Below are 57,194 nucleotides of genomic sequence, written 5' to 3' on the forward strand. Positions count from 1 at the left end.
GTCCCCGTCAAAGGTGCCACAGGTTGTCTTGGAGCCGACATATCACCTGGTCACTTTCAGCGGAGCGACCTGCACGAGCGGAGCAGAGGTGACGGCAGTTGCGAAGTTCAACGACTACGAAACGACCGTTCAGGTGACCAAGCCCTGACGGCGAGCACCTGACGTCCGTCACTCGATGTCATGATCCCGCCACTGCGGTCTCCAGCTGACCTGACACCCCCCGTCGCGTTGGTCGGCATGCCGGGCAGCGGCAAATCCACGGTCGGACGGCAGCTAGCGAGGCGCCTCGGCGCCCGCTTCATCGATACGGATGCTGTCATCGAAGAGCGGATCGGCGAGCCGATCCGCTCTTTTTTCGACCGGCATGGCGAGGCCGCCTTCCGGGACATCGAGGCGGCTGTGCTCGACGAAAGCAGCCAAATGCCGGGTGCCGTGCTGTCTACCGGTGGTGGAGCCGTCGTGCGCGAGCCCAACCGCCGCCTGCTGCACGAGCGCTGCACGGTGGTCTACCTGATGTCCACCCCCGACGAGCTGTTCCGCCGGCTCCGCCACGACACCCAACGCCCCTTGCTGCAGGTCGCCAATCCGCTGGCGAAACTGCAGGAGCTGTACGCCGCGCGCGACCCGCTCTATCGCGAGGCAGCGCACTTCACGGTCGAGACCGGGCGCCCGTCGGTCGCCACGCTGGTCAACATGATCCTGATGCAGCTCGAGCTGGCCGGCGTGCTGCATCCCGACGTCGTCCCTTCCGCCGTGAAGCCCCACGACCCGCGCTGACCGCGCCCGCCTGTCAGTCGGCAGGGCAAGGGGAAGCCCTTACACTCCTGCCCATGCACACGCCTCTCGCAACGGTCCCCATCGAGCTGGGCGACCGCAGCTACCCGATCCAGATCGGCGCCGGCCTGCTCGGCGACGCAGCCACCTACCGTGACCTGCCGTCCGGCCGCTGGGGGGTCATCGTGACCAACCAGACCGTCGCGCCGCTCTACGCCGAACGCCTGGTGCAAGCCCTGTCCGCCCGCTATGCCCGTGTGCTCACGGTGGCGCTGCCCGACGGTGAAGTGCACAAAGACTGGGACACCCTCAACCTCATCTTCGACCGCCTGCTCGAAGAAGGCTGCGACCGCAAGACCGTGCTGTTCGCGCTCGGCGGCGGTGTGATCGGCGACATGACCGGTTTCGCGGCCGCCTGCTACATGCGCGGTGTGCCCTTCGTGCAGGTGCCGACCACGCTGCTCGCGCAAGTCGATTCCTCGGTCGGCGGCAAGACCGCCATCAACCACCCACGCGGCAAGAACATGATCGGCGCCTTCTACCAGCCACTGCTGGTGGTGGCCGACCTCGACACGCTCGACACGCTGCCAGAGCGGGAGCTGTCTGCCGGCCTCGCCGAGGTGATCAAGTACGGTCCGATCGCCGACCCCGAGTTCCTCGACTGGATCGAAGCCAACCTGCCGGCCCTGCGCGCCCGCGACAAGGCCGCACTCACCCACGCGGTGCGCCGCTCGTGCGAGATCAAGGCCTGGGTGGTCGGGCAGGACGAGCGCGAGAGCGGGCTGCGCGCCATCCTCAACTTCGGCCACACCTTCGGCCACGCCATCGAGGCCGGGCTCGGCTATGGCGAGTGGCTGCACGGCGAGGCGGTCGGTTGCGGCATGGTGATGGCGGCGGCCCTGTCGGCCCGTCTCGGGCTGGTGCCTCCCGCGTTTGTCGAGCGGTTGTCGCGCATCGTCGACGCGGCGGGCCTGCCGGTGGCAGGGCCCCGTCAGCTGTCGGCCGCCCAATACCTCGACCTGATGCGGGTGGACAAAAAGTCCGAGGCCGGCGAGATCCGCTTTGTCGTCATCGAAGCCCTGGGCCGCGCCGGCATGCGGGCCGCACCGGATGACGTGGTGGCCGAGGTGATCGAGGCCCACACCGCCCGCTGACGGCCGGCCGCGATGCTTGCGCCTTACGCCAGCCGGCCCGAGCAGACCCGCGGCCGGCGCCATCCGGAAACCGCCGCACCCACCCGCAACGATTTCCAGCGCGATCGCGACCGCATCGTCCACAGCACCGCCTTCCGACGCCTGGTCTACAAGACCCAGGTGTTCTTGAACCACGAGGGCGACCTGTTCCGCACCCGGTTGACCCACACACTGGAGGTCGCCCAACTGGGCCGCTCCATCGCCCGCACGCTCGGCTTGCACGAGGATCTGGTCGAAGCCATCGCGCTGGCCCACGACCTCGGGCACACGCCCTTCGGCCACGCCGGCCAGGACGCGCTGCACGACTGCATGCGCCAGCACGGTGGCTTCGAGCACAACCTGCAAAGCCTGCGGGTGGTCGACGCGCTGGAAGAACGGTACCCGGATTTCGACGGCCTCAACCTGACGTTCGAGACACGAGAGGGCATCCTCAAGCACTGCTCGCGTGAAAACGCGGCCGGTCTGGGCGAGGTCGGGCAGCGCTTTCTCGAGCGCACCCAGCCCAGCCTCGAGGCCCAGCTGTGCAACCTCGCCGACGAGATCGCCTACAACGCGCATGACATCGACGACGGCGTGCGCTCCGGGCTGCTCAGCGTCGAACAGCTCGAGGAAGTGGAGCTGTTCGACCGCTACCGCCGCGAGGCCTGCCGCGACCACCCGGGCCTGACCGGCCGGCGGCTGCTGTTCGAGGCCATCCGCCGCATGCTCTCGGAGCAGGTCTACGACGTCATCGGCACCACCCGCGCTGCCTTGCAGGCGCATCAGCCCGAGAGCGCCGATGCCGCACGCCAGCTGCAGCCGCTGGTGCTGTTCAGCGCCAGCATGGCCGGCGAAGGCCAGGTGTTGAAGTGGTTCCTGCGTGTCAACCTCTACCGCCATCCGCAGGTCGTCGACACCACCAACCGCGGCAAGCAGGTGGTGCGCGACCTGTTCGCCGCCTACGTAGCCGCGCCCGAGGAAATGCCCGAGGCCTACGCGCGAGCGGCCGACCTGCACCGCGCGGTCGCCGATTACATCGCCGGCATGACGGACCGCTACGCCATCCGCGAGCACGAGCGCCTGACCGGCCAGCGACTGTTCTGAGCTGAGCGGCGGGCCGCCTAAAATGGGGCCAGATCAATTCTGCGCCCCCTGCCGTGGCCCGCCTCCCCCGATTGTCCGTCGCCGGACTGCCGCACCACATCGTCCAACAGGCGCATCACGGGCTGACCGTGTTCGACACCGACGCGGACTATCAAGCGTACCTTGATGCCCTAAGAGAGTCGGCGCTCACCTATGGCGTCGCGATCCACGCCTACGTCTTGCTGCCGACCGGGGTGCAGATCCTTGGCACCCCCGCCGATCCGCAGGCGCTGAGCCGGATGATGCAAGCCCTCGGACGCCGCTACGTCGGCTGGCACAACCGCAGCCGTGGGCGGTCCGGCACCTTGTGGGAGGGGCGGTTCCGCGCCACGGTGCTGGAGGCCGAAACCTATCTGCTCCCCGCCATGGTCTTCATCGACACCGCGCCAGCTCGCGCCCAGCCCCCGGCCGAGCCGGCGGAGTGGCGCTGGTCGAGTCGCGCCCATCACGTGGGGCGACGCTCCGAGCCCTTTTTGACGTCTCATCGTCTGTACTGGTCGCTCGGCAACACCCCGTTCGACCGGGAAGCCCGTTACCAGGCCCTGCTCGAAACGGGCCTGGGCGCTTCGATGATCCGGAAGATCACCGACGCAAGCTGGAAAGGCTGGGTGCTGGGATCGGCGGGCTTCACGGCCCAGCTCGCCGCGCAAGTACCACGGCCGCTGCAGCCCCGTCCGCGTGGGAGGCCGAAGAAGGTCGACAAACCTGTCCCCAATTAATTCCCGCACTCCCTTAGTGCAGCGCTTAATTGGTGTCTGACCCCTTTTAATATGTCTTGACTTGTAAACAGCCTCCGTTATCCTGCGGCCATCCCTAACGATGAGACGGAGTGCGCCATGGAAAAGGCCGCCCTGGGGGTTGCGTCCCCTGAAGAAATCCAGTCGCTGGCCGAGCAGGGCCTGTACGACCCCGCCAACGAGAAAGACGCCTGCGGTGTCGGTTTTGTGGCGCATATCAAGGGCCAGAAGGCGCACAGCATCGTCGAGCAGGGCCTGAAGATCCTCGAGAACCTCGACCATCGCGGCGCGGTCGGCGCCGACAAGCTGATGGGCGACGGCGCCGGCATCCTGTTGCAGATCCCCGACGAGTACTTCCGCGCCGAAATGGCCGCGCAGGGCATCGAGCTGCCGCCCCCGGGCGAGTACGGCGTGGGCATGATCTTCCTGCCCAAGGAACATGCGTCGCGCCTGGCCTGCGAGCAGGAGCTGGAGCGTGCGGTGAAGGCCGAAGGCCAGGTGCTGCTGGGCTGGCGCGACGTGCCGGTGGACCGCGAGATGCCGATGTCGCCCACCGTGCGCGAAAAAGAGCCGGTGATCCGCCAGATCTTCATCGGCCGCGGCCCCGACATCATCGTCCCCGACGCGCTCGAGCGTAAGCTCTACGTGATCCGCAAGACGGCCTCCAGCGCCATCCAGCGCCTCAAGCTCACGCACAGCCGTGAGTACTACGTGCCCAGCATGAGCTGCCGCACGATCATCTACAAGGGCCTGCTGTTGGCCGACCAGGTCGGCAAGTACTTCAAGGACCTGCAAGACCCGCGTGTCGTGTCCGCGCTCGCGCTGGTGCACCAGCGCTTCTCGACCAACACCTTCCCCGAGTGGCCCCTGGCCCACCCGTACCGCATGGTCGCGCACAACGGCGAGATCAACACGGTCAAGGGCAACTTCAACTGGATGCGCGCGCGCGAAGGCGTGATGAAGTCGCCGGTGCTGGGTGACGACCTGCAGAAGCTCTACCCGATCAGCTTCGAAGGCCAGTCCGACACCGCCACCTTCGACAACGCGCTCGAGTTGCTGACCATGTCGGGCTACCCGCTCGCGCAGGCCGCGATGATGATGATCCCCGAGGCCTGGGAGCAGCACAGCACGATGGACGGCCGCCGCCGTGCCTTCTATGAATACCATGCCGCGATGCTGGAGCCGTGGGACGGCCCGGCGGCGATGGTGTTCACCGACGGCCGCCAGATCGGCGCCACGCTGGACCGCAACGGCCTGCGCCCGGCGCGCTACATCGTCACCGACGACGACCTGGTTGTGATGGCGTCGGAGTCGGGCGTGCTGCCGATCCCCGAGAACAAGATCGTCAAGAAATGGCGTCTGCAGCCGGGCAAGATGTTCCTGATCGACTTCGAGCAGGGCCGCATCGTCGACGACGAAGAGCTGAAGAATCTGTTCGCGTCGGCGAAGCCCTACCGCCAGTGGATCGAGAACGTCCGCATCCGCCTCGACACGATCGAGCTCACCGGTGGCCCGCAGAGCTTCACCGAGTCGCTGCTCGACCGCCAGCAGGCCTTCGGCTACACCCAGGAAGACCTCAAGTTCCTGATGAGCCCGATGGCCCAGGCCGGCGAGGAAGGCATCGGCTCGATGGGCAACGACTCGCCGCTGGCGGTGCTGTCGTCCAAGGACAAGCCGCTGTACAACTACTTCAAGCAGCTGTTCGCCCAGGTCACCAACCCGCCGATCGACCCGATCCGCGAAGCGATCGTGATGTCGCTGGTGTCCTTCATCGGCCCCAAGCCCAACCTGCTGGACATCAACGCGGTCAACCCGCCGATGCGCCTCGAGGTGTCGCAGCCCATCCTGGACTTCGACGACATGGCGCGTTTGCGCGAGATCGAGAAGCACACCGGCGGCAAGTTCAAGAGCTATGAGCTGAACATCACCTATCCGCTGGCCTGGGGCCACGAAGGGGTGGAGGCCAAGCTCGCATCGCTGTGCGCCGAGGCGGTGGACGCGATCAAGAGCGGCCACAACATCCTGATCATCACCGACCGGCTGATGGACCGCGCCAACGTCGCGATCCCGGCGCTGCTGGCGCTGTCGGCGATCCACCAGCACCTGGTGCGTGAAGGCCTGCGCACGACCGCCGGCCTGGTGGTCGAGACCGGCTCCGCGCGCGAAGTGCATCACTTCGGCGTGCTGGCGGGCTATGGCGCCGAGGCGGTGCACCCGTACCTGGCGATGGAAACGCTGGCCGCGATGCACCGCGAGCTGCCGGGCGAGTTGAGCGCCGAGAAGGCGATCTACAACTACGTCAAGGCGATCGGCAAGGGTTTGTCGAAGATCATGTCCAAGATGGGCATCTCGACCTACATGTCGTATTGCGGCGCCCAGATCTTCGAGGCCATCGGCCTGGACCGCCAGCTGATCGACAAATACTTCCGCGGCACGGCCTCGCAGGTCGGCGGCGTGGGGGTGTTCGAGGTCGCCGAAGAAGCCATCCGCATGCACCGCGCCGCCTTCGGCGACGACCCGGTGCTGCAGACCATGCTCGACGCCGGCGGCGAATACGCCTGGCGTATGCGCGGCGAAGAGCACATGTGGACGCCCGACGCGATCGCCAAGCTGCAGCACAGCGCACGCGCCAACAAGTTCGAGACCTACAAGGAATACGCGCAGATCATCAACGACCAGTCGCGCCGCCACATGACGCTGCGCGGGTTGTTCGAGTTCAAGGTCGACCCGGCCCGTGCCATTCCGGTCGAAGAGGTCGAACCGGCGGCCGAAATCGTCAAGCGCTTCGCCACCGGCGCGATGTCGCTCGGCTCGATCTCGACCGAGGCGCACTCGACGCTGGCGATCGCGATGAACCGCATCGGCGGCAAGTCCAACACCGGCGAAGGCGGCGAAGACCCGGCGCGTTATCGCAACGAGCTGAAGGGCATCCCCATCACCGCGGGCACCAAGGTGTCGGACGTGGTCGGCGACAAGGTCATCGAGGCCGACTACGAGCTGAAAGAGGGCGACTCGCTGCGCTCCAAGATCAAGCAGGTGGCGTCGGGCCGCTTCGGTGTCACCACCGAATACCTGGTGTCGGCCGACCAGATCCAGATCAAGATGGCGCAGGGTGCCAAGCCCGGCGAAGGCGGCCAGCTGCCCGGCGGCAAGGTATCCGACTACATCGGCTTCCTGCGCTACTCGGTGCCGGGTGTCGGCCTGATCTCGCCGCCCCCGCACCACGACATCTATTCGATCGAGGACCTGGCTCAGCTGATCCACGACCTGAAGAACGTCAACCCGCGCGCCGGCGTGTCGGTCAAGCTGGTCTCGGAAGTGGGCGTGGGCACCATCGCCACCGGCGTCGCCAAGGCCAAGGCTGACCACATCGTGATCGCCGGCCATGACGGCGGCACCGGCGCCTCGCCCTGGTCGTCGATCAAGCATGCCGGCACGCCCTGGGAACTGGGCCTGGCCGAGACCCAGCAGACGCTGCTGCTGAACCGCTTGCGCTCGCGGGTGCGGGTGCAGGCCGATGGCCAGATGAAGACCGGCCGCGACGTCGTCATCGGTGCGCTGCTGGGCGCCGACGAGTTCGGCTTTGCGACCGCCCCGCTGGTCGTCGAGGGCTGCATCATGATGCGCAAGTGCCACCTGAACACCTGCCCGGTGGGCGTGGCCACGCAAGACCCGGTGCTGCGCAAGAAATTCCAGGGCAAGCCCGAGCACGTCGTCAACTTCTTCTTCTTCATCGCCGAGGAAGCGCGCCAGATCATGGCGCAGCTGGGCATCCGCAAGTTCGACGACCTGATCGGCCGTGCCGACCTGCTCGACACCAAGAAGGGCATCGAGCACTGGAAGGCCAAGGGCCTGGACTTCAGCCGCGTGTTCCACCTGCCGCCGGTGCCGGCCGAGGTGCCGCGCCTGCATGTCGAGAACCAGGACCACGGTCTAGAGCGTGCGCTCGACGTCAAGCTGATCGAGAAGTCGCGTGCCGCGCTCGAAAAGGGCGAGAAGGTGCAGTTCATCGAGACCGCGCGCAACGTCAACCGCACCGTCGGCGCGATGCTGTCGGGCGAGCTGATCAAGCGGCACCCCGAAGGCCTGCCCGACGACACGCTGCGCATCCAGATGGAGGGCACCGGCGGGCAGAGCTTCGGCGCCTTCCTGGCCAAGGGCATCACGCTGTACCTGATCGGCGACGCCAACGACTACACCGGCAAGGGCTTGTCGGGCGGCCGTGTGGTGGTGCGCCCGAGCATCGACTTCCGCGGCGAGGCGACCCACAACATCATCGTCGGCAACACGGTGCTGTATGGCGCGACCAGTGGTGAGGCGTTCTTCCGCGGCGTTGCGGGTGAGCGTTTCGCGGTGCGTCTGTCGGGCGCCACGGCAGTGGTCGAAGGCACCGGTGACCATGGCTGCGAGTACATGACCGGCGGCACGGCGGTGGTGCTGGGCAAGACCGGCCGCAACTTCGCGGCCGGCATGTCGGGTGGCATCGCCTACGTCTATGACGAAGACGGCCGCTTCGCCGAGCGCTGCAACACCGCGATGGTGGCGCTCGACAAGGTCGTGCCCGCCAAGGAGCAGGAAGCCGGCGTCGACCCCGCCATCTGGCACCAGGGGCAGACCGACGAGACGCTGCTGCGCAAGCTGGTCGAAGACCACCACCGCTGGACCGGCTCGCTGCGGGCACGCGAGATCCTCGACCGCTGGAGCGAAGCGCGTGGGCGTTTCGTCAAGGTGTTCCCGCACGAGTACAAGCGCGCACTGGGCGAGATCAATGCCCGCAAGGAAGCCGACGTGACGATCGCGAAGGCCAAGGGGTCGGACAAGGCCGCTGCCAAGACCAAGGCCAAGGCCTGATCAGGTGACGAGCTAGGAGTTCAAGAAAATGGGAAAAGTCACTGGCTTCATGGAGTACGAGCGTGTCGAAGAGGCCTATGAGCCGCCGACCGCACGACTGAAGCACTACAAAGAGTTCGTCATCGGGCTGAAGGAAGAAGACGCCCGGGTGCAGGGCGCGCGCTGCATGGACTGCGGCATTCCGTTCTGCAACAGCGGCTGTCCGGTCAACAACATCATCCCGGACTTCAACGACCTGGTGTACCGCAACGAATGGCGCATCGCCATCGAAGTGCTGCACTCGACCAACAACTTCCCCGAGTTCACTGGGCGCATCTGCCCGGCGCCGTGCGAGGCCGCCTGCACGCTGAACTTCAATGACGAAGCGGTGGGCATCAAGTCGATCGAGCGCGCCATCATCGACCGCGCCTGGTCCGAGGGCTGGGTGGCGCCGCAGCCGCCCAAGTTCAAGACCGGCAAGAAGGTCGCGGTGGTCGGCTCGGGCCCCGCCGGCATGGCCGCCGCCCAGCAGCTGGCCCGCGCCGGCCACGACGTGACGGTGTTCGAGAAGAACGACCGGGTCGGCGGCCTGCTGCGCTACGGCATTCCCGACTTCAAGATGGAGAAGCTGCACATCGACCGTCGCGTCAAGCAGATGGAAGCCGAAGGTGTGCAGTTCCGCACCGGCGTGATGGTGGGCCGGCTGCCGGAAGGCTCCAAGGTCACCAACTGGGCCAAGGAGAGCATCACCCCGGAACAGCTGACGAGCGAGTTCGACGCGGTGTTGCTGGCCGGCGGTGCCGAGCAGCCCCGCGACCTGCCGGCCCCCGGCCGTGACCTGCAAGGCATCCATTTCGCGATGGAGTTCCTGCCCCAGCAGAACAAGGTCAACGCCGGCGACAAGGTCAAGGACCAGATCCGCGCCGAGGGCAAGCACGTCATCGTGATCGGTGGCGGCGACACCGGCTCCGACTGTGTGGGCACGTCCAATCGCCACGGGGCCAAGAGCGTCACGCAGTTCGAGCTGATGCCGATGCCGCCCGAAGAAGAGAACAAGACGCTGACCTGGCCGTACTGGCCGTACAAGCTGCGCACCTCGTCCAGCCATGAAGAAGGCTGCGAGCGCGAATTCGCGATCGCCACCAAGGAGTTCCTGGGCGAGAACGGCAAGGTCACCGGCATCAAGACGGCCCGCGTCGAGTGGAAAGACGGCAAGATGGTCGAGGTGCCGGGCTCCGAGCAGGTGCTCAAGGCCGACCTGGTGTTGCTCGCGATGGGCTTCGTCAGCCCGGTGGCGTCCGTGCTCGAAGGCTTCGGTGTCGACCAGGACGCGCGGGGCAATGCGCGTGCAAGCACCGACTTCCTCGGCGGCTACCAGACCAGCGTGCCCAAGGTGTTTGCCGCCGGCGACGTGCGGCGTGGCCAGTCGCTCGTGGTGTGGGCGATCCGCGAAGGCCGCCAGGCTGCACGCTCGATCGACGAGTACCTGATGGGCGCCAGCGACCTGCCGCGCTGAACGCCCGGAGCGAGTTCCGAAAAGCCGCTATCGGGCGGCTTTTCTTGTTTTTGCCGCTCCGACCGTGGGGTAGGTACAACAATTGCTACCGCACCGGGCCGTCCCAACGGGGGGTTTGTCCGGGTTGGTAGCGGTGTTTTCCCCTATCATCGCAAAGCCGGTGGTTCAAGACGCCGGCTCTTTTTTTGCCCCAGCCTGCTGATGTCGCCTCCATTTGCCCTTCAAACGCCTGCCACGCCGCTCGTCGAGCTGCGGGGCGTCAGCTTTGGTTATGGCGACCGCCGGGTGCTCGACGAGGTCAGCCTGACAGTGCCGCGCGGCAAGGTGGTGGCCTTGATGGGCACCTCGGGCGGCGGCAAGACGACCGTGCTGCGGCTGATCGGCCGGCAGGTGACGCCGCAGTCGGGCCAGGTGCTGTTCGACGGCGAGGACATCGGCCCGATGGACCGGGAGCAGCTCTACGCGGCACGTCGCCGCATGGGCATGCTGTTCCAGTTCGGCGCCTTGTTCACCGATTTGTCGGTGTTCGACAACGTCGCCTTTCCGCTGCGCGAGCACACCGATCTGAGCGCCACGATGATCCGTGACTTGGTGTTGATGAAGCTCAACGCTGTCGGCCTGCGCGGGGCGCGCGACCTGATGCCCAGTGAAATCTCCGGCGGCATGGCACGCCGGGTCGCCCTGGCGCGCGCGATTGCGCTCGACCCCGACCTGATCATGTACGACGAGCCCTTTGCGGGGCTCGATCCCATCTCGATGGGGGTGGCGGCGCGGCTGATCCGCGACCTCAACAGCGCGCTGGGGGTCACGAGCATCGTCGTGTCTCACGATGTCGACGAGACGTTCCTGATTGCCGACCACGTCGTGTTCCTCGCCAACGGTCGCATCGCGGCCCAAGGCACGCCGAGTGAAATGCGCGCCTCGTCCGACCCGCTGGTGCGCCAGTTCGTCGATGCACAGGCCGATGGGCCGGTGCGCTTCCATTACCCGGCCAAGAGCGTGCTGGACGACTTCCGGATGGGCCGCTGATGCTGGGTTTTCTGCATCCCGAGCGTGTGGGCGCCGCCGTGCGCGGCAAGCTGGCCGACGTCGGCTATTCGGCCCGTTTGCTGATGCGGCTTGTGATGTCGTTCGGCAAGGCCTTCGCCCGCGGCCGGCTGATCGTCGACCAGCTGCATTTCCTCGGCAACTACTCGCTGGCCATCATCACCGTCTCGGGCCTGTTCGTCGGCTTCGTGCTGGGCTTGCAGGGCTATTACACCTTGCAGCGCTATGGCGCCGAGCAGGCGCTCGGCCTGCTGGTGGCGCTGTCGCTGGTGCGCGAGCTGGGGCCGGTGGTGGCGGCCTTGCTGTTTGCCGGCCGCGCCGGCACCTCGCTGACCGCCGAGATCGGCCTGATGAAGGCGGGCGAGCAGCTGGCGGCCATGGAAATGATGGCGGTGGACCCGTTGCAGCGAGTGCTGGCGCCGCGCTTCTGGGCCGGGCTGATCGCGATGCCCTTGCTCGCCGCGGTGTTCAGCGCTGTCGGCATCATCGGCGGCTGGGTCGTTGGCGTGCTGATGATCGGCGTCGACCCGGGCGAGTTCTGGTCGCAGATGCAGAGCGGCGTCAACGTCTGGCGGGATGTCGGCAACGGCATCATCAAGAGTGTGGTGTTCGGCGTCGCGGTGACGTTCATCGCGCTGCTGCAGGGCTACGAGAGCAAGCCGACGCCCGAGGGGGTGTCGCGCGCGACCACCCGCACGGTGGTGATGGCGTCGCTGACCGTGCTCGCGCTCGACTTCGTGTTGACGGCGCTGATGTTCTCGATTTAACCAATGAATGAAGACAAGGCGGGCGCCGTAGGCGCTGGCCGAGGAGTGGGCGATGCAGAAGTCTCGTCATGATTTGTGGGTCGGCTTGTTCGTGCTGTTCGGCGCGGCGGCTATTCTGTTTCTGGCCTTGCAGTCGGCCAACCTGCTCAGCGTGTCGTTCGAGGAGACCTACCAGGTCGACGCACGTTTCGACAACATCGGCGGCCTCAAGCCGCGCGCGCCGGTACGCAGCGCCGGTGTGGTGGTGGGCCGCGTCGAATCGATCACCTTCGACGACAAGACCTACCAGGCGCGCGTGCGCCTCGCGCTCGAGAGCCGCTATGCCTTCCCCAAGGACAGCTCGGCCAAGATCCTGACCTCCGGGCTGCTCGGCGAGCAGTACCTGGGCCTGGAGCCGGGTGCCGAAACGACCAACCTGGCACCGGGCGACGTCATCTCGCAAACCCAGTCGGCCGTCGTGCTCGAGAACCTGATCGGCCAGTTCCTCTACAACAAGGCGGCAGAGCCCCCGGCGGCACCGGCCGCAGGAGGCGCGAAGCCATGAGGCGCCGCGAACAACGGCCATCCCGTGCGCTGCCCTGGCTGTGCACCGTGGTGCTCGCGGCCACGCTGGCAGGCTGCGCGCAAAATCCGAAGGACCCGCTCGAGCCGCTGAACCGCAAGGTCTACGCGTTCAACGAAGCCGTCGACAAGGCGGTCCTGAAGCCGGTGGCCACCGTGTACCGGGACACGCTGCCGCAGCCGGTGCGCACGGGCGTCACCAACTTCTTCTCCAACCTGGGCGACGCCTGGTCGGCGGTGAACGGCTTCTTGCAATTGAAGCTCGAGACCGGCCTGATGAACACGATGCGCTTCGGCGTCAACACCTTCTTCGGCCTCGGCGGCCTGCTCGACATCGCCACCGAAGCCGGCATCGAAGCGCAGGACGAAGACTTCGGCCAGACCCTCGGGCGCTGGGGTATCGGCGCCGGGCCGTATCTGGTGCTGCCGCTGCTCGGGCCGTCCACCTTGCGCGACACCGCCGCGCTGCCGGTCGACATGCAGGCGGCCGGCTATGTGTTTCGCAACGACGCCACCACCGCCTACAGCCTGGCCGGCTTGCGCATCGTGAACACGCGCGCCAACCTGCTCGGCGCCACCAGCATGCTCGAGGACGCGGCGCTCGATCGCTATCTGTTCCTGCGCGACGCCTATCTGCAGCGGCGTCAGAGCCTGGTGTATGACGGCGACCCACCCGAGGCCGAAGAGGCCGAAGAGGACGCCGACACGCCTGCCGAGGCGAGCGATGCCGGCGCGGCTGCTGCCGATGCCAAGACACCGGTGCCGGCCAGCCCGCAGGTGCCTGCGTCGGCGCCGGAGCGCTGACGCAGCTACAGTTTCAACTCGACACCGCGCCTGCGCATTCCGAAACAGCGCCGGAGCGAACCAATTGCCGCTGCCAGGGTCAGACTGCGGTGGCAAGTGCAGACCGGGGTGGCCCGGCAAGAAAGGAAAGCAATGATCCGCAGAAGTTTTGTCGCCGCCTGTGCCGGTCTCTGGCTCGCGTTGTCCGCACCGGCGGTGTTGGCCCAGACGGCCGCTGGTGCCGGCGGCACCAGCACGCCGGACGGCCTGGTCAGCACCATCTCCAACGAAGTGATGGACGCGGCGCGCGAGGACAAGGCCATCCAGGCGGGTGACGTGCAACGTGTCATCGCGCTGGTCGACAGCAAGATCATGCCGCACGTGAACTTCGAGCGCATGACGGCCTCCGCCGTCGGCCGCTACTGGCGCCAGGCCACGGCCGAGCAAAAGCAGCGCCTGCAGGAAGAATTCAAGCAGTTGCTGGTGCGCACCTATGCCGGCGCCCTGGCCCAGGTGAAGGACCAGCGTGTGCACATGAAGCCCATGCGCGCCGCCGCCGATGCGGCCGAAGTGATCGTGCGCACCGAAGTGCGCGGCCGCGGCGAGCCGGTCCAGATGGACTACCGCCTCGAAAAGACCGCCGGCGGCTGGAAGATCTACGACGTCAACGTGCTTGGCGTGTGGCTGGTCGAGAACTACCGCAACAGCTTCGCGCAAGAGATCAGCGCAGGCGGCATCGACGGCTTGATCACCAAGCTGACCGAGCGCAACAAGGCGGCCGGCGGCCGCAGCTGACGAGGTGTAGTCGCGATGCTGCTGCTGCCGGCGACCCTGACGGCCCGCGAGGCCAACGACACCTTGCGCATGTTGCAGCAGGGCTTGCGGGCGCAAACGGGCGACACGCTGTTGGTCGATGCGTCCGGCCTGCAGCACTTCGACTCGGCCGCGCTCGCGGTGTTGCTCGAATGCCAGCGGCTGGCCTCGGCGTGGGGGAAACGTTTCGAAGTGCGCCAGCTGCCGACACAGCTGGCCAACCTGGCTGGCCTCTACGGCATCGACGAGTTGCTGCCATTGGCTGCGGCGCCGGAGGTTCCCGTCGTGGCCTGACACGGCGGCCGCCCCGCGCCGAGAGCACGTCCCCGCGGCGCACAAGACAAAGGGCTCTTGCGAGCCCTTTTGTTTTTCCGCAGCGGCCGCAAGCCGGCGCTACTCGGAGTGTGCGTAGCGCTTGGCCCGCAGGTTGCGCTTGATCTCCTGCAGCATCGGCCGCAGGTGCTCGCCCAGGCGCAGTGCCACACCGGTGGTCAGGATGTCGATGATCATCAGGTGCAGCAGCCGCGACACCATCGGGCTGTAGCGGTCGTAGTCTTCCGGGTGGTCGGCCGCCAGCAGGATTTGCGCATGCTGGGTCAGCGGCGAGCCGCTGGCCGTGATCACGATGGTCGTCGCGCCTTTCTTGCGCGCGATCTCGGCTGCGTCGAGCAAGTCGCGGCTGCGGCCCGAATTCGAGATGATGACCAGGCAGTCGCCCGGCTGCAGCATGGTGGCGCTCATCACCTGCACGTGGCCGTCGCTGTAGGCCACCGCGTTGACGCCGAGACGGAAAAACTTGTGCTGCGCATCCTGCGCCACGATGCCCGAATTGCCCACACCGTAGAACTCGATGCGGCGGCCGTTCTTGCCGGCCTCGGCGAGCGCGGTCATCGCACGGTCGAAGGTGTGGTCGGCCGCATCGTTGCGGAACTTGAGCAGCGCCGAGACGGTGTTGTCGATCACCTTGACGATGATGTCCGACGGCTTGTCGTCGAGGTCGACCGAACGGTGCACGAACGGCACTCCTTCGTTGACGCTGCCGGCCAGCTTGAGCTTGAAGTCGGCCAGGCCGTCGTAGCCGACGCTGCGGCAAAAGCGCACCACCGTGGGCTTGCTGACGTGGGCCCGCTCGGCCAGTTCGGCCACCGGCAGACTGGCGAAGCTGCGCGGGTCGGCCAACACGAGCTTGGCGACACGTTGCTCGGCCGGTGGCAGTGCGGGTATCGACGCCTTGATGCGGTCCAGCATGATCTCTCCTCAGCGCCCGGTGCCGGGGCGGCTGCTGCTGTGGTGGCAGGTGGTCGTCATCATTGCTCTTCCGACCAGGTGTAGCCGTCGCGCGCGACCAAGGCGCTCGCCGCCGGCGGGCCCCAGGTGCCGGCCGGGTAGGTGCGCAGCCCGTCGCCACCGTCACGCTGCCAGGTCTCCAGGATCGGCTCGACCCAGCGCCAGGCCTGCTCCTGTTCGTCGGAACGGACGAACAGGTTCAAACGCCCGGCAATCGCGTCGAGCAACAAGCGCTCGTAGGCACCGACCCGCTCGCTCGGGAACGCCTTGTCGAAGTCGAGATCGAGGAACACCGGCGACAGCGCCTCTTGCTGGCCGGTGCCCTTGGCCGCCAGCAGGTGCAGCTCGAGCCCGTCCTCGGGCTGCAGCTTGATCACCAGCTTGTTCGACAGTGCCGAGCCGGCCGGAAAGATGTTGTGCGGCGTGGGGCGGAAGTTCACGACGATCTCGGCGTCGCGGGCGGCCAGCCGCTTGCCGGTGCGCAGGTAGAAGGGCACCCCGGCCCAACGCCAGTTCTGCACCTCGGTGCGCAGCGCGACGAAGGTTTCGGTGCTGCTGCCGCGCGGCACCTTGGTTTCTTCGAGATAGGCGGCCGCGGCCTTGCCGTCGACCGTGCCGCTGCGGTACTGGCCGCGCACCACCTCGCGCCGCACGCTCTCGGGCGTGAAGGGCTTCAGCGAGCGCAGCACCTTGAGTTTCTCATCGCGGATGGCGTCGGCGTCGGCACTCGAGGGCGGCTCCATCGCGATCATCGTCAGCAGCTGCAGCGCATGGTTCTGCACCATGTCGCGCAACGCGCCGGTGCGGTCGTAGAAATCGCCTCGCGTGCCCACGCCGATGCTTTCGGCCAGCGTGATCTGGATGTTGGCGATGTTCTCGCGGCGCCACAGCGGCTCGAACAGCACGTTGCCGAAGCGCAGCGCCATCAGGTTCTGCACCGACGGCTTGCCGAGGTAATGGTCGATGCGGAAGGCCTGGTTCTCGTCGAACACCGAACGCACCACCCGGTTGATCTGCTGCGCGCTCTGCAGGTCGTGCCCCAGCGGCTTCTCGAGCACCACGCGGATGCGCGGCGTGTTGAGACCGGCGTGGCCCAGTTGCTCGCAGATGACCGGGAACAAATGCGGGCTGGTGGCGAGGTACAGCACCACTGTGTCGGCCTGGCGCTCGTCGACCCAGGCCTTCAGGCGCTGGTAATGCTCGGGCTGCGACAGGTCCATGCGGCGGTAGAACAGCATCTCGGCAAACCGAGAGAACTCTTCGTCACTCGGCCGCTTCGGCGTGTCGACCTCCTGGAAGCGCTCCTTGAGCCACTCGCGGTACTGCTCGTCGGACTGGTCGTCGCGGGCGACTGCCAGCACCCGGCCTCCTTCGGGCAGCTTGCCGTGACGAAAGGCTTGGAACAGCGCCGGCATCAGTTTGCGCCAGGTGAGATCGCCGGTGCCGCCGAAGAAGACGAGGTCGAAGGACATGGTGAATCGGTAACCGCTGGAAAAAGCCGAGGGCGCCCGATGCCGGCAATAGAGCGCAGCGCACAGGCGGCGAGCGTGTAATAAAGTTTCAGTCGATGATGCCGAGAATCCCACCGATCGTCAACCGCGCCACGGGCGTCAGCCTTGATTTTCGGCTTGGTTTTCGGGTCGGGTTACGAAAAGGTTACGGGGTAACCTTGTTACTATGCACAATCGGCTCGCCGCCCGACCTTTGCGTCGACCGTGGCCCCCGACGCGGCACGGGCCGCGGCGAGAGGCCGGCGGCGGCGCCACAATTCGTCATATGCCTAGCCATCCCGGACACAGCATGAGTTCCCTCGACGCCCTCAAGCAGTACACCACGGTTGTCGCCGACACCGGCAACTTCAAGCAGCTTGCGCAGTTCGCCCCGCGCGACGCCACGACCAACCCCTCGTTGATCCTGAAGGCGGTGCAACAGCCGGAATACCAGCCGCTGCTGAAGGAAACCGCCGCCGAGCATGCCGGCGAGCCGATGGACCAGATCGTCGACTGCATGCTGGTGCGTTTCGGGCTCGAGATCCTCAAGGTGGTGCCGGGGCGCGTGTCGACCGAGGTGGATGCCCGCCTGAGCTTCGACACCGCCGCGACCATCGCCCGCGCCGAACGCATCATGCGTCTCTACGAGGAGGCCGGGGTCGGACGCGACCGGGTCCTGATCAAGATCGCCGCGACCTGGGAAGGCATCCAGGCGGCCCGCGCGCTCGAGCACCAGGGCATCCGCTGCAACCTGACGCTGCTGTTCGCCTTCTGCCAGGCGGTGGCCTGCGGCGAGGCCGGCGTCCAGCTCATCTCGCCCTTCGTCGGCCGCATCTACGACTGGTACAAGAAGTCGGCTGGCAGCAGCTGGGACGAGCAGGCCAACGGGGGCGCGAACGATCCGGGCGTCAAGTCCGTCGCCCAGATCTACCACTACTACAAGCACTTCGGCATCGAGACCGAAGTGATGGGCGCGAGCTTCCGTAACGTCGGCCAGATCATCGCGCTGGCCGGCTGCGACCTGCTGACCATCAGCCCCGAGCTGCTGGCGCAGCTGCAAGCCAGCGACGCGCCGGTCGAGCGGCGGCTCGACCCCGCCCAGGCGAAACAAGCGGCCATCAAATTCGTCAGCTACAACGAGGCGGCCTTCCGCTATGCGCTCAACGAAGACGCGATGGCGACCGACAAACTGGCCGAAGGCATCCGCGCCTTCGCGGCCGATGCGGTCAAGCTCGAAGCGATGATCCAGGCGCTTTGAGCGCTGCTTCGCTCGGGTCGGGCCGCTGACCCGGCCCACATCCGACGTGTCGCCGCGCGCCTCGGCCGAGGTTCAGGCGGCGGCCGTCTGCCTCCTCTCCGACCGGAAAGACACTGAGATGCACACTGCACCCCGCTGCGACCGGACCACCGCCTGGGCGGCGCTCCAAGGCCACTACCAGGCCCACGGCCGCGACTTCGACCTGCGTGAGGCGTTCGCGCGCGACCCGGGGCGCTTCGACTCGCTGAGTTTCGAAGCGCCCGGGCTGTTCGCCGACCTGTCGAAAAACCACCTCGACCTTGCCACGCTGAAACTGCTGTGCGAGCTCGCGCGCGAATGCCGGCTGGAGCAGCGCCGCGACGCCTTGCTCGCAGGCGAGCCGTTCAACCACACCGAAGGTCGCGCGGTGCTGCATACCGCGCTGCGCGCGCCCAAGGGCACAGGGCCGTTCAGCGACGAGGTGCACGAGGTGCTGACCCGCATGCTCAACTTCGTCGAGGAAGTGCGCGACACGGCGAACAGCGGCATCAAGCACATCGTCAACATCGGCATCGGCGGCTCCGACCTCGGCCCGCAGATGGTGGTGCCGGCGCTGGACGCCTTCGTGCACCCGGGCCTCACCTTCCATTTCGTCTCCAATGTCGACGGCCACGACATCGCACCGGTGCTGCGTCGGCTGAAGCCCGCCGAGACGCTGTTCATCATCGCGTCGAAGACCTTCACGACGCAGGAAACCATGGCCAACGCGCAAGTCGCGAAGGCGTGGTTTTTGCAGCATGGTGGCACCGACACGCGGCGCCACTTCGTCGCCACGACCACAAACGTCAAGGCGGCAGCCGAGTTCGGCATCGACACCACCTTCGGATTCTGGGACTGGGTGGGCGGCCGCTATTCGTTGTGGTCGGCGATCGGGCTGCCGATCGCGCTGGCCATCGGCGCCGAACATTTCCGCGAATTGCTGGCGGGCGCCCATGCGATGGACCGCCACTTCGCCACCACCCCGGTCGAGCGGAACCTGCCGGCACTGCTCGGCCTGCTCGACGTCTGGTACCGCAATTTCCACCGCTACACCAGCCGCAGCGTCGCCCCCTACCACCAGGGGCTGAAACGGCTGCCGGCCTATCTGCAGCAGCTGGAGATGGAAAGCAACGGCAAGTGTGTCGACCTCGCCGGCGAGCCGCTGCCTTACGCGACGTCGCCGGTGGTCTGGGGCGAGCCGGGCACCAACGGCCAGCATGCCTATTTCCAGATGCTGCACCAGGGCACCGACGTGATTCCGGTCGAGTTCATCCTGGTCAAGCAACCGACCCATCCGTATGCCGACCTGCACACCAAGCTGCTCGCCAACGGGCTTGCGCAGGCGCAGGCGTTGATGCTCGGCAAGAGCAGCGAGCAGGCGGCGCAGGAGAAGGCACCGACGGCATCGGCCGACCTGGACCGGCAGACTCTGGCGAAACACCGCACCTTCCCCGGTAACCGCCCGAGCACCACGCTGCTGCTCGATCAACTCACCCCCGGCAGTCTCGGCGCGCTGATCGCGCTCTACGAGCATCGCGTCTTCACCAGCGGTGCCTTGTGGGGCATCAACAGCTTCGACCAGTGGGGCGTGGAGTTGGGCAAGGCCTTGTGCAATGACCTGCTGCCCCGGCTGAGCTCGGGCAACGTCGACGGTCTGGACGGCTCCACTGCAGGTCTGCTGAAGCGGGTGACGGCATGAGCGCAGCGACGACTCCAGCCGCAGAGGGCGCCCGCGCGGTCGTGTTCGATTTCGGCGGTGTGGTGTTCCGCTGGCGGCCGTTCGAGCTGCTGCAGCAGATCCTGCCGCACCGGGTGCCGGATGAGGGTGCTGCGCGCCAACTGGCCGCGCAGATCTTCCAGTCGTTCGATCTGGGCAGCGACTGGGCCCGGTTCGACCGCGGCACGGTGAGCGAAACCGAACTGGTCGAGCACATCTCGGTGCGCACCGGCCTGCCGCCGCGCGATGTGCGTGCCGTGGTCGACGCGATCCCGCTGCACCTGGAAGCCCAGGCGCCGACGGTCGCCTTGATGCAGCGGCTCAAGGAGCGTGGCCACCGCCTGTGCTACCTCTCCAACATGCCCGCGCCCTATGCCGACCACCTCGAACGCAGCCATGCCTTCTTCGACTGGTTCGACGGCGGCATCTTCTCGGCCCGCGTGCAGCTGATCAAACCCGAGCCCGAGATCTTTGCCGAGGCCGCACGCCGATTCGCTGTCGTGCCGCAGGACAGTGTGTTCATCGACGACCATGCCGGCAATGTGCAGGCGGCGCGTGCGCTCGGCTGGCAGGCGATCCAGTTCGTCGATGCCGCGCAGTGCGAAGCCGAGCTGCGCGCGGGCGGCTGGCTGTAGCGGCAGCAGGCGCGCTCGGCGCCGCAACCGAAACCTCGGCCCTGTTCTTCTCTCGCACGAACAAACCCGTGCCCTTGCGCAATGCAAGCGGGCACGGCATGAACATGACCGGCAGGGCAGGGGCATGTCTGTCTGCCCTGCCGGGCCTCTGGCCGGCCCCCGTCGACCTCGACGGCGCTGTGCAATGGTGGTCCTTGCACATTGAGGCATGACAAACAGATGCGCCGTTGGCCTTAAGGGAAATCCTGACGGGCCAATCCTCATCACGCTCATCAAGTAAAGCAAGCCGGCCAGCCCGGGCACAGGCTTGCAAGCGCAGGCGTCACGCCCCTGGCGTTTGACCGCCAGCCGCTGGCTCTACATCTCCACAACTCCATCACGATCGCGGCCGATTCCCTATCGGGGAGTATCAATTCGGTGCGGGTTCCGTCGAAACCGCAATGGCAATGGCCCGCCAGCCCGCGGCCATGTCCCTGACATGCCTCGGTTTGGCATCTGCCGCTGCGAGATGCCACCCTGCTTACCGAAGAAGCCGCCGTGATTCGACCCACCCGCGATCTGTTCGCATCATTCGCCCCCTTGCTGATCGGCGCCACGGCAGCCATCGCCCTGCTCGTCTCGACGGCCGGAGGACTCGTCGCCATCGCGCTGTCGGTGGGGCTTACGGTCGCCGGCGCCGCCGCGACGCGGCACCTGGTGGGCGCCGAGCGTCAGAAAGCGCAAGAGCTCGCCGCCTACGTCTTGGGGCACGAGCAGTTCGCTGCGGCCGTGTCGCCGGTATGGGCCTCGCACATCGAGACCTCACGGGCCCAGATGGAGTCCGCGGTCGGCAGCCTCGCACAGCGTTTTGCCGGCATCGTGCAGCGGCTCGATCAAACGGTGCAGGTGTCCGACGTGTCGGCTGCGTCGACGGCCGGTCGCGGAGACGCCGTGATGACCGTGTTCGCGCGCAGCGAAGCCGCGCTCGGGGATGTCCTGCAGTCGCTGCAATCGGCGATGAACAGCAAGGCCGAACTGCTCACCGAGGTGCAGGCGCTCGCCGGCTTCATCGACGAGCTGCAACGGATGGCGACCGATGTCGCGCAGATCGCTCAGCAGACCAATCTGCTGGCGATCAACGCCGCCATCGAGGCCGCACATGCCGGTGAGGCGGGCCGTGGCTTCTCGGTGCTGGCGCAGGAAGTGCGCAAGCTGTCGGCGCAATCGGGGCAGACCGGTAGCCACATCGCCGAGAAGATCAAGAGCATCAGCGCGGCCATCGTCGCGACCCGCGAAAGCGCCGAGCACGCCGCGCAGCGCGAGGGTGAGACGGTGCTGCAGTCGCGTCGGACGATCGGCGAGGTGCTGGAGCAGTTCCGCGGTGTCACCGATGGGCTCGTCACGTCGAGCGAGCAGATCAAGCAGGAGAGCCTGGGCATCAAGGCCGAGGTGTCGGAAGCACTGGTGCAGCTGCAGTTCCAGGACCGCCTGAGCCAGATCCTGAGCCATGTGAAAACGAGCATCGAGCAGCTGCCGAGTGAACTCGAGGCGCAGCACGCCGCGTCCGTGTCGCAGGGCGCGCTGCGCGCCCCCGATGCGCAAGCCCTGCTCACCGCACTCGAGAGCAGCTACGCGATGGCCGACGAACGCGAGCGCCATCACGGCAACATACCCGCCGCCGCGCCCACGCCGGCCGAAGAAGTGACATTTTTCTAAGTAGGAACCACCGTGACGAAAAAGACCATCATGATCGTTGACGACTCGGCTTCGCTTCGGCAAGTCGTGAGCATCGCATTGAAGGGTGCGGGCTACGACGTGATCGAGGGCGACAACGGCAAGACCGCGCTGGCCAAGCTCACCGGCCAGCGTGTGCACCTGATCGTCAGCGACGTCAACATGCCCGAGATGGACGGCATCACCTTCGTGAAGGCCGTCAAACAGCTGCCGGCCTACAAGTTCACGCCCGTCGTGATGTTGACCACCGAGTCGGCCGACGACAAGAAGCGGGAAGGGCAGCTGGCGGGGGCGAAAGCCTGGATGACCAAGCCGTTCCGGCCCGAGCAGTTGCTGGGCGTGGTCCAGAAGCTGGTGCTGCCTTGAAGCACGCGACCGTGGCTTCCTGCCCTTGCGCTTGCTGATCCTGATTCGATCCGCGTCGGAGTCCTCCTTCCATGTCCCATGACCCCCACAGCGCCGAACCGGTGGTGTCGCTGCGCCTCGAAGGCGAGCTGACGATCTACCGCGCCGTCGAGCTGAAGCAAGCCCTCTTCGATCTGCTCAAGCGCGCGACCCACGTCGAACTGGACCTGTCCGGCGTGACCGAGATCGACACCTGCGGTGTGCAACTGCTGATCGCGTTGAAGCAGCAGGCCGTCGCGCTGCATCGCGAACTGCGCCTGGTGGGCCACACCCCTTGTGTCGTCGAGGCCTTCGGCCTGCTCGACCTGACCGCGTACTTCGGCGATCCGCTGTTGGCGCAGACCGAACCGCGAGGAGCCGCGCGATGAACATCGACCAGGCGCTGCCGACCTTCGTTGCCGAGAGCCGCGAACTGCTGCAGGAGATGGAGCAGGCCCTGCTGCTCATCGCCTCGGACGGGCCGAGCCCCGACCACGTCAACGCCATCTTCCGCGCGGCCCACACCGTCAAAGGTTCGGCCGGTCTCTTCGGTTTGGACGACATCGTCGATTTCACGCACGTGGTCGAGGGTGTGCTCGACCAGGTCCGCGCCGGCAAGCTCGAGATGTCGGCTGAGATGGTGACGCGGATGCTGGCGTGCGGCGATCACATCGCGATGCTGATCGAGGCGGTGGCGGCCGGCGACCGCAACGGCAACGCCGAGCGCCGCGCCCTCGGCGCACCGTTGCTGGCCCAGTTGCAAGCCGGGCTGGGCAATGACGGCCCGGCGGCGCCCCTGTCCGATGCGGCACCGGCGCAGCGCACCACCGGCAGGCCCGACCACTGGCACATCTCGCTGCGCTTCGGCCGCGACGTGCTGCGCCACGGGCTCGACCCGCTGTCTTTCATCCGCTATCTCGGCACGCTCGGCCGCATCGAGGCTATCGCCACCGTCGCCGATGCCTTGCCGCCGGCCGAGGAGCTGGACCCGGAGAGCTGCTACCTCGGCTTCGAAATCGCCTTCAGCAGCGCCACCGCCGACAAGGCCGCCATCGAGTCGGTCTTCGAGTTCCTGCTGGAAGACTGCGAGCTGCGCATCCTGCCCCCGAACAGCCGCGTCGAACAGTACCTCGAGTTGATCAGCCAGCTGCCCGAGCAGCCCGCCCGGCTCGGCGACATCCTGGTGCGCTGCGGCTCGGTGACGCTGCACGAACTGGACGAAGCCTTGCAACGCCAGGCGCAGCTCGAAGCGCCGCAGCAGCAACGCCTCGGCGAGATCCTGGTCGAGCAGGGCGCCGCGCCGGTCGAGGTGGTGGAGGCGGCGCTGTCGCGCCAGAAGCAGATCAAGGAAAACAAGACGCTCGAGACCCAGACCGTGCGGGTCGACGCGGCCAAGCTTGACATCCTGATCAACCAGGTCGGAGAGCTGATCATCGCCGCGGCCGGCGCCAACATGGCGGCGCGGCGCCACGGCAATGCGGAACTGCAGGAACGCAACGCCACCCTGATGAGCTTGATCGAAGACATGCGCGACAGCGCGCTGTCTTTGCGCATGGTGAAGATCGGCGGCACGTTCAACCGCTTCCAACGGGTGGTGCACGACGTCGCGCGCGAACTCGGCAAGGACATCGGCTTGTCGATCAGCGGCGAGGACACCGAACTCGACAAGACACTGGTCGAGAAGATCGGCGACCCGCTGACGCATTTGGTGCGCAATGCGATGGACCATGGCATCGAGGCCCCTGAGCTGCGCCTCGAGCGCCACAAGCCGGCGCGCGGCACCGTCAGCCTCAACGCCTTCCACGATTCCGGCTCGATCGTCATCGAGGTCAGCGACGACGGCCGCGGCCTCGACCGTGAGCGCATCCTCGCCAAAGGTATCGAGCGCGGCCTGGTCGAGGCCGGCAGGAGCCTGAGCGATGCCGAGGTCTACGCCCTGATCTTCGAGGCCGGTTTCTCGACCGCCGAGCGGGTCACCAACCTGTCCGGGCGTGGTGTCGGCATGGACGTGGTCAAGCGCAACATCGAAGCGCTGCGCGGCAGCGTACACGTCGCCAGTCGCCCGGGCCACGGCACGACGGTGTCGGTGCGGCTGCCGCTCACCCTGGCCATCATCAACGGCTTCCAGGTCGCCGTCGGCAAGTCGGTGTTCGTGCTGCCGCTGGAGATGGTGGACGAGTGCATCGAGTACACGGTCGACGGCGAGCACGACTACACCAACCTGCGCGGCGAGGTGCTGCCCTTCATTCGGCTGGCCGAGCTGTTCGGCTTGCCACAGACGCCCTGCGCACGGCGCAACATCGTGGTGGTCAAGCACGCCTCCCAGCGCTTCGGCATCGTCGTCGACACCTTGCTGGGGCAGGCCCAGACGGTGATCAAGCCGATGGCCAAGATGTTCGGCCAGGTTCAGGGCGTCAGCGGCTCCAGCATCCTCGGCAGCGGCGAGGTGGCGCTGATTCTCGACGTGCCGGCGCTGATGGCGCAGACCCAACAACAAAGGTGGCAGGCGCAGACCGAAGTCGTTTGACGCCATCACGCCACCTCCCCACTTTCACTTTCCGGCCCAAGCTCCCAAAGGAAACCCCATGCTCAGCAACCTCAAGATCGGTGTGCGACTCACGGCCGCCTTCCTGGTCGTCGCCGCTGCGAGCGCCATCGTCGGCGCGGTCGGCATCAGCAACGCCGCCAAGCTCAACGAAAAGGCCGACCACATGTACTCGACGGAGCTGATGGGCCTGTCGTACATCAAGGAAGCCAACGTCCAACTCATCTACATCGGCCGCATGCGAGCCAGCTACCAACTCGCGACGACGCAGGAGGAGCGCGCCAAGCAGCTCGAGGGGATCAAAAAGACCTCGGCCCTGCTGAAGGAGAACATCGAGAAGGCCAAGCCGCTGTTCGACACCGAACGCGCCAAGCAGATCTTCGCCAGCTTCGCAGCCACGTGGGAGCAGTACGAGCGTGAACTGCATACGGTGCTGACCGCCGTCGGTGAACGCAAGCTGCAGGAACGTGATGAAGCGATGGCCAAACAGGTCGAGTCCCTCCTGAGCAAGGCCAGCGCGATGGACGAACTGATGTCCGAGCTCGGCAAGCGCAAGGAAGACCGGGCCAAGCAGGCGGCGGAAGACGCGATCGCGCTGTACGAGCAGAGCCGCACACTGATGATCGGCACCATCCTGGCGGCGCTCACCGGCGGCATCCTGTTGGGCGTGCTCATCAGCCGCGGCATCAGCAAGCCGCTGAACAAGGCGGTCGATGTGGCCAACCGGCTGGCCGACGGCGACCTGACCGTGAAGATCGACGCCACATCGAAGGACGAGACCGGCCAGCTGCTGCAGGCGATGCAGCACATGGTGGCGCGGCTGTCGCAGGTGGTGACCGAGGTCAATGGCAGCGCCGAGGCGCTGGCGGGTGCATCCGAAGAGGTGAGCGCGACGGCGCAAGCGCTGTCGCAGGCGGCCAGCGAGCAGGCCGCGGGCGTGGAGGAGACCAGCGCGTCGATCGAGCAGATGACCGCATCGATTGCTCAGAACACCGAAAACGCCAAGGTCACCGACGGCATGGCCACCAAGGCGGCTTCCGAGGCCGGTGAGGGCGGCGAGGCGGTGAATGCGACGGTCAGCGCGATGAAGCAGATCGCGCAGAAGATCGGCATCATCGACGACATCGCCTACCAGACCAATCTGCTGGCGCTGAACGCGGCGATCGAAGCCGCACGTGCCGGCGAGCACGGCAAGGGCTTCGCGGTGGTGGCGGCCGAGGTGCGCAAGCTGGCCGAACGCAGCCAGGTGGCGGCGCAAGAGATCGGCACCGTGGCCTCCAGCAGCGTGGAGCTGGCCGAGAAGGCCGGCCAGCTGCTCGACGAGATCGTGCCGACCATCCGCAAGACCTCCGAGCTGGTGCAGGAGATCACCGCGGCGTCGCAGGAACAGTCGTCGGGTGTTGGCCAGATCAACGCCGCGGTCAGCCAGCTGAGCCAGACCACGCAGCAGAACGCGTCCAGCTCGGAGGAGCTGGCCGCCACGGCCGAGGAGATGAGCAGCCAGGCCCAGCAGCTGCAGCAGACCATGGGCTTCTTCCGACTGAGCGCGACGCCGGTGGCGATGGTCGCCGCGTCGGCTCGCAGGCCCGAGGCGACGGCACCGAAAGCCAAGCTCAAGAACCGGCCTGCAGGCGCGGCAGCCGCGCCTCGCCTGTCCGGCGCCATGGCCTTCGCCGGCGAGCCCGACGAGTCGCAATTCGGCAAGTTCTGATCGGCACCCCGTCTACCCCAGGAGTTCCCAGATGACGGACCTTATCGCGACGCAGCGCAGCGCTGCCAGCGTCTCTCCCACCGTGGCCGAGCCGGCCCAGTACCTCACCTTCATGCTGGGCGGCGAGGCGTTCGCCATCGGCATTCTGTCGATCAAGGAGATCATCGAATACCAGGGTCTGACGACCGTGCCGATGATGCCCGAGTGCGTGCGCGGCGTGATCAACCTGCGCGGCGCCGTGGTGCCGGTGATCGATCTGCAGGCGCGCCTGGGCCGCCGCAGCTCCGAGGTGACCAAGCGCACCTGCATCGTCATCGTCGAGGTGCAAGGCGAGGACGAGCGCCAAGTGGTGGGCGTGGTGGTGGATGTGGTCAACGAGGTGCTCGAGATCGCGCCGGCCGACATCGAGCCAGCACCGACCTTCGGCGCCCGCATCCGCACCGACTTCATCGCCGGCATGGGCAAGGTGCGCGGCAAGTTCGTGATCCTGCTCGACGTCGACACGGTGCTGGCCATTGCCGACGAACTGATCGGGCGCGCCGGCGCGGCACATGAGCCGGCCGTCGCCCTGACCTGAACCATCACGGGTCGGCCCAGTTCTGCCCCGTACTACTCGAAGTAGATTCCCATGTTCAACAATCTCAAAGTCGCCACCCGCCTGGCGATCGGCTTCGGCCTCGTGATCGCCCTGCTGGCGCTCATGTCCTTCCTCGGCCTGACCAAGTTGGAAGCGATCAACCACGGCCTGGAGATCGTCGTGAAGGATCGGGTGCCCAAGGTGATCGAGGCGACCGAGATCACGCGCAACACCGTCGACAACGGGCGCGCGCTGCCCAGCATCCTGCTGGCGAGCAGCGATGCCGAAGTCGAACAACTCAAGCGAGGCATCGAGCGCAATCGCTCGCGCGACGAAGAACTCATCGCCGAGCTCGAAAAGACGGTGAAGAGCGAGCGCGGGCTGGCGCTGCTGAAGGAGATCCTCGCGAAGCAAGGCGTGATGGAACGGAAGTACGACCCGTTCTTCTCCCTCGCCAAAACGGACCGGACGAAGGCGGCGGAGTATCTGAGGACCGAAGTGCTGCCCGCGAACACGGCGTTCGAACATGCGCTGCACGAGTTGGTGGTGTTGCAGATCGAACAGATGGACGCCCAAGCCAAGGTGGCGGCGGCGAGCTACGAGGAAACGCGCAAGCTGCTCCTGATGCTGGCCGTCGCCGCGATCCTGATCGCCGCCGGTGCCGGCTACCTGATCAGCCGCAGCCTGCTGCGCGTGCTGGGCGGTGAGCCGGCCTATGCGGCCGACGTGCTGCGCCGCGTGGCCGACGGTGAGATCGACATCGACGTCAAGACGACCGGCAACGGCCAAGATAACCTGCTGGGCGCCGTGCAGCAGATGGTGACGCGGCTGCGGATGGTGATCGACGGGCAGCGCCGTGCGCTCGACGCGGCCAACCAGGGCGATTTCAGCGTGCGCATGGAACTGCGCGACCTGCGCGGCTTTCAGCATGAAATGGGCGACGGCCTGAACCGGCTGATGGCGACCACCGGCGACAGCCTCGACGATGTGCGCCGCGTGATGCGCGCGATGGCCGAGGGCGACCTGACACAGACGATCGACCAGCACTACGAAGGTGCTTTCGGCGAGATGAAGGCGCATATCAACGAGTGTGTCGCGCGGCTGTCGCAGGTGGTGACCGAGGTCAATGGCAGCGCCGAGGCGCTGGCGGGCGCATCCGAAGAGGTGAGCGCGACGGCGCAATCGCTGTCGCAGGCGGCCAGCGAGCAGGCCGCCGGCGTGGAGGAGACCAGCGCGTCGATCGAGCAGATGACCGCGTCGATCGCACAGAACACCGAAAACGCCAAGGTCACCGACGGCATGGCCACCAAGGCGGCTTCCGAGGCCGGTGAGGGCGGCGAGGCGGTGAATGCGACGGTCAGCGCGATGAAGCAGATCGCGCAGAAGATCGGCATCATCGACGACATCGCCTACCAGACCAATCTGCTGGCGCTGAACGCGGCGATCGAAGCCGCACGTGCCGGCGAGCACGGCAAGGGCTTCGCGGTGGTGGCGGCCGAGGTGCGCAAGCTGGCCGAACGCAGCCAGGTGGCGGCGCAAGAGATCGGCACCGTGGCCTCCAGCAGCGTGGAACTGGCCGAGAAGGCCGGCCAGCTGCTCGACGAGATCGTGCCGACCATCCGCAAGACCTCGGAGCTGGTGCAGGAGATCACCGCGGCGTCGCAGGAACAGTCGTCGGGTGTCGGGCAGATCAACGCCGCGGTCAGCCAGCTGAGCCAGACCACGCAGCAGAACGCGTCCAGCTCCGAGGAGCTGGCCGCCACGGCCGAGGAGATGAGCAGCCAGGCCCAACAGCTGCAGCAGACCATGGGCTTCTTCAAGCTGGCGGCCGTTTCGGGCAGCCGTGCGCCGCACGCCTCGGCCGCCGCACCGAGCAAATCGGCGGTGGCACGAGCGGGGGCGCAGCGGAACAGGGTGGTGGCGCCCGCGCCCCACCGCGTCGTCTCCCACAACCCCGGCCTCAACGGCGCACATGCGCTGGATGAAGGCTCGTTTGCCAACTTCTGACGGCCGCGCCTGATGTACCCGACGCTCACGGACAAGGAGTTCGGCTGCTTCCAGCGTTTCATCTTCGAATCGGCCGGCATCCACATGTCGTCCGCGAAGAAGACGCTGGTGGCCGGCCGGTTGGCCAAGCGCGTGAAGGCGCGGAGCCTCGACAGCTTCGCTGCCTACTTCAGCTTCCTGACCAGCGGCGACGCCGGCGACGAGGTTCAGACGGCAATCGACCTGCTGACCACCAACGAAACCTATTTCTTTCGGGAGCCGAAGCACTTCGAGTTGCTGCGCAGCGTCGCGATGGAAGCGGCGGCCCAGTCCCGCCCGCTGCACGTCTGGAGCGCTGCCAGTTCCAGCGGGGAAGAGGCGTACAGCATGGCGATGGTGCTGGCCGACACGATGCCCAACCTGCCGTGGGAGGTGTTCGGTTCCGACATCAGCCAGCGCGTGTTGCAGCGCGCACGCACCGGACACTACCCGATGGAGCGGGCGCGCCAGGTGCCGGAGCCTTACCTGAAGCGGTTCTGCCTCAAGGGCTTCGGAGAACAAGACGGCACCCTGCTGGTGCAGCGCGGGCTGCGTAGCAAGGTGAAGTTCGGCCAGGTGAACCTGAACACCGCGCTGCCGCAGATCGGCATGTTCGATGTGATCTTCCTGCGCAACGTAATGATCTACTTCAACGGCGAGACCAAGCGGCAGGTGGTGGCACGCGTGGCGTCGGTGTTGAAGCCCGGCGGCTATTTGTGCATCGGTCACTCGGAGAGCTTGAACGACCTGCAAACCGGGCTGCAAGCCGTCGTGCCCTCGATCTACCGCAAGCCCGGCCATGCCTAATTCGCGACCTGCTTTGAAAGACGTCACGGTACAGCCCGGTGAGGTCTTCATCGCAACGGCCCCGCAGCGCGCCCGGACGCTGCTCGGCTCGTGTGTCGCCGTCACCCTGTGGCATCCGCTCCGGCGCATCGGCGCGATGTCGCACTTTTTGCTGCCCCGGCGTGCCACACCCCGGGGCGCCGAGCTGGACGGCCGCTACGGCGACGAGGCGCTGGATTGGATGGTCCGCGAGCTGTCACGCCGCGGCGTCGTGCCGCGGGAGTGCGAGGCGAAGCTGTTCGGCGGCGGCAGCATGTTCCCCCGGCATGCAGGGCCGATGTCGGCGGACATCGGGCGCAACAACGGCGAGGCGGCGCGATTGCTGCTCGCCGAGCGCGGCATCGCGATCGTCTCCGAGGACTTGTTCGGCGTGGGCCACCGGCAGATCGTGTTCGATCTTTCCGACGGCTCCGTCTGGAGCCGCCGTGCTCCGGTCTCGAAAGGCGCGCGATGAGCCAGCGTATCAAGGTCATGGTGGTGGACGACTCGGCCGTCGTGCGGCAGGTGCTCACGCAGGTGCTCGGCTCGGCGCCGGACATTGAAGTCACCCATGCCGTGGCCGATCCGCTGCTGGCGATGCAGCGCATGAAGCTGCAGCGGCCGGACGTGATCGTGCTCGACGTGGAGATGCCCCGCATGGACGGCATCACCTTCCTGCGTTTGCTGATGCAGGAGCAGCCGCTCCCGGTGGTGATTTGCTCCACGCTCACCGAGGCCGGCGCGCGCACCACCGTCGAAGCGATGGCGGCCGGCGCCTTCGCCACCGTGGCCAAGCCCAAGCTGGGCCTGAAGCAGTTTCTGCAGGACGCGTCGCAAGATCTCGTGGCGACGGTGCGCGCCGCCGCGCGGGCCAACGTGTCACGCCTGGTGCGTCGGCCGCAGGCGCCGGTGGTGGTGGTCGAGAAGCACAACGCCGACGTGATCCTGCCGGCCAGCCATCAGCGCGCGATGACCGAGACCACCGAGCGTGTGGTCGCCATCGGCACCTCCACCGGCGGCACCCAGGCGCTGGAGGAAGTGCTGACGGCACTGCCTGCCACCGCGCCCGGGATCGTCGTGGTGCAGCACATGCCCGAGAAATTCACGGCCGCCTTCGCGCAGCGCCTGGACAGCCTCAGCCGGGTGGAGGTGAAAGAGGCGGAGACCGGCGACCGGGTGTTGCCGGGCCGCGCGCTGATCGCCCCCGGCGGCCGGCACATGGTGCTCAGGCGCAGCGGTGCCCAGTACAGGGTGGAGGTGCTCGACGGCCCCCTGGTCAACCGGCATCGCCCCTCGGTCGACGTGCTGTTCCGTTCGGTCGCCCGCTGCGCCGGGGCCAATGCCCTGGGGGTCATCATGACCGGCATGGGCGACGACGGCGCGGCGGGTCTGCTCGAGATGCGACAGGCGGGCGCGCGCACCCTGGCGCAGGACGAAGCCAGCTGTGTGGTGTTCGGGATGCCCAAGGAGGCCATCCGCCGCGGTGCAGTCGAGAGAACCGTGCCGCTGGGCGCGGTGGCGCAGGAGTTGATGCGGTAGGGGACGCTAAGCGCCGACGGCCGCCAGCCGCCACAGCGACGTGACTTCTTTTGACCGCGCCGCATGCAGCGGGTCGGACGTGTCGGTCGCGCGGGGGTGGCGCGGCCGTATATCCAGCCTGGCGACGACCCGCAAGCCGGCTCGCTCGAAGGCGGCCAGCAACTCCTCGCGCGAGCGCAGGCCGAGGTGCTCGGCGAGATCGGACAGCACCAGCCAGGCTTCGCCGCCGGGCGCGAGATGCGCCGCTGCGCCGTCGAGGAAACCGCGCAGCATGCGGCCATCCGGATCGTAGACCGCATGCTCCAGCGGCGAACTCGGCCGCGCCGGCACCCACGGCGGGTTGCACACCAGCAGGTGGGCGCGTCCGTCGGGGAACAGATCGGCCTGCACCAGTTCGACGCGGGCGGCGAGGCCCAGCCGTTCGAGGTTGTCGCGGGCGCAGGCGAGGGCGCGCGGGTCCTGGTCGGTCGCGACCACGCGCGCGACACCACGGCGCGCCAGCACCGCGGCCAGCACACCGGTGCCGGTGCCGATGTCGAAGGCCAGGTCGCCGGCCGGCAAGGGCGCGCGGGCCACCAGGTCGACGTACTCGCCGCGCACCGGCGAGAACACGCCGTAGTGCGGATGGATACGGCCGCGCAAGGCGGGAATCTCGACGCCCTTCTTGCGCCACTCGTGCGCCCCGATCAAGCCCAGCAGTTCCCGCAGCGACGCGACATAGGCTTCTTGCGCCGGGCCGTAGGCTTCCAGGCAGGCCTGCTGGACGTCCGGCGCCCGGCGCAAGGGGATGCTGTGGTCAGCGTCGAAGGGGATCAGCAACATGCCGAGCGTGCGGGCGCGTTGCGCCTGTGCCTGGCGATGCAGGTGGAAGGCCTCGGTCGGCGTCGCGGCCGCCTTGCGGGGTTTGCGGTCGGCGCGGCGCGCCAGCGCCTGCAGCAGCTGGCGGGCGTTCTGGAAGTCGCCCCGCCACAGCAGGGCCGTGCCTTCGCAGGCGTGGCGGTAGGCCGCGTCGGCGGTCATGCGGTCGTCGGCCAACACCACCCGCTTGGGCGGGGGCACCCCGGCTTCCGAGCGCCAGCGTGCCGACCCGGTTTGCTCGCCGTCGGTCCAGTGCAGCAACGCAGGCTCGCTCATCAAGACGACTTTCCGGTCAGCCCGCGCAAGGCCTGCAGGCTCGCCTCGCGTGCCTGTTCGACCAGGCTCGCCCGCCAGTCGTCGGTGTCGACGAAGAAGGCGTCGTGCAGCTGGCGTTTGATTGTGGCCGCCTGCGCAGGCGGTGTTTCGGGGTGGTTGTCGAGCCAGTGCTCGGCCCGCACTGCGTTGAGCATGTCTTGCAACGGCACCGTGCCGTACTCGAGCGCGATGCCGGTATAGCGCGCTTGCGGGCATTCCTCGAACGCCGAGATCCACAGGGCCCCGGTCAGCATCGCCGAGGTCGACGTGCCTTCATAGGTGGACGTCACCGCAGGCCCCCACCAGGCGCGGGTGCGGGCGAGGGCCTCGGTGTCCTCGTGCGACGCGAAGATACGCTCGCCGTAGCCCACCGGCCCGAGGCCGGTGTGCAGGTCGACCCAGGCCAGGTCTTGCGTGTGGCGGTTGTGCTCGCGCAGCACGTGCCGCAGGGTCTGGTTGCTCCAGCTCGGGTTGTGGCCACCGAAGAACATGCCGTCTTCGTGCGTGTACTGCCCGCGCGAGACGGCCGACTGAAAGGCCGCCATGCCGTGCTCGGCCGCATAGGCCGCGAGTCGTTGCTCGACCTCGGGTGAGGGCGGCCACTCGCGCGGCACCAGGAATGCGTGCAGGCTGTCGTAGTCGTCGTTGCGCGGCAGCGGTGCCGAGAAGTCGATGAAGTTGCGGTTGAGGTCGATGTTCTCGTGCGTGACCCGGCGTGCCCATGAAAAGCCATAAGGGTTGAGCGCGTGCAGATACAGCACCGCCACGCCGCTCTCGCGCACCGCCGCATGCCACTCGGCATCGCGTAGCATCGCGACCTGGATACCGGAGCCGGCATAACCTTCGACGCCGTGGCAGCCGCTGCTCAGGATGAACACCTGGCGCGCGTCGGGCGGGCCTTCGCGGCAGACGTCGAGCGCCAACACCTCGCCGTCGCGGCCCAGCATCGGGTGCACGTGCTGCTCGACATCGAGCCGATGGTCTTCACACGCGCGCCAGAACTTCTGGCGCGCTTGCGCATAGCTCTGGGAAAAAGGGGAGTCGTCGCCGGCTGCCATGGCGTCGCCTGGCGCCGTCATCGGGGGGTGTTGAGCCATGCCTCGGCCAGGCGCACCCACAACGTCGCGCCGAGCGGGATCAAATCGTCGTTGAAGTCGTAGCTCGGGTTGTGCAGCATGCACGGCCCCATGCCGTGGCCGCCCTCGCGGTGGGCGCCATCGCCGTTGCCGATCACAAAATAGGCGCCCGGTTTCTCCTGCAGGAAGTAGCTGAAGTCCTCGGCGCCCATGGTCGGTTCGAACTCGAGCACGTTGTCGGCGCCCACCACGTCGGCCATCACACGGCGCACGAACGCGCTCTCTTGGGCATGGTTGATGGTGGGCGGGTAGTTGCGCGAGAACTCGAACTCGCATTCGCAACCGAAGGCGGCGGCGGTGTGGGTCGCGATCTCCTGCATGCGGCGCTCGATCATGTCGAGCACGTCGAGCGTGAAGGTGCGCACCGTGCCCTGGATCTCGCAGCTGTCGGGCACGACGTTGGTGGCCTCGCCCGTGTGGATCATCGTCACCGAGATCACGCCGGCGTCGATCGGTCGCTTGTTGCGTGTGATCACGGTCTGGAAGGCCTGCACCATCTGGCACGCCACCGGCACCGGGTCGATGCCGTTGTGCGGCATCGCCGCATGCGCGCCCTTGCCGCGGATCACGATGCGGAACTCGTTGCTCGACGCGAAGCAGGGGCCGTTGTTGATCGCGAACTGACCCACCGCAAGGCCCGGCCAGTTGTGCATGCCGAACACCGCCTCCATCGGAAAACGGTCGAACAGGCCTTCGCGGATCATCTCGCGCGCGCCGCCGCCGCCTTCTTCGGCCGGCTGGAAGATCAAATAGACGGTACCGTCGAACGAGCGGTGCTGCGCCAGGTGCCGGGCGGCCGCCAGCAAGATGGCGGTGTGGCCGTCGTGGCCGCAGGCGTGCATCTTGCCGGGGTGTCGGCTCGCGTGGGCGAAGTGGTTGTGCTCGGTGACCGGCAGCGCGTCGATGTCGGCGCGCAGGCCGATCGCGCGCGGGGAGTCACCGTGCTTCACGACGCCCACCAGGCCGGTCTTGGCCAGGCCGCGGTGCACCGGGATGCCCCAGTCGTTCAAGGCGCGTGCGATCACGTCGGAGGTCCGCTGCTCCTCGAAGCACAGCTCGGGGTGCGCATGGAGATCACGCCGCAGCGCCGCGACGCTGCCGCTGTGGGCCAGGATGGATTCGATCAACTGCATCGGGTGGACTCCGGGGGAGGGCCGCGAGGACGGGCAGGCAAACGGCCGGGGAGGCGCTCGAACATGCCGCGGCGGCAGGGACACGGCCAGTTTAGCCCTGCTTGCAGCAGCGCGCCAACGCCGCACGAGCCGGCCCGGCCCGCCCATGGAAGAATGGCGCTGTCGCGCGAGTCCATCGCCCCGTTCACCGCCGAGTCCGACCCATGTTTGTGCCCATCGTTCCCGCCGTCGACCGGCCCTCGCTCGCCGGTCATCGCACCGTGCGAGCCGCCTGTCCCCACGACTGCCCCGACACCTGCGCCATCCGCGTCACCGTGGAAGACGGCCGGGCGGTGAAAGTGCAGGGCGATCCGGACCATCCCCCGACGCACGGTGCGTTGTGTCAGAAGGTGTCTCGATACCCCGAGCGCACCTACCATGCCGAACGCCTGCTGCATCCGCTGCGCCGCGTCGGCCCCAAGGGCAGTGGCCGCTTCGAGCGGGTCAGCTGGGACGAGGCGCTGGACGACATCGCGGCACGTTTGAGTGCGATCGCCGCACGCAACCCGGAGGCGATCCTGCCGTACAGCTACGCCGGCACGATGGGGCTGGTGCAGGGGGAAAGCATCGCGGCGCGATTTTTCCATGCGCTCGGCGCTTCCCGGCTCGACCGCACCATCTGCGCGAGCGCCGGCAGCGAGGCGCTGACGCTCAGCTACGGCGGCAAGGTCGGCATGCACGTCGAGCACTTCGCCGAGAGCCGGCTGATCCTGCTGTGGGGCACCAATTCGATCGCGTCCAACCTGCACTTCTGGACGCTGGTCCAGCAGGCCAAGCGCGCCGGCGCCAAACTGGTGTGCATCGACCCCCGCAGGACCGACACCGCCGACAAATGCCATCAGCACATCGCGCTGCTGCCCGGCACCGACGGCGCCCTCGCGCTCGGTTTGATCCACGAGCTGGTGTGCCACGACTGGCTGGATCACGACTACATCGAGCGCCATACGGCCGATTGGCCTGCGTTGCGCGCGCGTGCGCTGCAGTGGCCGCCGCACCGGGTGGCCGAGGTCTGCGGCATCGACGCCGAGACGGTGCGGCAGCTGGCGCGCGACTACGCGACCACACGCCCGGCCGCCATCCGCCTCAACTACGGCATGCAGCGGGTGCGTGGTGGCGGCAATGCCGTGCGCCTGATCGCCGCGCTGCCCTGCCTGACCGGCGCCTGGCGCCACCGCGCCGGCGGGCTGCTGCTGTCGGCCTCCGGCTGGTTCCCGGTCGACCGCGCCGCGCTGCAGCGACCCGACCTGCTGGCCGGGCGCCAGCCCCGCACGCTCAACATGAGCACCATCGGCGACGACCTGCTGCGCGACGCTGCGCCGGCTTTCGGCCCCAAGGTCGAGGCGCTGATCGTCTACAACAGCAACCCGGTCGCGGTGGCCCCCGAGTCAGCCAAGGTGGTGCAGGGCTTCCGGCGCGAAGACCTGTTCACGGTCGTGCTGGAACACTTCCAGACCGACACCGCCGACCATGCCGACTACGTGCTGCCGGCCACCACGCAGCTCGAACACCTGGACGTGCACACCAGCTACGGCCACACCTATGCCCTGCTGAACGAGCCGGCGGTGGCGCCGCTGGGTGAGGCCAAGCCCAACACGCAGATCTTTCGAGAGCTGGCGGCGCGCATGGGTCTCGACCACCCTTGCCTGCAGGACAGCGACGAAGCGGTGGCGGCGCAAGCCTTTGCGCGCGACGTCGATCTCGGCGCGCTGCGCGAACGCGGCTGGGTCAAGTTGCCGCTGCCCGAGGCCCCGTTCGCCAACGGCGGCTTCCTGACCCCGTCGGGCCGTTGTGAGCTGGACGCCGGCGCCAGCCCCGATTACCTGCCCAACTACGAGTCGGCGGCGTCCGACCCGCAGCTGGCGGCGCGCTACCCGCTCGCGATGATCTCGCCGCCGGCGCGCAACTTCCTCAATTCGACTTTCGTGAACGTGCAGAGCCTGCGCGACATCGAAGGCGAGCCGCTGCTGGAGATCCACCCCGAAGACGCTGCCGCACGCCGCATCGCCGACGGGCAACCGGTGCGCGTGTTCAACGACCGCGGTGTGCACCGCTGCACCGCGCGGGTGTCGACGCGGGCACGGCCGGGTGTGGTCAACGGCCTGGGCATCTGGTGGCGGAAGTTCGGCGTCGACGGCACCAACGTCAACCAGCTGACGCACCAGCGCCTGACCGACATCGGCCGCGCGCCCTGCTTCTACGACGTGCTGGTCGAGGTGGCGCCCGACGCGCCCGCAGGCGGAGTCTGAACGATGCGCGCTGGAGGTCGTTTTGCACTGCTGGCCGCCGCTGCTGCGGCCGCCTTGCTGGGAGCGGGCCTGGCGGGCTGCGGCACGGTGGGCTATGTCGCGCAGTCGGTGCGCGGCCAATGGTCGATGCTGCACGAGGCGCGGCCCGTGCCCGAGTGGCTGGCCCAGCGCGACACGCCGCCGACCTTGCGCACGCGGCTTGCGGTGAGCCAGCGCATGCGCGACTTCGCGGTGTCGGAATTGAAGCTGCCCGACAACGGCAGCTACCGGCGCTATGCCGACCTGGGCCGCAACGCAGCGGTCTGGAACGTCGTCGCGGCGCCCGAACTCGGCCTGACGCTCAAGACCTGGTGCTTCCCGGTGGTCGGCTGCGTGGGCTACCGGGGCTACTTCGACCGCCAGCGCGCCGAGGCCGAGGCCCAGACCTTGCGCGCCCAGGGCTACGAGGTGAGCGTTTATGGTGTGCCCGCGTACTCGACGCTGGGCTGGTTCGACGACCCGCTGCTCAACACCTTCATCCACTACCCCGAAGGCGAGCTGGCGCGCTTGATCTTCCATGAGCTGGCGCACCAGGTCGCCTATGCGAAGGGCGACACCACCTTCAACGAGTCGTTTGCCACCGCGGTCGAACGGCTGGGCGGGCAGCGTTGGCTGCGCGAGCATGCCAGCGCCGAGGCGCGCGCCGAATACGAGCGCTACGACGCACGTCGGCAGGACTTCCGGGCGCTGACGCTGCGCTATCGGCAGCGCTTGCTGGAGCTCTATACGAGCCCCTTGTCGGCCGAGGACAAGCGCGCGCGCAAGGCCGAGCTGTACCGCGAGATGCGCGCCGAACATCAGGAACTCAAGCGCAGCCGCTGGGACGGCTACGCCGGCTACGACGGCTGGTTCGAGCGGGCCAACAATGCCTCGCTCGGCGTGCTCGCCGCCTACAACGAACTGGTGCCGGCGTTCGAGCGCTTGTTCGAGGCGCAGGGACGCGACTTCGAGCGCTTTTATGACGAGGTGAAACGCCTGGCGGATGCGCCACGCGACGAACGCCGCAAGGCTTTGGGCGCGCCGGCCGTGGCGCAGACCCCGCGATGACACCGCCGCTTTGCGATCAGATCGTTATCCGCTTGCTGGGTTCGGAAGGCGGCGGCCACCGGGCGCAAGGCGGCGCCCGGTGCAACTGCCTTATTTGAGCGATTCGATCAGGTCGATGTAGTCCTGCATTGCCTGTTCGTTGGACTTGCCCTTGAGCGCATTCCACGCGTCCCATTTGGCGCGGCCGACGAAGTCGGTCATGCCAGGGCGGTCGCCTTCGACGTCGCCGCTGCTCGCCTGTTTGAAGAGCGCATAGATCTTCAGCAAGGTCATGTTGTCGGGTTTTTCGGGCAGGGACTTCGATTCGGCCACGGCTTGGTCGAAGCGCGCTTTCAGGTCGGACACGTGCTAACTCCTTGAATGGGGGACGGCGCTCGGGGGATCGGGCGCGACGCGGCATCCTAGCGCCTTCTGTTGCCATTGCCGTTGATGCAAGCGACTTGTTGCACGGGTTGCCACGTCTGTCTACGCACAAGCCCGCACTCGCAGGCCTGTCGGGCGTCGCTACACTCCGCCCTCGTGGAAACCAAGTGGCTCGAAGACTTCGTCAGCCTGGCCGAGACGCGCAGCTTCTCGCGCTCGGCGCAATTGCGTCATGTGACGCAGCCGGCGTTCTCGCGCCGTATCCAGGCGCTCGAAGGCTGGGTCGGCCTCGACCTGGTCGACCGATCGTCGTACCCGACCCGGCTCACGCCGGCGGGCGAGACCTTTCTCGCGCAGGCGCTCGAAATCCTGGGCAGCCTGCAGGCGACCCGCAACATGATGCGCGGCCACCGCTCGGCCGGGCAGGACATGATCGAGTTCGCCGTGCCGCACACGTTGGCGTTCACTTTCTTTCCGCATTGGGTCACCAGTCTGCGCAAGAGCTTCGGCGCCGTGAAGAGCCGGCTGATCGCGCTCAACGTACACGATGCCGTGATGCGTCTGGCCGAAGGCAGTTGCGACCTGCTGATCGCTTATCACCATGCATCGCAGCCGCTGCAGTTGAACCCGGAGCGCTACGAGATGCTCAGCCTGGGCCAGGAAACCTTGGCGCCTTATGCCAAGGCGGGGCCCGACGGCCAGCCGATGTTCAGGCTCCCCGGGCGGCAGGGAGAGCGGGTGCCGTTCCTCAGCTACGCCTCGGGGGCGTATCTCGGCCGCCTGGTCGACCTGATCATCAAACGCTCCCCGATGCCGCTCAGTCTCGAATCGATCTACGAAACCGACATGGCCGAAGGCTTGAAGGCGATGGCACTGGAAGGCCACGGCCTTGCCTTCCTGCCAGCCAGTTCGGTCAAGAAGGAACTGCGCGCCAAACGCCTGGTGCTGGCGGCGCCGGCCGGGTCGTTCGAAGTCACGATGGACGTGCGCGTCTACCGCGAGCGCCCCGAAGCGGCCAAGCATGTCCGTCCCGGCGTGCAGGCGCTGTGGGACTACCTGCGCGAAACACGTCACGCTTGAGCGGCTCTCGTGGCGTGCTGCGGCCGGACCGACACGGCCGCTGTCCATAATCCTGTACCGCAGCGTCGGACATCAACCGGGCGTTGCATCCAGGGCCGTTTGCGGCCCACGGGCGACCGGTCCGGCCTGGCCCTTTACAACCTATCCAACGACAGTGCGGGGCCTGGCCCCGGAGGAATGCGAGCATGGGCTTCGGCCTGCTGGCGTCGGTCATCATCGCGGTGGCCGGGGCCTGGGTGTTGTGGCGGCTGCAGCAGGTGGCACTGCTGCGCTGGCCGACCGGCGTGGAACGCCGGCCGGCGCCGTTGCGTCCCCACCGTGCGGTCGACGATGCGCTGGCGCCGTTCGAAGCCGAGTTGACCCGCTTGGGCTTCGTCTTCTCGCACGCGGCCGATGTCCGCGCCACACCCCGTGGGCTGGGGCCGTGGCAGCCGCTGCGGATCTGGCGCCATCGCCAGCTGCCGATGCTGGCCCAGCTCGAGCCCCCGCCCGATCCGGCTCGCCCCAATTTGCCGCGCTTGTCGTTGTTCGGACAGGTGCACGAGGGGCTGGTGGTCGCCACCACCAACCAGCCCGGCGCGCCGTTCCCGGCCGAGCCGCGCTGGCTCCGGCTGGCGGGCGATGCCTATGTCTCGGTCACCGCGCAATATGAGGACCAGTGGGCCTCGATGCAGGCCGAGGGCCTGCCTGATTTCCTGCCGTGGGGTGATGCGGCCGAGATCGAGGCGCGCTTGGCCGAGCACGAAAACCGTGTGCTCGAGATGTGGCGAAGCGAGGGCTGGTGCCGTTTGGATGGCGACATGCAGTGCGTGTCGCCGCGGCGGCTGCCCGCCGTGCTGATGCGCCAACTGGCGGCGCTGCGGCGCTTCGAGGCGGCCTTGCGGGAGGCCGAACCGAACGCCGCAGGCCTGAAGCGCAATACACCGCTGGAACGCGCGGTCGCGATGTTCGTCGCGGCCAAGGCGCGTCCGAAGGCAGCGGCCATCGCACCGCTGCAATGGGCCTTGTTCGGTGGCGGCGTGCTGCTGGGACTGCTGTGCGTTGCGCTGACCTGGGGGGCCTCGCACGCGTGGATGCTGCTGGCCGTGCTCGCCCTGCACCACGGAGCCCGCTATGCCACGTTGTGGACCTTCGGTCTGCACCGCACCCGGGTGTCGATGTCGCCACTGGGCGGCCCCGGCCTGGACCCGGCCAGCCGAGCTGGCCCGCGCCGCCGCGCGCTGCTGGCACTCGCCGGGCCGGGCCCCGGCCTGTTGGTCGGCGCCGTCCTGTGGGCGCTCGTCGACGACGGCTCGGCGCTGCAGCAGCTGGCCTGGTGGCTGTTGATCGTCAACGGCTTGTGCTGGCTGCCCCTGCCGTCGCTCGCCGGCGCTCACCTGCTCGCCGCGGTGCTGCCGTCGCGCCGCGCTCGGTGGCGCTGGGCCGTCGAAGTCGCCGCCACGGCTGGCTTGTTCGGCTGGTGCTGGGCGGTGGGCCTGCCGGTCGGCGCGGCGCTGGCGATCGTGGCGACGGCAGCGCTGCTGCGCTGGCCCGCCATGTGGTGGCAGCTGCGCTTGCAGCGCGCCGTGTACCTCGCCGCGCGTCGGGCGCAGCCGACCGACGCCGGTGCGCTCGCCCGTCTTGCCTTCCAGCAGCTCGAGCGTGCGCTGCCGACGCGGGTGCCGCTGGCTTGGCGCCTGCCTTGCGTCGACCGCTTGCTCACGGCGCTCAAACGCCGGCCTCGGCTACCGCGCGGTCGGGCCTGGGCGTTGGCGGCCGCCTATCTGGCGCTGCTGCTGCCGTTGTGCGTATTGGCGCCGTCATTGCGCAGTGCTGCCGAGGCGGGCCTGCTGGACGGGGCACGGCGGGCGTCGGGTGCCGACAGCCTGGACCGAGACATCGCACCACAAGACATCACGCAACTGGCGCTGCGCCTCGACCGGCGCCCCGGTGTACAAGGCGCGTCCGAGCCGGCGTTGGCCGCCCTGGCGCAGCGCAGCGGCGCAGAACTGCCGGCCGACGTGCGCGCGCTCTACAGCGCCCGTGACGGGCTCGACCTTGGCGCCTCGCTGACCCTGCTGCCCGTCGCCGACGTGCAGCCGCTGCGCCACAACCGGCCTCGGCTCGGCGGGCAGCTGACCCAGCGCCTGCGCGAACTGCGCCCGGGACAGCCGGCACACCTCGACGCCATGTGTGCGCCCGGCACACCGGGCACCTGCCCTCAACGCCTGGCGCAGGTGTTGTCGTGGCTGCAACTGGGCAGCGTGCAGGGACGGCCGCTGCTGCTGTATCCACAACGTACGGCCGAACGTTGGCGGCTGGTGTCGCTCGACACCGAGCAGGGTCGCTTGCTCGAGGAGCCCGACGTGCGGCAGCTGCTGACGGCCGAGTACGTCGCCGCACGGGCGGCCTCGAGCGCCCAGACCGGCGCGGCCGAGCCGCGTTGAACCGCTGCTTGGAGAACGCGTCGGTAGGCGCCGTGTGGCCGTGTGGCCGTGTGGCCGTGTGGCCGCCGAAATTCTGCTCATCCTCAAGCTCACGCCGCAGGATCTGCGCCCGATCCTGTAAAAAGTGGCAGGAAACGCCAAAACCTCCCTCGTCAGTGGCACTGCAATCGCAGAGACTGCCGACGCGCCCGCCACCGCGGGACGCGCAGCAAGGTTCCCGCTAGGAGCAGGGGCCGACTCCCGCCCGGCGATGGCAGGCAGCGGGGGCATCGATGGGTTGTGGGTGAGGGAGTACTTCCATGTTCAAGAGTGCATGGTCGCGTGCGATCGGCGTGTCTGTTTGGATCGGCAGCGTGGTGATGCTGCACAGTGCGCCGGCCCACGCCGGGCCGGTCATCGAGCGCATCCGCGCGAGCGGGAAGGTGCAGATCGCTCACCGCGAATCGTCGGTCCCGTTCTCCTACCTCGACGCTGACCGCAAGCCGGTTGGTTACGCCGTCGACATCTGTTTGCGGCTGGTGGAGGCGGTGCGCAAGAAGCTCGAGTTGAAGGCGCTGGAGCCGGCCTTCGTGATGGCGACGCCGGCCAACCGGGTGCAGCTGGTCGCCGAAGGCAAGGCCGACCTCGAATGCGGTTCGACCACCAACAACGCCGAACGCCGCAAGACCGTGGCTTTCACCGTGCCCCACTACATCACCGGGGCCCGTTACCTGGTGCGCGCCGACAGCCAGATCGAAGACCTGCCGCAGTTCGAAGGCAAGCGTTTGGTGTCGACCAAGGGCACCACGCCGTTGAAGGCGGTGGATCAGGCCAACCAGGAACGCATGATGCGCATTTCCTTGCTCGAAGCGCCCGACCATGCCAAGGCGGTCGAGATGGTCGAGAAGGGCGAAGCCGACGGTTTCGCGATGGACGACGTGCTGCTTTACGGGCTGGCCGCCAGCCGCCCCGATCCGAGCAAGCTGAAGGTGGTCGGCAAGTTCCTGACCATCGAGCCGCTGGCCATCATGCTGTCGCGCGACGACGCCGAATTCAAGAAGATCATCGACGACGAAATGAAGCGGCTGATCCAGAGCCGCGAGTTGCACACCGTCTACGAGCGCTGGTTCCAGCGGCCCATCCCGCCGCGCAACGTCACGCTCAACCTGCCGATGAACTACCTGCTGCGCGACTTCTGGCGGTACCCGACCGACCAGGTCCCGTTCTGAGGCGGGCGCGGCCGACGACCGTAGCGAGCGTGAGGCGCACGCCCCGGGCCGGCCCTGCCGGCCCTGCGTGAACTGCCGCTCGGCCGGCAGTCGCCGGGAACCAAAGCAGGGCATTACATGGGGCAACAACGGGCGCGGTAGCGCTTCACGGCGGTGCAGAACGCGCCCGGCCGACGGCCCCGCGCGGTGGCGTGTGGTGTAGGCTCGCGCTCACTGCAGCTCTCCAGGCCGCGCCGGCATTGGGTAATTACCCTTAGCATTCATGCGAAACTTGCATAGGGTCTCCTGCAAACAGCATTGGCCTCCCAATTGCTATACCCCTACAGTTCGCGCCGATATTGACCTTGCCGTCTTGTGGTCTCATGGATGTCCTGCTTGCCCTGCCGACGGGTCGGCGCCACTTATGCGCCTCTCGTCCGCGGCTCCTCCTGCCACGGCCGACCCCGCTGCCGGTGGCACTCGCGGCGCATTTGGCCACCGCCTGCGGGGCCGATGACCGGGGCCACGTCGCATCGCCTGCCGTTTCAGCGGAAAGTGCGTAGCGCCGCGGTCGGCGCGGTCCCTAAAATCCCGTTCCTCCGGTGACCTTTCCGGTCATTGCTCAAACCCTTAGGAGCCTTTATGAAGAAGCCTCTGCTCGTCCTGGCCGCAGCCCTGCTGGCCGCAGGCGCGGCGCAAGCCGACACGCTGAAGAAGATCAAGGAGACCGGCAAGGTCGTGATGGGAGTGCGCGACTCCTCGGGCGTGCTGTCCTATACCGTGGGCGGCGGCAAGTACGCAGGTTTCCATGTGAACCTGTGCGAGACCATCATCAACAACATCCGCCGCGACCTGAAGCTCGAGACGCTGAGCGTCGAGTACATCCCGGTCACGTCGCAGAACCGCATCCCGCTGGTGCAGAACGGCACCGTCGACATCGAGTGCGGCTCGACCACCAACAACCAGGCGCGCCAGCAACAGGTCGCCTTCGCGCTGACCACCTTCGTCACCGAGGTGCGCATGGCGGTGAATGCGAAGTCGGGCATCGACTCCATCGCCAAGCTGAACGGCAAGACGGTGGTCACCACCACCGGGACCACCTCGGTGCAGCATCTGCGCAAGCACGAGCGCGCCGCCGGCCTCGACTTCAAGGAGGTCTTCGGCAAGGACCACGCCGACTCCTTCCTGATCCTCGAATCGGGCCGCGCCGACGCCTTCGTGATGGACGACTACATCCTGGCCGGCAACATCGCCAACTCGAAGAACCCGGCCGACTTCAAGGTGGCCGGTGAAGCGCTGTCGGTCGAGCCGATCGCGATCATGTTCCGCAAGGACGACCCGGCCTTCAAGAAGGCGGTCGACGACCAGATCCGCGCGATGATGAAGAGCGGCGACTTCGAGAAGATGTACAAGAAGTGGTTCCAGTCGCCGATCCCGCCGCGCAACACCAACCCCAACGTGCCGATGGGCGCGGCGTTGAAGGCGGCGATCGCCAACCCCAACGACAACCCGATGGAAAGCTACGCCAAGAAGTAAGGCGTCGCCGGAGCGTGACCCGCCCGCTCCCTGTGGGTGGGTCATTTTTTTGCCTCCGCAGCCGGGCGCCTGAAGCGGGCGCCCCGGCGTTGTTCTCTCGAACTTTCACACGCATCCTCCGGCCTGTCACCGACACGCCCGGGGAGGAGAAGACGGATGGATTTGCAATCCAAGTGGCAGATCTTCATGCAGGACCGCGGCGACGGCGTCACCTACGTCGACTGGGTGCTGTCCGCCTGGGGGTGGACGCTGAGCATCGCCGCCTGTGCCTGGGTGCTGGCGCTGCTGGTGGGCTTTCTGATCGGCACGCTGCGCACGGTGCCGAGCAAGCCGCTGCAATGGTTCAGCAACGCGTGGGTCGAGCTGTTCCGCAACATTCCGCTGCTGGTCCAGATCTTCCTGTGGTACCAAGTGTTGCCGTCGATGTTCCCGGCGTTGCAGCAGGTGCCGGTGTTCGCCTTGGTGGTGTTGGCGCTGGGCCTGTTCACGTCGGCGCGGGTCGCCGAGCAGGTGCGGGCCGGCATCCAGTCGCTGCCGCGCGGCCAGTTCATGGCCGGCTCGGCCATCGGCCTGACACGCCCCCAAACCTATCGCTACGTCATCCTGCCGATGGCGTCTCGCATCGTCCTGCCGCCGCTCACCAGCGAGGCGATGAACATCATCAAGAACTCGTCGGTGGCCTTTGCGGCCGGCATCGCCGAGCTGGCCTTGTATGCCCAGCAGGCCGGTGTGGAGCTGTCGATGGAGGTCGAGGTCTACCTGGTGGTGTCGGTGCTGTATGCGGTGTCGGCCTTCGGCGTCAACCGCGCGATGGCGTTCATTGAAGCGCGCGTGCGGGTGCCCGGCTACGTCGGAGGGTCGAAGTGATGAATCTCGACCTGTCCTTCTACAACTGGGAACTGATCAGCAACTTCGTCCAGAAGGGCTTTTTCTTCAGCATCCAGCTGACGCTGGTGGCGATGATCGGCGGCATCGTGCTCGGCACGCTGCTGGCGATGATGCGGCTGTCGGGCATCAAGCCGCTGGAGTGGATCGCGACGATCTACGTCAACGGCCTGCGCTCGATCCCGCTGGTGATGGTGATCCTGTGGTTCTTCCTGCTGGTGCCCTTCGTGCTCGGCCGGCCGGTCGGGGCCGAGGCGTCGGCCTTCATCACCTTCACCCTGTTCGAGGCGGCCTACTACTCCGAGATCATGCGCGCCGGCATCCAGTCGATTCCGCGCGGGCAGGTGTTCGCTGGCCAGGCCATCGGCCTGAGCTATGGGCAGAACATGCGCTTCGTGATCTTGCCGCAGGCCTTCCGCAACATGCTGCCGGTGCTGCTGACGCAGACCATCATCCTGTTCCAGGACACCTCGCTCGTCTACGTGATCGGCGCCTACGACTTGTTCAAGGGTTTCGAGACCGCAGGCAAGAACCTGGGCCGCCCCATCGAGGCCTACCTGGCTGCCGCGGTGGTCTACTTCGTGATCTGCTTCGCGCTGTCCCAGCTGGTGAAACGCCTGCAGAAGAAAATTGCGATCGTCCGCTGAGCCTGGTCGGCTCGTGGCGGCTTTGAATCTGGAGACGACAACATGTCGGCAATGATCGAAATCAAGAACGTCAGCAAGTGGTACGGTTCGTTCCAGGTGCTGACCGATTGCACCACCAGCGTCCAGAAGGGCGAGGTCGTCGTGGTGTGCGGGCCGTCGGGCTCGGGCAAGTCCACGCTGATCAAGACGGTGAACGCACTCGAGCCGTTCCAGAAGGGCGACATCCTGGTCGAGGGGGTGTCGGTGGGCAACCCCAAGACCGATCTGCCCAAGCTGCGCTCGCGGGTGGGCATGGTGTTCCAGCACTTCGAGCTGTTCCCGCACCTGAGCGTGACCGAAAACCTGACGCTGGCGCAGATGAAGGTGCTGGGCCGCAGCAAGAGCGACGCGATCGCGCGGGGCCTGAAATATCTCGAGCGCGTGGGCCTGTCGGCGCACAAGGACAAGTTCCCCGGCCAGCTCTCCGGCGGTCAGCAGCAGCGCGTCGCGATTGCCCGCGCGCTCAGCATGGACCCGATCGTGATGCTGTTCGACGAGCCCACCTCGGCCCTCGACCCTGAGATGGTCGGCGAAGTGCTCGACGTGATGGTGCAACTGGCCCAGGAAGGCATGACCATGATGTGCGTGACCCACGAAATGGGCTTCGCGCGCAAGGTCAGCCACCGCGTCATCTTCATGGACCAGGGCAAGATCATCGAGGACTGCCGCAAGGAAGAATTCTTCGGCAACCCCGACGCGCGCTCGCCGCGCGCGAAAGACTTTTTGTCGAAGATCCTGCAGCACTGATCAAGGGTGCACGGGACGCGCGAGGGGCCTGAAAAGGCCCTTTTCGCTTTCTGTGGCCGTTGTCGTTTTGGCGCTGACGATCAGCTCTTCTGCGGGCTGCGACAGCTTTCTTGTGGGCTCATCCTGCCGGCGCGGGTCTTCTCTTTGCGCCGCGCCGTTTTTCAAGTGCCGCCTGGACGTTCTGCAACTGCTTCTCGTGCAGCGGCGCTGCCTTTCTCAGTGCAGAGAGGTCGATCGCCTCCAGCACTTCGATCTGGTGGTCCCGAAGCAGGTTGCGTCCGGGCCTGCTATGAGCCAGCGTGTAGATACCTTGTAGGCGGTGCCCGAGGCGCTCTGGCTGTTCTTGGTCGTTGGCGGCGAGTTGCAGAAGCGCCGCTTTGGCCACCTCGATCGCCCATCGTGCCTGGGTCAGCACATGCGGTCCCTTGTCTTGGAGAAGGCCCGCGGCATTCTGAACCCGTGACTCTAGAACGTCGAACGGATCCATGACCCGGAATTGAGTGCCGTTGTGCCACTTCACACGCACGCTCCCGGCGATGACCCGCTTGGTGAACTCGGAAGACTTTCTGAGTCCGCTGACCGTGTAGAGCAGGCGAAGGACGTCGATGTTCCGCTCCTTCCCGCCTGCGGTCGGCAGGCGAAGCTGGGCAACGATGGCACCGCGCGACGCCGGCGCAGGCTGACGACATTTTGCCCGGAGCAACAGGGCAAGCTCGTGTGCTCGAGCCGCGGTACCGAGAACATCTCCATCGTTGGAGATCACGGCCCCCTCGGCCCGAATGCCGAAGCGGTCCATCCAAAAGGCGAGGGCTTATCCCCCCACCAGAATCATGTCCGGTCCCAAATTGGACAGAAAACAGTCGATCGTCTGAGGGTCGAGCGGCGCCTCGTCAAGAGCGAGCTTGGGCTTCGTCCCCATGCTCTTCAATACGGGGACCCTACCAACTTGGCGGCTTTCGCTTTGCCGCCTGCAAACCAGCTCATTTGATCGTTCGAGGCTCGCCGGGCTGTGACCGCTTCGAGGTCCTGACTTTGCTGCGCGCGCTTGAACGACCAGAGCTCTTGTTCACTCGCTGGAGACAATGACGCCGAGCTCGCCTGGTGACTGCGCAGCATCTCTACGACGTCCGTCACCGTCAGGCCGGCTGCCTCGACGGCTGCCCCAAGTCGCGCCCAGTGCTCCACCTGTTGCGCGGCGGACCGGGATACCACTTCGCCGTGTGCCCGGGCCCGTTCAAACAGCTCGGTGTGGATGCGGATGGACTTGGAAGACATAAGCACTGTGGCAATTTGCATCAGATTACCACCGCTCAGTCTCCCATGCTGAACGAGCCCACCGCCGGCCCACCGCGCCGTCTGATCGCACCGCGGGGTACTGACACATGCAAGGGCGCGCGTTGCGGCGCGGTTGCGCCGTCAGCGGGGCGGGCGCCTGCTCGCGGACCCGACGCTGGGCAACCGCACTGCGAGCACCGCGTTCAGTACTCCCAGAACATGCGTTGCAGCTCCTTGGCGTCGCGTGTCTTGGTCAAGGCCAGCGCCGCCAGGATCTTTGCCTTCTGCGGGTTCAGGTCGTGCGCGACCACCCAGTCGTAGCGGTCGTCCGGCTGCTCGGAGTTGCGCAGCACGAAGCCGTCGCCCACCCGGGAGGAGCGCACGATGTGCAGGCCCTGCGAGCGCAGCGCCTTCAGCATGTCCACCGCGTAGTTCGGCACCGAGCCGTTGCCGGTGCCCGCGTGCACGATGGCCTGCGCGCCGGCCTTGGCCGCGGCCTGGTACAACTCGGGGCTCATGCTGCCTGAGCCGTAGACGATGTGGACGGCGGGCAGGGCGGTGACGGCGTCGATGTCGAACTCCGACGCGGTGGTGTGCCGCTTCACCGGCGACCTGAACCAGAAGGTCTTGCCTTCGACCACCATGCCCAGCGGTCCCCACTGGCTGTAGAAGGCGTTGGTCTGGATGTTGACCCGCTTGGTGACATCGCGGCCGGAGTGGATCTGGTCGTTCATCACCACCAGCGTGCCCTTGCCGCGTGCCTCGGGGCTGCCCGCCACCACCACCGCGTTGTAGAGGTTGAGCATGCCGTCGGCCGACATCGAGGTGCCGGGGCGCATCGAGCCGACCAGCACGATGGGCTTGTCGGTCTTGACGACCAGGTTCAGGAAGAATGAGGTCTCTTCCAGCGTGTCGGTGCCGTGGGTGATCACGATGCCGTCCAAGGCCGGGTTCTTCGCCAGTGACGAGACGCGCCGCGCCAACTCGACCAGTTGTTCATTGGTGAAGCTTTCAGACGCGATCTGGAACGCCTGCTCGCCGCGCACCTGCGCCACCTGGGCCAGCTCGGGAATGCCCGCGATCAGCTTGTCGACCGGCACCTTGGCCGCCTGGTAGGTGGCGCTGTTCGTGGCCGATGCGCCGGCCCCTGCGATGGTGCCGCCGGTGGCGACGATCACCACCTGCGGCTTGCGGGCGGCCTGTGCCCACAGCGCGCCGCTGCCGAGCGCCAGCGCGACGGACAGCAGGGATTGCGAGAGGATCTGCACGAGTCTTGGGGTCATGGTGTCTCCTGTTGTTGTGGATCTGCATGCCCTGCTGCATCCGAGCAGGGCAAGGGCCGGCATTCTAGAAATGCGCGCGCAGGCCGTCATTGCCGCTTTTGGCAGGCGGCATGCACAAGATTCATAACCTGTGCGAGGGCTGAAACCTGCGGACGGAGCGGGGTGATGGCGGCTCGCCCGCGTGCACAACGCGGTACCGCGCCCACCCGGCGTGCCGCTCGCGGCGAGGGTGAACTACAGCAGGTTGCGGATCTGCGCCTGCGCCTGCAGCAGGGCGGGCAGGCAGCGCTCTTGCAATTCGGTCACCGACATGCGGGCGGCATGCACGCTGACGTTGATCGCGGCAACCGTGTCTCCGCGCAGGTTCTTCAGCGGCACCGACAGCGTACGCAGGCCGGGCTCCAGCTCCTGGTCGACCGTGGCATAGCCGAGGGCCCGCGCCCGCGCGATCTCGACGCGCAGGCGTTCCTTGCTCGTCACGGTGTGGCTGGTCAACGGATGCAAGGTCTGATGTTCGAGCCAGGCGTCGACACGCTCCGGCGGCAGCGCGGCCAGCAGCACCCGGCCGTTGGCGGTGCAATAGGCCGGCACCCGAGTGCCGGGCGCCAGGTGGGTGGACACGAGCCGGCCGGCGGTGGTGGCCGCCACACAGATCACATCGTTGGCGTCGAGCACACCGGCCGCGGACGCTTCCTGCAGGGTCTGCGCGAGCTTGTGCAGCTGAGGGTGGACGATGCGCGGCAGCCGGGCCGAGTGCATGTACGACTGGCCCAGCCGCAGCACCTTGGGCGCCAGCGAGAACATGCGGCCGTCGTATGACACATAGCCAAGCTGGGTCAGGGTCAGCAGGTAGCGCCGCGCGGCGGCACGCGTGAGCCCGGTGCGCGTGGCCACCTCGGTCATCGACAGCCGGGACTGGGGCTGATCGAAGGCTTCGATGACCGCCAGGCCCTTTTCGAGCCCGGCGATGAAATCGCGCTTTTGTATCGTGAAAGACGTGTTGTGCGCATCCATCGTGACCGACCACCTCATGCTGCGGTTTGCCGTGTGCGAGCGGAAACATCCGCATCCGGCGGTTTGCGCCGCCAGGCGCACAAACCGCGTGTCGCGGCGGGCAATATAGCCGAGTTTCGGGCAATCGTTCGCTTGACACACAAATGTGCGGGATGCGAACGGTGCCGGCTTTGACAAGCGCTTTCACGCTCGCCCTAGGGCCGGCGGCTCGTGACGGGGCCCGCCGCTGCGCTGTCCTGGGCCCGCCAAGTTCTGCCGAACGCCCAGCCGCGTTCCTCGCTGTCGCACACCGGACTGGCCGTGGGCCCGGATGCCGCCGATCATCAGAGTAGTGCCGTCCGGCACGTCGGCTAGCGCCGGGCGCGCTGACGTGGGAATCTTGCGCACCTGATCTGTCCTATCGGGCCAGACGGGCGATGAGCGTGTTCGGACATGCACAAGAGTTCGCGTACCGAACGCGGGTTGAAGATGAGAACCAGCGAAGGCAGTGCAGCGTGATCCCCAACCCTTCCGTGGAGCAAGAGGGCCCCGAGCCGGGCGAAACAGCGGGCGACGCTGGTGAGCGCCCTGAGCCGGGCGACAGCTATGTGCAGTCGTTTGCGCGCGGCTTGTCGGTGGTGCGCAGCTTCAGCGCCGCGGCACCGGCGCAGACCATCACCGAAGTGGCCCAGCGCGCTGGCCTCACCCGTGCCGGGGCGCGGCGCATTCTGCACACGATGCAGCATCTGGGCTATGTCGAGACCGAAGGCCGGTTGTTCCGGCTGACGCCCAAGATCCTCGACCTCGGCTTCGCCTATCTCAGTTCGCTGCCGCTGTGGAACCTCGCGCAGCCGGTGATGGAAGATCTGGTGCAAGACGTCAAGGAATCGTGTTCGGCAGCGGTCCTGGACGGCCCGGACATCGTCTACGTGTTGCGGGTGCCGACCCACAAGATCATGGCGATCAACCTCGGGGTCGGCAGCCGACTGCCGGCCTATTGCACCTCGATGGGCCGGGTGCTGCTGGCCGGCCTGTCGCCCGAGCGGCTCGACGCCTGCCTCGCGCGCAGCGAGTTGAAGCCGCGCACCTCGAAGACGCTGACCGACCCCGAGCGGCTGCGTGAGGCGGTGGCGCAGGTGGGTCAACAGGGCTGGGCGCTGGTGGCCGAAGAACTGGAAGAAGGGCTGGTGTCGCTCGCGGCGCCGATCCGCGGCCGGCATGGCGAGGTGGCCGCGGCGATCAACATCAGCGGTCAGTCTCGTCACACCCCACCCGACGTGATGCTGGAGCGGTTTCTGCCGAAGTTGCTCGATGCGGCCGCCCGTATCAGCGGCATGATCGGCTACCAGCCCTGACGCACGAGCAGCAGGTCTGGCGGCCCCGGGGGGCTCATGCAGAGCCGCCGAGACGCCGCCCGATCGCACCCGCGCATTGCCGCAGGGCTTGCGCGATCGGCCCTTCCCAGCGCGTGTCGAAAGTGCCTGACGGCCCAATTGCGGTGACGGCCAGCACCATCGCGCCGGTGTGGTCGAACACGGGCGCCGACATCGCGCTGATGCCCTCGATCACCGCGCCTTCCGAACGGCTCATGCGGTGCGCGCGGACCTCGTCGAGTTGCGGCGCGAACGCCTCCCAGGTGGGCAGGGCGGATGCGACCGGCGCTACCGCGCCGGCACGCTCGCGTTCCCACGCTTCGCGCCGTCGCTCTTCGTCGAGCACGGCACGCACCTTGTCGGTGGGCAGATAGGCGGCAAACAAGCGCCCCGAGGCGGTGTCGGTCACCGATACGACGGTGCCATGCCGCATGTTGACATGCACGGGCGTCGGCGATTCCTCCAGCCGCACCACCGTCGGCCCGCGCGTGCCCCACACGGCGATGGCCACGCTGTGCCCGATCTGCTGTGCAAGGTCGGCGATCAAGGGTGTCGCGACGCGCACCGGGTCGGCCTGCTGCAGGCTGATCAAACCGAGTTGCAGGGCCAGCGGACCGAGCCCATAGTGGCCGCTGAGGCGGTCCTGTTCGATCAGGCCCAGCTTGCCGAAACTCACCAGATAGGGGTGGGCTTTGGCGGGGGCCATGCCGGCGGCGCGGGCCAGGTCCTTCAGTGCCATCGCCCGGCCCTGGTGCGCCAGGGCCAGCAGCAGCTGGCCGCCGACCTCGATGCTCTGGATGCCGCGCCGGTCCTTGTCGTGCTTGTCGTCTTCCACTGGATGCTTTGGGTTGTCGCGGTTCGTGGTTTTCCCTCACGCGGGCCTGCAGGCGGCACGGCATTAGACATTAGCAAATGGATTTACTAAGATCAACCTAGCGTTTGTTTTCGTCGAACGGTTTTGCTTTTGTCTAATTGCCGGGCGGCCATCTGGCCCCCGGCGCCCGCATCTTCGCCACCTCGACCTCGCAGGCTCATCATGACCGTCACGCCCCTGTCCTACCAGAGCGGGTTCGGCAACGAGTTCGCCACCGAAGCGTTGCCGGGCGCGCTGCCCCAAGGCCGCAACAGTCCGCAGCGCGCGCCCTACGACCTCTACCCCGAGCTGATCTCGGGCACCGCCTTCACGGCGCCGCGTACCGTCAATCGGCGCAGCTGGCTCTACCGCTGCCGCCCCTCGGTGGTGGCAGGCCGCTACCGCGCGTATGCGCGACCGTGGTGGCGCAGCGGGGCCGGCGCCGGTGCCGGTGGGCCGGTGGCGCCCGAGCCGCTGCGCTGGCACCCGTTTCCCATCCCCGACGAGCCGCTGGATTTCATCGACGGCCTGCGCACGCTCGTGGCCAACGGCGATGTCGAGATGCAGACCGGCATGGCGGCGCATGTCTACCTCGCCAACCGCTCGATGCAAGGTCGCGCGCTTGTCAATGCCGACGGTGAGATGCTGCTGGTGCCGCAGCAGGGGCGCTTGTTCATCACGACCGAGCTGGGCGTGCTCGACGTGAAGCCCGGCGAGATCGTGGTGGTGCCGCGCGGCATCGTGTTCAAGGTCGACCTGCCGGACGGGCCGTCGCGCGGCTATGTCTGCGAGAACTACGGCGCCTTCTTCCGGCTGCCCGAGCTGGGCCCGATCGGCTCCAACGGCCTGGCCAATGCGCGCGATTTCCAGACCCCGGTGGCGGCCTACGAACGCGGCGAGGTGAGCTACGAGCTGGTCAAGAAGTTCGGCGGCGCGTTGTGGTCGGCGCCGATGTCGCACAGCCCCTTCAACGTGGTGGCCTGGCACGGCAACCTGGCGCCGTACAAGTACGACACGGCCAATTTCATGACGATAGGCTCGATCAGCCACGACCATCCCGATCCGTCGATCTTCACGGTGCTGACCTCGCCCTCGGACACACCCGGCACGGCCAACTGCGACTTCGTGATCTTCCCGCCGCGCTGGCTGGTGGCCGAAGACACGTTCCGCCCGCCCTGGTACCACCGCAACCTGATGAGCGAGTTCATGGGGCTGGTCTATGGCCAGTACGACGCCAAGCCCGAAGGCTTCAAGCCGGGGGGGGCGTCGCTGCACAACTGCATGGTGCCGCACGGGCCCGACACCGAGGCCTTCGAAAAGGCCAGCCAGGCCGAACTGCAGCCGCACAAGCTCGAGCACACACTGGCCTTCATGTTCGAGAGCCGCTGGCGGTTCGTGCCGACCGACTACGCGCTGACGGGCGGAGCGCTCGACACCAACTACGCGGAATGCTGGCAGGGCCTGGCACAGCGTTTCAAGGAGATATGAGGATGTACACCCTCGACGAAACCCACGACCCGGACCGCACCAGCTGGGTCGGCAGCGCCAACGCGCCGGACACCGACTTCCCGATCCAGAACCTGCCGATCGGCGTGTTCCGTCGGCGCGGCAGCGCCGAACGCTGGCGCCCCGGCGTGGCGATCGGCGACCAAGTGGTGGATCTGTTCGCCGCGCGCGACGCGCAGCTGTTGCCGGCGGACGTCGCGGCATCGCTTGCCGGCTGCGAGCACGGCGAACTGAACACCTTCATGGCACGCGGTGCGCCGGCACGTGCCTTCTTGCGGCGCGCCTTGTCGGAGGCGCTGCGCAGCGGCAGCCCGGAGCAGGCCGCGCTGTCGCCATGCCTCGTGCCGCAGGCCGAGATCGAGCATGCGCTGCCCTGCCGCATCGGCGACTACACCGACTTCTACACCGGCATTCACCACGCCACCGCCGTCGGCAAGCTGTTCCGTCCCGACAACCCGCTGCTGCCCAACTACAAGTGGGTGCCGATTGGCTACCACGGCCGCTCGTCGTCGATCGGCGTCAGTGGCCAGCAGTTCCGGCGCCCGGTCGGCCAGACCAAGGGGGCCGGCGAGGTGCCGGAGTTCGGCCCGTCCCGGCGGCTCGACTACGAGCTGGAGGTGGGCGCACTGGTGGGCTGCGGCAACGAGCCGGGCGAGGCGATCGAGATCGAGCGGGCCGAATCGCATCTGTTCGGGCTGGTGCTGCTGAACGACTGGTCCGCGCGCGACCTGCAGGCCTGGGAGTACCAACCGCTCGGGCCCTTCCTGGCCAAGAACTTCGCCACCACGATCTCGCCCTGGATCGTCACGATGGAGGCGCTGGCGCCGTTCCGCAGCGCCTGGACCCGCGACGTCGCCGACCCCCAACCCTTGCCCTATCTCGACAGTGCCGACAACCGCCGCCAGGGCGCGGTGGACCTGAGGCTCGAGGTGTGGCTGCAGACGGCGGCGATGCGCGAGGCCGGGTTGCCGCCCGAGCGCCTGATGGCGTCCAACTTCCGCGACGCCTACTGGACCCTCGCGCAAATGGTGGCCCACCACAGCGTCAACGGCTGCAACCTGATGCCGGGCGACCTGCTCGGCTCGGGCACGCAGTCCGGGCCCGGCGAAGGCGAGGGCGGTTCGCTGCTGGAACTGTCGCGCGGCGGCCAGACGCCGGTGCGGTTGTCGAACGGAGAAACACGCACCTTCCTGGCCGACGGGGATACTGTGCTGCTGCGGGCGCGCTGCGAGCGCGACGGCTTTCGGCGCATCGGCTTTGGCGACTGCGCCGGCACGGTGCTGCCAGCCCGCGTGCGCTGACGACCAGACGAGGGAGACACACGCGTATGAAGACGAGGCTCATCCGACGAGGCTGCGCACTGTTGCTGCTGCTGCTCGCCGCGGGCCTGATGGGGTCGGCCCAGGCCCAGCAGGTCACGCTCAAGGTGCACCACTTCTGGAACCCGCAGGCCATGCCGCCCACGCGCATCCTCAAGCCCTGGTGCGACCGCATCGCGGCCGAGTCGAACCAGCGCCTGAAGTGCCAGGTGTTCCCCGCGATGCAGCTCGGCGGCACACCGGCCCAACTGATCGACCAAGCCAAGGACGGTGTGGTCGACATCGTGTTCACGTTGCCCGGCTACACGGCCGGGCGCTTCCCGGTGATGGAGGTGTTCGAGCTGCCCTTCATGACCCACTCGGCCGAAGCAGGTGCCCGGGCCGCCTGGGACTTCCATGCGAAGTACGCCCAGAGAGAATTCGGCGGGCTGAAGCCGCTGCTGTTCAGCCTGCACGACGAAGGTTATCTGCACACGCGCGACAAGCCGGTCAAGACCCTGGCCGACCTGAAAGGCCTGAAGCTGCGCGCACCGACGCGCATGACCAACAAGCTGCTCGCCACCTTGGGTGCGACCCCGGTGGCGATGCCGCTGCCCGCCGTCGCCGAGGCGGTCAACAAGGGCGTGATCGACGGCTTCCTGCTGCCCTGGGAGGTCATGCCTTCGGTCAAGTTGCAGGAGATGGTGAAGTTCCATGCCGAAACCGATCCGGCCCGTCCGGCCTTGTACTCCGCCTTGTTCGTGCTGGCGATGAACGCCGCCAAATACCAGAGCCTGCCGCCCGACCTGAAGGCGGTGATCGACCGCAACAGCGGCGCTGGCCTGTCGGCCCAAGCCGGCAAGGCCTGGGACGAGAGCCAGGCGGTGGGGCGCCTGCCGGCCGTCGAGCGTGGCAACCGCTTGCACACGATCCCTGCGACAGAGATCGATCAGTGGATCGAGGCGTCGGCGCCGCTGTACGCCGAGTGGGTGGCCGGCATGAACAAGCTGGGTCTGCCGGGCC

At 67.3% G+C, this 57,194-nt stretch carries 50 protein-coding genes (2 of these 50 only partly in view); 39 read left to right on the top strand and 11 right to left on the bottom strand.

The window, feature by feature from the left end:
• The 13 genes from AAW51_RS04780 to AAW51_RS04840 form a co-directional block, all read left to right on the top strand.
• Window positions 1–148: the 3' portion of a hypothetical protein gene (locus AAW51_RS04780; RefSeq protein ID WP_157359619.1), read on the top strand. 968 nt of this gene lie to the left of the window's left edge; the window shows 148 of its 1,116 coding nt (coding positions 969–1,116); the start codon falls outside the window, past its left edge; its stop codon occupies window positions 146–148.
• 89 nt (window positions 149–237) lie between these two features.
• Window positions 238–777, top strand: a complete 540-nt coding sequence (locus tag AAW51_RS04785) for a shikimate kinase (protein ID WP_047197428.1) — start codon at window positions 238–240, stop codon at window positions 775–777.
• Between the two features lie 53 nt (window positions 778–830).
• Window positions 831–1,928, top strand: coding sequence for a 3-dehydroquinate synthase (gene aroB / locus AAW51_RS04790; protein ID WP_047193681.1), 1,098 nt, complete (start codon window positions 831–833; stop codon window positions 1,926–1,928).
• A 12-nt stretch (window positions 1,929–1,940) separates the two neighbouring features.
• On the top strand, window positions 1,941–3,050 hold the full coding sequence (locus AAW51_RS04795; protein ID WP_047193682.1) for a deoxyguanosinetriphosphate triphosphohydrolase: 1,110 nt from the start codon (window positions 1,941–1,943) through the stop codon (window positions 3,048–3,050).
• A gap of 128 nt (window positions 3,051–3,178) precedes the next feature.
• Window positions 3,179–3,808 carry a transposase gene (locus AAW51_RS04800; RefSeq protein WP_238947763.1) on the top strand — a complete coding sequence of 210 codons (630 nt, stop codon included), beginning with the start codon at window positions 3,179–3,181 and terminating at the stop codon, window positions 3,806–3,808.
• 117 nt (window positions 3,809–3,925) lie between these two features.
• Window positions 3,926–8,677 (top strand): glutamate synthase-related protein, encoded by a 4,752-nt coding sequence (locus AAW51_RS04805; protein ID WP_047193684.1) that lies wholly within the window; start codon window positions 3,926–3,928, stop codon window positions 8,675–8,677.
• A 28-nt stretch (window positions 8,678–8,705) separates the two neighbouring features.
• Window positions 8,706–10,172 carry a glutamate synthase subunit beta gene (locus tag AAW51_RS04810; RefSeq protein WP_047193685.1) on the top strand — a complete coding sequence of 489 codons (1,467 nt, stop codon included), beginning with the start codon at window positions 8,706–8,708 and terminating at the stop codon, window positions 10,170–10,172.
• 201 nt (window positions 10,173–10,373) lie between these two features.
• Window positions 10,374–11,201 carry an ABC transporter ATP-binding protein gene (locus AAW51_RS04815; RefSeq protein ID WP_047193686.1) on the top strand — a complete coding sequence of 276 codons (828 nt, stop codon included), beginning with the start codon at window positions 10,374–10,376 and terminating at the stop codon, window positions 11,199–11,201.
• Entirely contained in the window at window positions 11,201–11,986 is a 786-nt protein-coding gene (mlaE, locus tag AAW51_RS04820; protein ID WP_047193687.1) for a lipid asymmetry maintenance ABC transporter permease subunit MlaE, read from the top strand. Before AAW51_RS04815 ends, mlaE begins: the two co-directional genes overlap by 1 nt.
• 52 nt (window positions 11,987–12,038) lie before the next feature.
• Window positions 12,039–12,530, top strand: a complete 492-nt coding sequence (gene mlaD, locus AAW51_RS04825) for an outer membrane lipid asymmetry maintenance protein MlaD (RefSeq protein WP_047193688.1) — start codon at window positions 12,039–12,041, stop codon at window positions 12,528–12,530.
• Complete coding sequence (locus AAW51_RS04830; protein WP_053013349.1) at window positions 12,527–13,351, top strand: MlaA family lipoprotein; 825 nt, start codon at window positions 12,527–12,529, stop codon at window positions 13,349–13,351. Before mlaD ends, AAW51_RS04830 begins: the two co-directional genes overlap by 4 nt.
• A gap of 132 nt (window positions 13,352–13,483) precedes the next feature.
• Window positions 13,484–14,125, top strand: coding sequence for an MlaC/ttg2D family ABC transporter substrate-binding protein (locus AAW51_RS04835; RefSeq protein ID WP_047193689.1), 642 nt, complete (start codon window positions 13,484–13,486; stop codon window positions 14,123–14,125).
• 15 nt (window positions 14,126–14,140) lie between these two features.
• Window positions 14,141–14,437, top strand: coding sequence for an STAS domain-containing protein (locus tag AAW51_RS04840; protein ID WP_047193690.1), 297 nt, complete (start codon window positions 14,141–14,143; stop codon window positions 14,435–14,437).
• Window positions 14,438–14,536: 99 nt separating this feature from the next.
• On the opposite strand, the gene AAW51_RS04845 is transcribed toward AAW51_RS04840, so the two are convergent.
• Both AAW51_RS04845 and zwf read right to left on the bottom strand, forming a co-directional pair.
• Window positions 14,537–15,391, bottom strand: a complete 855-nt coding sequence (locus AAW51_RS04845) for a MurR/RpiR family transcriptional regulator (RefSeq protein WP_047193691.1) — start codon at window positions 15,389–15,391, stop codon at window positions 14,537–14,539.
• A gap of 59 nt (window positions 15,392–15,450) precedes the next feature.
• The gene (gene zwf / locus AAW51_RS04850) at window positions 15,451–16,902 is read right to left on the bottom strand and encodes a glucose-6-phosphate dehydrogenase (protein ID WP_047193692.1); all 1,452 of its coding nucleotides are present in this window, start codon (window positions 16,900–16,902) and stop codon (window positions 15,451–15,453) included.
• 328 nt (window positions 16,903–17,230) lie between these two features.
• Here zwf and tal point away from each other — a divergent pair, with 328 nt between their 5' ends.
• From tal to AAW51_RS04915, 13 genes are all read left to right on the top strand, one after another.
• A complete protein-coding gene (tal, locus tag AAW51_RS04855) occupies window positions 17,231–18,178 on the top strand; it encodes a transaldolase (RefSeq protein ID WP_047193693.1) in 948 nt (315 codons plus the stop codon).
• Between the two features lie 118 nt (window positions 18,179–18,296).
• Window positions 18,297–19,895 carry a glucose-6-phosphate isomerase gene (gene pgi, locus AAW51_RS04860; RefSeq protein WP_047193694.1) on the top strand — a complete coding sequence of 533 codons (1,599 nt, stop codon included), beginning with the start codon at window positions 18,297–18,299 and terminating at the stop codon, window positions 19,893–19,895.
• Window positions 19,892–20,548 (top strand): HAD family hydrolase, encoded by a 657-nt coding sequence (locus tag AAW51_RS04865; protein WP_047193695.1) that lies wholly within the window; start codon window positions 19,892–19,894, stop codon window positions 20,546–20,548. Before pgi ends, AAW51_RS04865 begins: the two co-directional genes overlap by 4 nt.
• Before the next feature lie 537 nt (window positions 20,549–21,085).
• Window positions 21,086–22,243 (top strand): methyl-accepting chemotaxis protein, encoded by a 1,158-nt coding sequence (locus tag AAW51_RS04870; RefSeq protein ID WP_053013350.1) that lies wholly within the window; start codon window positions 21,086–21,088, stop codon window positions 22,241–22,243.
• A gap of 30 nt (window positions 22,244–22,273) precedes the next feature.
• Complete coding sequence (locus AAW51_RS04875) at window positions 22,274–22,627, top strand: response regulator (RefSeq protein WP_047197431.1); 354 nt, start codon at window positions 22,274–22,276, stop codon at window positions 22,625–22,627.
• 71 nt (window positions 22,628–22,698) lie between these two features.
• A complete protein-coding gene (locus AAW51_RS04880) occupies window positions 22,699–23,034 on the top strand; it encodes an STAS domain-containing protein (protein ID WP_047193696.1) in 336 nt (111 codons plus the stop codon).
• The gene (locus tag AAW51_RS04885) at window positions 23,031–25,172 is read left to right on the top strand and encodes a chemotaxis protein CheA (RefSeq protein WP_047193697.1); all 2,142 of its coding nucleotides are present in this window, start codon (window positions 23,031–23,033) and stop codon (window positions 25,170–25,172) included. Before AAW51_RS04880 ends, AAW51_RS04885 begins: the two co-directional genes overlap by 4 nt.
• Before the next feature lie 58 nt (window positions 25,173–25,230).
• Window positions 25,231–26,901, top strand: coding sequence for a methyl-accepting chemotaxis protein (locus AAW51_RS04890; protein WP_047193698.1), 1,671 nt, complete (start codon window positions 25,231–25,233; stop codon window positions 26,899–26,901).
• A 31-nt stretch (window positions 26,902–26,932) separates the two neighbouring features.
• Window positions 26,933–27,478, top strand: a complete 546-nt coding sequence (locus AAW51_RS04895) for a chemotaxis protein CheW (protein ID WP_047193699.1) — start codon at window positions 26,933–26,935, stop codon at window positions 27,476–27,478.
• A 51-nt stretch (window positions 27,479–27,529) separates the two neighbouring features.
• Window positions 27,530–29,485: a HAMP domain-containing methyl-accepting chemotaxis protein gene (locus AAW51_RS04900; protein ID WP_053013351.1), complete on the top strand. Its 1,956-nt coding sequence runs from the start codon at window positions 27,530–27,532 to the stop codon at window positions 29,483–29,485.
• Window positions 29,486–29,497: 12 nt separating this feature from the next.
• Window positions 29,498–30,310, top strand: coding sequence for a CheR family methyltransferase (locus AAW51_RS04905; RefSeq protein WP_047193700.1), 813 nt, complete (start codon window positions 29,498–29,500; stop codon window positions 30,308–30,310).
• On the top strand, window positions 30,303–30,803 hold the full coding sequence (locus tag AAW51_RS04910; RefSeq protein ID WP_047193701.1) for a chemotaxis protein CheD: 501 nt from the start codon (window positions 30,303–30,305) through the stop codon (window positions 30,801–30,803). The genes AAW51_RS04905 and AAW51_RS04910 overlap by 8 nt, the downstream gene beginning before the upstream one ends.
• A complete protein-coding gene (locus AAW51_RS04915; RefSeq protein ID WP_047193702.1) occupies window positions 30,800–31,867 on the top strand; it encodes a protein-glutamate methylesterase/protein-glutamine glutaminase in 1,068 nt (355 codons plus the stop codon). The genes AAW51_RS04910 and AAW51_RS04915 overlap by 4 nt, the downstream gene beginning before the upstream one ends.
• 6 nt (window positions 31,868–31,873) lie before the next feature.
• Here AAW51_RS04915 and AAW51_RS04920 read toward each other — a convergent pair whose 3' ends face one another.
• Genes AAW51_RS04920 through AAW51_RS04930 form a run of 3 tightly spaced genes read right to left on the bottom strand, consistent with a single transcriptional unit; the run spans window position 31,874 to window position 35,309 of the window.
• A complete protein-coding gene (locus tag AAW51_RS04920) occupies window positions 31,874–33,001 on the bottom strand; it encodes a methyltransferase (protein WP_047193703.1) in 1,128 nt (375 codons plus the stop codon).
• Window positions 33,001–34,098 (bottom strand): M14 family metallopeptidase, encoded by a 1,098-nt coding sequence (locus tag AAW51_RS04925; protein WP_047193704.1) that lies wholly within the window; start codon window positions 34,096–34,098, stop codon window positions 33,001–33,003. Before AAW51_RS04925 ends, AAW51_RS04920 begins: the two co-directional genes overlap by 1 nt.
• Window positions 34,099–34,115: 17 nt before the next feature.
• Window positions 34,116–35,309, bottom strand: coding sequence for a M20 aminoacylase family protein (locus AAW51_RS04930; protein WP_047193705.1), 1,194 nt, complete (start codon window positions 35,307–35,309; stop codon window positions 34,116–34,118).
• A 203-nt stretch (window positions 35,310–35,512) separates the two neighbouring features.
• Here AAW51_RS04930 and AAW51_RS04935 point away from each other — a divergent pair, with 203 nt between their 5' ends.
• Together AAW51_RS04935 and AAW51_RS04940 are read left to right on the top strand one after the other, a co-directional pair.
• Window positions 35,513–37,594: a molybdopterin-containing oxidoreductase family protein gene (locus AAW51_RS04935; RefSeq protein ID WP_047193706.1), complete on the top strand. Its 2,082-nt coding sequence runs from the start codon at window positions 35,513–35,515 to the stop codon at window positions 37,592–37,594.
• A gap of 3 nt (window positions 37,595–37,597) precedes the next feature.
• Complete coding sequence (locus AAW51_RS04940; RefSeq protein ID WP_047193707.1) at window positions 37,598–38,680, top strand: aminopeptidase; 1,083 nt, start codon at window positions 37,598–37,600, stop codon at window positions 38,678–38,680.
• A 90-nt stretch (window positions 38,681–38,770) separates the two neighbouring features.
• Here AAW51_RS04940 and AAW51_RS04945 read toward each other — a convergent pair whose 3' ends face one another.
• Window positions 38,771–39,025 carry an acyl-CoA-binding protein gene (locus AAW51_RS04945; RefSeq protein ID WP_047193708.1) on the bottom strand — a complete coding sequence of 85 codons (255 nt, stop codon included), beginning with the start codon at window positions 39,023–39,025 and terminating at the stop codon, window positions 38,771–38,773.
• Window positions 39,026–39,199: 174 nt separating this feature from the next.
• Here AAW51_RS04945 and AAW51_RS04950 point away from each other — a divergent pair, with 174 nt between their 5' ends.
• The 7 genes from AAW51_RS04950 to AAW51_RS04980 all read left to right on the top strand — a co-directional run bounded on the left by AAW51_RS04950 (window position 39,200) and on the right by AAW51_RS04980 (window position 47,590).
• A complete protein-coding gene (locus AAW51_RS04950) occupies window positions 39,200–40,123 on the top strand; it encodes a LysR substrate-binding domain-containing protein (protein ID WP_047193709.1) in 924 nt (307 codons plus the stop codon).
• Window positions 40,124–40,308: 185 nt separating this feature from the next.
• On the top strand, window positions 40,309–42,549 hold the full coding sequence (locus AAW51_RS04955; protein ID WP_047193710.1) for a M50 family metallopeptidase: 2,241 nt from the start codon (window positions 40,309–40,311) through the stop codon (window positions 42,547–42,549).
• Window positions 42,550–42,908: 359 nt separating this feature from the next.
• Complete coding sequence (locus AAW51_RS04960; RefSeq protein WP_047197433.1) at window positions 42,909–43,757, top strand: amino acid ABC transporter substrate-binding protein; 849 nt, start codon at window positions 42,909–42,911, stop codon at window positions 43,755–43,757.
• Window positions 43,758–44,378: 621 nt separating this feature from the next.
• Entirely contained in the window at window positions 44,379–45,272 is an 894-nt protein-coding gene (locus AAW51_RS04965; protein ID WP_047193711.1) for an amino acid ABC transporter substrate-binding protein, read from the top strand.
• Window positions 45,273–45,428: 156 nt separating this feature from the next.
• On the top strand, window positions 45,429–46,139 hold the full coding sequence (locus tag AAW51_RS04970; protein WP_047193712.1) for an amino acid ABC transporter permease: 711 nt from the start codon (window positions 45,429–45,431) through the stop codon (window positions 46,137–46,139).
• On the top strand, window positions 46,139–46,804 hold the full coding sequence (locus tag AAW51_RS04975) for an amino acid ABC transporter permease (protein ID WP_047193713.1): 666 nt from the start codon (window positions 46,139–46,141) through the stop codon (window positions 46,802–46,804). The genes AAW51_RS04970 and AAW51_RS04975 overlap by 1 nt, the downstream gene beginning before the upstream one ends.
• Window positions 46,805–46,855: 51 nt before the next feature.
• Window positions 46,856–47,590: an amino acid ABC transporter ATP-binding protein gene (locus tag AAW51_RS04980; RefSeq protein WP_047193714.1), complete on the top strand. Its 735-nt coding sequence runs from the start codon at window positions 46,856–46,858 to the stop codon at window positions 47,588–47,590.
• Between the two features lie 118 nt (window positions 47,591–47,708).
• On the opposite strand, the gene AAW51_RS04985 is transcribed toward AAW51_RS04980, so the two are convergent.
• The 4 genes from AAW51_RS04985 to AAW51_RS05000 form a co-directional block, all read right to left on the bottom strand.
• Window positions 47,709–48,386 (bottom strand): hypothetical protein, encoded by a 678-nt coding sequence (locus AAW51_RS04985; protein WP_047193715.1) that lies wholly within the window; start codon window positions 48,384–48,386, stop codon window positions 47,709–47,711.
• Between the two features lie 128 nt (window positions 48,387–48,514).
• Window positions 48,515–48,865, bottom strand: a complete 351-nt coding sequence (locus AAW51_RS04990; protein WP_047193716.1) for a TA system antitoxin ParD family protein — start codon at window positions 48,863–48,865, stop codon at window positions 48,515–48,517.
• Window positions 48,866–49,068: 203 nt separating this feature from the next.
• Window positions 49,069–50,148, bottom strand: coding sequence for an asparaginase (locus AAW51_RS04995; RefSeq protein ID WP_047193717.1), 1,080 nt, complete (start codon window positions 50,146–50,148; stop codon window positions 49,069–49,071).
• 234 nt (window positions 50,149–50,382) lie between these two features.
• The gene (locus AAW51_RS05000) at window positions 50,383–51,162 is read right to left on the bottom strand and encodes an IclR family transcriptional regulator domain-containing protein (RefSeq protein ID WP_047193718.1); all 780 of its coding nucleotides are present in this window, start codon (window positions 51,160–51,162) and stop codon (window positions 50,383–50,385) included.
• Window positions 51,163–51,659: 497 nt separating this feature from the next.
• Between AAW51_RS05000 and AAW51_RS05005 the strand changes: the two genes are divergently transcribed.
• Entirely contained in the window at window positions 51,660–52,496 is an 837-nt protein-coding gene (locus AAW51_RS05005; RefSeq protein ID WP_047197434.1) for an IclR family transcriptional regulator, read from the top strand.
• Between the two features lie 34 nt (window positions 52,497–52,530).
• Here AAW51_RS05005 and AAW51_RS05010 read toward each other — a convergent pair whose 3' ends face one another.
• On the bottom strand, window positions 52,531–53,349 hold the full coding sequence (locus tag AAW51_RS05010) for an IclR family transcriptional regulator (protein WP_047193719.1): 819 nt from the start codon (window positions 53,347–53,349) through the stop codon (window positions 52,531–52,533).
• A gap of 201 nt (window positions 53,350–53,550) precedes the next feature.
• On the opposite strand from AAW51_RS05010, the gene hmgA reads away from it, so the two are divergent.
• The 3 genes in view from hmgA to AAW51_RS05025 are tightly spaced (at most 26 nt apart) and all read left to right on the top strand, a layout consistent with a single transcriptional unit that may run on beyond the window.
• A complete protein-coding gene (gene hmgA / locus AAW51_RS05015) occupies window positions 53,551–54,855 on the top strand; it encodes a homogentisate 1,2-dioxygenase (protein ID WP_047193720.1) in 1,305 nt (434 codons plus the stop codon).
• Between the two features lie 2 nt (window positions 54,856–54,857).
• Window positions 54,858–56,174, top strand: coding sequence for a fumarylacetoacetase (gene fahA, locus AAW51_RS05020; RefSeq protein ID WP_047193721.1), 1,317 nt, complete (start codon window positions 54,858–54,860; stop codon window positions 56,172–56,174).
• Window positions 56,175–56,200: 26 nt separating this feature from the next.
• Window positions 56,201–57,194, top strand: the 5' portion of a protein-coding gene (locus AAW51_RS05025) for a TRAP transporter substrate-binding protein (RefSeq protein WP_053013353.1). It continues 50 nt past the right edge of the window; 994 of the gene's 1,044 nt are visible here — the first part of the coding sequence; its start codon is at window positions 56,201–56,203; the stop codon falls past the right edge of the window.

Origin of the sequence: Caldimonas brevitalea (assembly GCF_001017435.1) — a bacterium.
In the GTDB taxonomy this organism is placed as follows: domain Bacteria; phylum Pseudomonadota; class Gammaproteobacteria; order Burkholderiales; family Burkholderiaceae_C; genus Caldimonas; species Caldimonas brevitalea.

Excerpts from the sequence above, each read along its gene's own strand:
- AAW51_RS04785 (WP_047197428.1), top strand. The coding sequence starts at position 238 with ATGCCGGGCAGCGGCAAATCCACGGTCGGACGGCAGCTAGCGAGGCGC.
- aroB (WP_047193681.1), top strand. The coding sequence starts at position 831 with ATGCACACGCCTCTCGCAACGGTCCCCATCGAGCTGGGCGACCGCAGC.
- AAW51_RS04795 (WP_047193682.1), top strand. The coding sequence starts at position 1,941 with ATGCTTGCGCCTTACGCCAGCCGGCCCGAGCAGACCCGCGGCCGGCGC.
- AAW51_RS04805 (WP_047193684.1), top strand. The coding sequence starts at position 3,926 with ATGGAAAAGGCCGCCCTGGGGGTTGCGTCCCCTGAAGAAATCCAGTCG.
- AAW51_RS04810 (WP_047193685.1), top strand. The coding sequence starts at position 8,706 with ATGGGAAAAGTCACTGGCTTCATGGAGTACGAGCGTGTCGAAGAGGCC.
- AAW51_RS04815 (WP_047193686.1), top strand. The coding sequence starts at position 10,374 with ATGTCGCCTCCATTTGCCCTTCAAACGCCTGCCACGCCGCTCGTCGAG.
- mlaE (WP_047193687.1), top strand. The coding sequence starts at position 11,201 with ATGCTGGGTTTTCTGCATCCCGAGCGTGTGGGCGCCGCCGTGCGCGGC.
- mlaD (WP_047193688.1), top strand. The coding sequence starts at position 12,039 with ATGCAGAAGTCTCGTCATGATTTGTGGGTCGGCTTGTTCGTGCTGTTC.
- AAW51_RS04830 (WP_053013349.1), top strand. The coding sequence starts at position 12,527 with ATGAGGCGCCGCGAACAACGGCCATCCCGTGCGCTGCCCTGGCTGTGC.
- AAW51_RS04835 (WP_047193689.1), top strand. The coding sequence starts at position 13,484 with ATGATCCGCAGAAGTTTTGTCGCCGCCTGTGCCGGTCTCTGGCTCGCG.
- AAW51_RS04840 (WP_047193690.1), top strand. The coding sequence starts at position 14,141 with ATGCTGCTGCTGCCGGCGACCCTGACGGCCCGCGAGGCCAACGACACC.
- AAW51_RS04845 (WP_047193691.1), bottom strand. The coding sequence starts at position 15,391 with ATGCTGGACCGCATCAAGGCGTCGATACCCGCACTGCCACCGGCCGAG.
- zwf (WP_047193692.1), bottom strand. The coding sequence starts at position 16,902 with ATGTCCTTCGACCTCGTCTTCTTCGGCGGCACCGGCGATCTCACCTGG.
- tal (WP_047193693.1), top strand. The coding sequence starts at position 17,231 with ATGAGTTCCCTCGACGCCCTCAAGCAGTACACCACGGTTGTCGCCGAC.
- pgi (WP_047193694.1), top strand. The coding sequence starts at position 18,297 with ATGCACACTGCACCCCGCTGCGACCGGACCACCGCCTGGGCGGCGCTC.
- AAW51_RS04865 (WP_047193695.1), top strand. The coding sequence starts at position 19,892 with ATGAGCGCAGCGACGACTCCAGCCGCAGAGGGCGCCCGCGCGGTCGTG.
- AAW51_RS04875 (WP_047197431.1), top strand. The coding sequence starts at position 22,274 with ATGATCGTTGACGACTCGGCTTCGCTTCGGCAAGTCGTGAGCATCGCA.
- AAW51_RS04880 (WP_047193696.1), top strand. The coding sequence starts at position 22,699 with ATGTCCCATGACCCCCACAGCGCCGAACCGGTGGTGTCGCTGCGCCTC.
- AAW51_RS04885 (WP_047193697.1), top strand. The coding sequence starts at position 23,031 with ATGAACATCGACCAGGCGCTGCCGACCTTCGTTGCCGAGAGCCGCGAA.
- AAW51_RS04890 (WP_047193698.1), top strand. The coding sequence starts at position 25,231 with ATGCTCAGCAACCTCAAGATCGGTGTGCGACTCACGGCCGCCTTCCTG.
- AAW51_RS04895 (WP_047193699.1), top strand. The coding sequence starts at position 26,933 with ATGACGGACCTTATCGCGACGCAGCGCAGCGCTGCCAGCGTCTCTCCC.
- AAW51_RS04900 (WP_053013351.1), top strand. The coding sequence starts at position 27,530 with ATGTTCAACAATCTCAAAGTCGCCACCCGCCTGGCGATCGGCTTCGGC.
- AAW51_RS04905 (WP_047193700.1), top strand. The coding sequence starts at position 29,498 with ATGTACCCGACGCTCACGGACAAGGAGTTCGGCTGCTTCCAGCGTTTC.
- AAW51_RS04910 (WP_047193701.1), top strand. The coding sequence starts at position 30,303 with ATGCCTAATTCGCGACCTGCTTTGAAAGACGTCACGGTACAGCCCGGT.
- AAW51_RS04915 (WP_047193702.1), top strand. The coding sequence starts at position 30,800 with ATGAGCCAGCGTATCAAGGTCATGGTGGTGGACGACTCGGCCGTCGTG.
- AAW51_RS04920 (WP_047193703.1), bottom strand. The coding sequence starts at position 33,001 with ATGAGCGAGCCTGCGTTGCTGCACTGGACCGACGGCGAGCAAACCGGG.
- AAW51_RS04925 (WP_047193704.1), bottom strand. The coding sequence starts at position 34,098 with ATGGCAGCCGGCGACGACTCCCCTTTTTCCCAGAGCTATGCGCAAGCG.
- AAW51_RS04930 (WP_047193705.1), bottom strand. The coding sequence starts at position 35,309 with ATGCAGTTGATCGAATCCATCCTGGCCCACAGCGGCAGCGTCGCGGCG.
- AAW51_RS04935 (WP_047193706.1), top strand. The coding sequence starts at position 35,513 with ATGTTTGTGCCCATCGTTCCCGCCGTCGACCGGCCCTCGCTCGCCGGT.
- AAW51_RS04940 (WP_047193707.1), top strand. The coding sequence starts at position 37,598 with ATGCGCGCTGGAGGTCGTTTTGCACTGCTGGCCGCCGCTGCTGCGGCC.
- AAW51_RS04955 (WP_047193710.1), top strand. The coding sequence starts at position 40,309 with ATGGGCTTCGGCCTGCTGGCGTCGGTCATCATCGCGGTGGCCGGGGCC.
- AAW51_RS04960 (WP_047197433.1), top strand. The coding sequence starts at position 42,909 with ATGCTGCACAGTGCGCCGGCCCACGCCGGGCCGGTCATCGAGCGCATC.
- AAW51_RS04965 (WP_047193711.1), top strand. The coding sequence starts at position 44,379 with ATGAAGAAGCCTCTGCTCGTCCTGGCCGCAGCCCTGCTGGCCGCAGGC.
- AAW51_RS04970 (WP_047193712.1), top strand. The coding sequence starts at position 45,429 with ATGGATTTGCAATCCAAGTGGCAGATCTTCATGCAGGACCGCGGCGAC.
- AAW51_RS04975 (WP_047193713.1), top strand. The coding sequence starts at position 46,139 with ATGAATCTCGACCTGTCCTTCTACAACTGGGAACTGATCAGCAACTTC.
- AAW51_RS04980 (WP_047193714.1), top strand. The coding sequence starts at position 46,856 with ATGATCGAAATCAAGAACGTCAGCAAGTGGTACGGTTCGTTCCAGGTG.
- AAW51_RS04985 (WP_047193715.1), bottom strand. The coding sequence starts at position 48,386 with ATGGACCGCTTCGGCATTCGGGCCGAGGGGGCCGTGATCTCCAACGAT.
- AAW51_RS04990 (WP_047193716.1), bottom strand. The coding sequence starts at position 48,865 with ATGTCTTCCAAGTCCATCCGCATCCACACCGAGCTGTTTGAACGGGCC.
- AAW51_RS04995 (WP_047193717.1), bottom strand. The coding sequence starts at position 50,148 with ATGACCCCAAGACTCGTGCAGATCCTCTCGCAATCCCTGCTGTCCGTC.
- AAW51_RS05000 (WP_047193718.1), bottom strand. The coding sequence starts at position 51,162 with ATGGATGCGCACAACACGTCTTTCACGATACAAAAGCGCGATTTCATC.
- hmgA (WP_047193720.1), top strand. The coding sequence starts at position 53,551 with ATGACCGTCACGCCCCTGTCCTACCAGAGCGGGTTCGGCAACGAGTTC.
- fahA (WP_047193721.1), top strand. The coding sequence starts at position 54,858 with ATGTACACCCTCGACGAAACCCACGACCCGGACCGCACCAGCTGGGTC.